This window comes from Sphingomonas sp. GW821-FHT10C01 (assembly GCF_059415525.1).
In genome coordinates this window covers 1457857-1515527 of sequence record NZ_JBWKNK010000001.1, presented here as the reverse complement: position 1 = coordinate 1515527, position 57671 = coordinate 1457857, and the positions used below count along the sequence as shown (strand labels likewise).

General features: G+C 65.8%; 46 protein-coding genes and 1 tRNA gene (2 of these 47 only partly in view). 22 read left to right on the top strand and 25 right to left on the bottom strand.

From position 1 onward, the window contains the following. On the bottom strand, window positions 1-147 hold the start of the coding sequence (locus tag AC07M1_RS07420; RefSeq protein WP_495161908.1) for a DUF8034 domain-containing protein. It extends 1683 nt beyond the left edge of the window; 147 of the gene's 1830 nt are visible here — the first part of the coding sequence; it begins with the start codon at window positions 145-147; its stop codon lies beyond the left edge, outside the window. Further along, a complete protein-coding gene (locus tag AC07M1_RS07415; RefSeq protein WP_495161907.1) occupies window positions 144-1475 on the bottom strand; it encodes an MFS transporter in 1332 nt (443 codons plus the stop codon). The genes AC07M1_RS07420 and AC07M1_RS07415 overlap by 4 nt, the downstream gene beginning before the upstream one ends. A 278-nt stretch (window positions 1476-1753) precedes the next feature. Here AC07M1_RS07415 and AC07M1_RS07410 point away from each other — a divergent pair, with 278 nt between their 5' ends. From AC07M1_RS07410 to AC07M1_RS07400, 3 genes are all read left to right on the top strand, one after another. After that, window positions 1754-4543 carry a TonB-dependent receptor gene (locus AC07M1_RS07410; RefSeq protein ID WP_495161906.1) on the top strand — a complete coding sequence of 930 codons (2790 nt, stop codon included), beginning with the start codon at window positions 1754-1756 and terminating at the stop codon, window positions 4541-4543. Window positions 4544-4656: 113 nt separating this feature from the next. Continuing rightward, window positions 4657-4881 (top strand): hypothetical protein, encoded by a 225-nt coding sequence (locus AC07M1_RS07405; RefSeq protein WP_495161905.1) that lies wholly within the window; start codon window positions 4657-4659, stop codon window positions 4879-4881. A 216-nt stretch (window positions 4882-5097) separates the two neighbouring features. After that, window positions 5098-17655: an autotransporter-associated beta strand repeat-containing protein gene (locus tag AC07M1_RS07400; RefSeq protein ID WP_495161904.1), complete on the top strand. Its 12558-nt coding sequence runs from the start codon at window positions 5098-5100 to the stop codon at window positions 17653-17655. A 387-nt stretch (window positions 17656-18042) separates the two neighbouring features. On the opposite strand, the gene AC07M1_RS07395 is transcribed toward AC07M1_RS07400, so the two are convergent. Together AC07M1_RS07395 and AC07M1_RS07390 are read right to left on the bottom strand one after the other, a co-directional pair. Next, window positions 18043-18117, bottom strand: a tRNA-Gln gene (locus AC07M1_RS07395). 52 nt (window positions 18118-18169) lie between these two features. After that, entirely contained in the window at window positions 18170-19258 is a 1089-nt protein-coding gene (locus AC07M1_RS07390; protein WP_495161903.1) for a branched-chain amino acid aminotransferase, read from the bottom strand. 96 nt (window positions 19259-19354) lie between these two features. On the opposite strand from AC07M1_RS07390, the gene AC07M1_RS07385 reads away from it, so the two are divergent. Beyond that, complete coding sequence (locus AC07M1_RS07385) at window positions 19355-19837, top strand: MarR family winged helix-turn-helix transcriptional regulator (RefSeq protein ID WP_495161902.1); 483 nt, start codon at window positions 19355-19357, stop codon at window positions 19835-19837. Here AC07M1_RS07385 and AC07M1_RS07380 read toward each other — a convergent pair. The 7 genes from AC07M1_RS07380 to AC07M1_RS07350 form a co-directional block, all read right to left on the bottom strand. Then, the gene (locus tag AC07M1_RS07380) at window positions 19834-20640 is read right to left on the bottom strand and encodes a pyrroline-5-carboxylate reductase family protein (protein ID WP_495161901.1); all 807 of its coding nucleotides are present in this window, start codon (window positions 20638-20640) and stop codon (window positions 19834-19836) included. The two genes, AC07M1_RS07385 and AC07M1_RS07380, sit on opposite strands and share 4 nt — an antisense overlap. A gap of 118 nt (window positions 20641-20758) precedes the next feature. Next, the gene (locus tag AC07M1_RS07375; protein WP_495161900.1) at window positions 20759-21265 is read right to left on the bottom strand and encodes a hypothetical protein; all 507 of its coding nucleotides are present in this window, start codon (window positions 21263-21265) and stop codon (window positions 20759-20761) included. A 41-nt stretch (window positions 21266-21306) separates the two neighbouring features. Further along, on the bottom strand, window positions 21307-21813 hold the full coding sequence (locus AC07M1_RS07370; RefSeq protein WP_495162828.1) for a type III secretion system chaperone family protein: 507 nt from the start codon (window positions 21811-21813) through the stop codon (window positions 21307-21309). A gap of 110 nt (window positions 21814-21923) precedes the next feature. Beyond that, the gene (locus AC07M1_RS07365) at window positions 21924-22232 is read right to left on the bottom strand and encodes an accessory factor UbiK family protein (protein WP_495161899.1); all 309 of its coding nucleotides are present in this window, start codon (window positions 22230-22232) and stop codon (window positions 21924-21926) included. A 30-nt stretch (window positions 22233-22262) separates the two neighbouring features. Next, window positions 22263-22814, bottom strand: coding sequence for a TspO/MBR family protein (locus tag AC07M1_RS07360; RefSeq protein ID WP_495161898.1), 552 nt, complete (start codon window positions 22812-22814; stop codon window positions 22263-22265). A 61-nt stretch (window positions 22815-22875) separates the two neighbouring features. Next, window positions 22876-25971, bottom strand: a complete 3096-nt coding sequence (locus AC07M1_RS07355) for an efflux RND transporter permease subunit (RefSeq protein WP_495161897.1) — start codon at window positions 25969-25971, stop codon at window positions 22876-22878. Continuing rightward, a complete protein-coding gene (locus AC07M1_RS07350; RefSeq protein ID WP_495161896.1) occupies window positions 25971-27041 on the bottom strand; it encodes an efflux RND transporter periplasmic adaptor subunit in 1071 nt (356 codons plus the stop codon). The genes AC07M1_RS07355 and AC07M1_RS07350 overlap by 1 nt, the downstream gene beginning before the upstream one ends. Window positions 27042-27262: 221 nt before the next feature. Here AC07M1_RS07350 and AC07M1_RS07345 point away from each other — a divergent pair, with 221 nt between their 5' ends. Together AC07M1_RS07345 and AC07M1_RS07340 are read left to right on the top strand one after the other, a co-directional pair. After that, window positions 27263-28372, top strand: a complete 1110-nt coding sequence (locus AC07M1_RS07345; protein ID WP_495161895.1) for a DUF47 family protein — start codon at window positions 27263-27265, stop codon at window positions 28370-28372. Window positions 28373-28384: 12 nt separating this feature from the next. Beyond that, a complete protein-coding gene (locus AC07M1_RS07340) occupies window positions 28385-29398 on the top strand; it encodes an inorganic phosphate transporter (protein WP_495161894.1) in 1014 nt (337 codons plus the stop codon). Here the strand turns inward: AC07M1_RS07340 and AC07M1_RS07335 are convergent. Then, a complete protein-coding gene (locus tag AC07M1_RS07335) occupies window positions 29374-29808 on the bottom strand; it encodes a lipocalin-like domain-containing protein (RefSeq protein WP_495161893.1) in 435 nt (144 codons plus the stop codon). The genes AC07M1_RS07340 and AC07M1_RS07335 overlap by 25 nt on opposite strands. 301 nt (window positions 29809-30109) lie before the next feature. Here AC07M1_RS07335 and AC07M1_RS07330 point away from each other — a divergent pair, with 301 nt between their 5' ends. From AC07M1_RS07330 to AC07M1_RS07305, 6 genes are all read left to right on the top strand, one after another. Continuing rightward, on the top strand, window positions 30110-30322 hold the full coding sequence (locus AC07M1_RS07330; RefSeq protein ID WP_495161892.1) for a cold-shock protein: 213 nt from the start codon (window positions 30110-30112) through the stop codon (window positions 30320-30322). A gap of 56 nt (window positions 30323-30378) precedes the next feature. Further along, a complete protein-coding gene (locus AC07M1_RS07325; protein WP_495161891.1) occupies window positions 30379-30573 on the top strand; it encodes a hypothetical protein in 195 nt (64 codons plus the stop codon). Then, complete coding sequence (locus AC07M1_RS07320) at window positions 30570-30719, top strand: hypothetical protein (protein ID WP_495161890.1); 150 nt, start codon at window positions 30570-30572, stop codon at window positions 30717-30719. The genes AC07M1_RS07325 and AC07M1_RS07320 overlap by 4 nt, the downstream gene beginning before the upstream one ends. 143 nt (window positions 30720-30862) lie before the next feature. Further along, window positions 30863-31009, top strand: coding sequence for a hypothetical protein (locus AC07M1_RS07315; protein WP_495161889.1), 147 nt, complete (start codon window positions 30863-30865; stop codon window positions 31007-31009). Between the two features lie 116 nt (window positions 31010-31125). Further along, on the top strand, window positions 31126-32301 hold the full coding sequence (locus tag AC07M1_RS07310) for a GGDEF domain-containing protein (protein ID WP_495161888.1): 1176 nt from the start codon (window positions 31126-31128) through the stop codon (window positions 32299-32301). 71 nt (window positions 32302-32372) lie between these two features. Further along, the gene (locus AC07M1_RS07305) at window positions 32373-33530 is read left to right on the top strand and encodes a serine hydrolase domain-containing protein (protein WP_495161887.1); all 1158 of its coding nucleotides are present in this window, start codon (window positions 32373-32375) and stop codon (window positions 33528-33530) included. Between the two features lie 12 nt (window positions 33531-33542). On the opposite strand, the gene AC07M1_RS07300 is transcribed toward AC07M1_RS07305, so the two are convergent. Next, window positions 33543-34931, bottom strand: a complete 1389-nt coding sequence (locus AC07M1_RS07300) for a helix-turn-helix domain-containing protein (protein WP_495161886.1) — start codon at window positions 34929-34931, stop codon at window positions 33543-33545. Window positions 34932-35122: 191 nt separating this feature from the next. On the opposite strand from AC07M1_RS07300, the gene AC07M1_RS07295 reads away from it, so the two are divergent. Next, complete coding sequence (locus tag AC07M1_RS07295) at window positions 35123-35281, top strand: hypothetical protein (protein ID WP_164513740.1); 159 nt, start codon at window positions 35123-35125, stop codon at window positions 35279-35281. A 57-nt stretch (window positions 35282-35338) separates the two neighbouring features. On the opposite strand, the gene AC07M1_RS07290 is transcribed toward AC07M1_RS07295, so the two are convergent. Next, window positions 35339-36772, bottom strand: coding sequence for an MFS transporter (locus AC07M1_RS07290; RefSeq protein ID WP_495161885.1), 1434 nt, complete (start codon window positions 36770-36772; stop codon window positions 35339-35341). Between the two features lie 167 nt (window positions 36773-36939). Between AC07M1_RS07290 and AC07M1_RS07285 the strand changes: the two genes are divergently transcribed. Continuing rightward, complete coding sequence (locus tag AC07M1_RS07285; protein ID WP_495161884.1) at window positions 36940-38085, top strand: acyl-CoA dehydrogenase family protein; 1146 nt, start codon at window positions 36940-36942, stop codon at window positions 38083-38085. Window positions 38086-38209: 124 nt separating this feature from the next. Further along, window positions 38210-38998: an SDR family oxidoreductase gene (locus AC07M1_RS07280; protein ID WP_495161883.1), complete on the top strand. Its 789-nt coding sequence runs from the start codon at window positions 38210-38212 to the stop codon at window positions 38996-38998. Here AC07M1_RS07280 and AC07M1_RS07275 read toward each other — a convergent pair. From AC07M1_RS07275 to AC07M1_RS07260, 4 genes are all read right to left on the bottom strand, one after another. Then, on the bottom strand, window positions 38995-39324 hold the full coding sequence (locus tag AC07M1_RS07275) for a UrcA family protein (protein WP_495161882.1): 330 nt from the start codon (window positions 39322-39324) through the stop codon (window positions 38995-38997). The genes AC07M1_RS07280 and AC07M1_RS07275 overlap by 4 nt on opposite strands. Window positions 39325-39416: 92 nt before the next feature. Then, window positions 39417-40829, bottom strand: a complete 1413-nt coding sequence (locus AC07M1_RS07270) for a M56 family metallopeptidase (RefSeq protein WP_495161881.1) — start codon at window positions 40827-40829, stop codon at window positions 39417-39419. Then, window positions 40829-41203, bottom strand: coding sequence for a BlaI/MecI/CopY family transcriptional regulator (locus tag AC07M1_RS07265; RefSeq protein ID WP_495161880.1), 375 nt, complete (start codon window positions 41201-41203; stop codon window positions 40829-40831). The genes AC07M1_RS07270 and AC07M1_RS07265 overlap by 1 nt, the downstream gene beginning before the upstream one ends. A gap of 42 nt (window positions 41204-41245) precedes the next feature. Then, window positions 41246-41695 carry a helix-turn-helix domain-containing protein gene (locus AC07M1_RS07260; RefSeq protein WP_495161879.1) on the bottom strand — a complete coding sequence of 150 codons (450 nt, stop codon included), beginning with the start codon at window positions 41693-41695 and terminating at the stop codon, window positions 41246-41248. Window positions 41696-41768: 73 nt separating this feature from the next. Between AC07M1_RS07260 and AC07M1_RS07255 the strand changes: the two genes are divergently transcribed. Beyond that, window positions 41769-42614, top strand: a complete 846-nt coding sequence (locus tag AC07M1_RS07255) for a class I SAM-dependent methyltransferase (RefSeq protein ID WP_495161878.1) — start codon at window positions 41769-41771, stop codon at window positions 42612-42614. On the opposite strand, the gene AC07M1_RS07250 is transcribed toward AC07M1_RS07255, so the two are convergent. Beyond that, on the bottom strand, window positions 42611-44869 hold the full coding sequence (locus AC07M1_RS07250; protein WP_495161877.1) for an NADP-dependent malic enzyme: 2259 nt from the start codon (window positions 44867-44869) through the stop codon (window positions 42611-42613). The two genes, AC07M1_RS07255 and AC07M1_RS07250, sit on opposite strands and share 4 nt — an antisense overlap. 177 nt (window positions 44870-45046) lie before the next feature. On the opposite strand from AC07M1_RS07250, the gene AC07M1_RS07245 reads away from it, so the two are divergent. From AC07M1_RS07245 to AC07M1_RS07235, 3 genes are all read left to right on the top strand, one after another. Then, window positions 45047-45730 (top strand): hypothetical protein, encoded by a 684-nt coding sequence (locus AC07M1_RS07245; protein ID WP_495161876.1) that lies wholly within the window; start codon window positions 45047-45049, stop codon window positions 45728-45730. Between the two features lie 89 nt (window positions 45731-45819). Further along, a complete protein-coding gene (gene mutS, locus AC07M1_RS07240; protein ID WP_495162827.1) occupies window positions 45820-48393 on the top strand; it encodes a DNA mismatch repair protein MutS in 2574 nt (857 codons plus the stop codon). Then, the gene (locus AC07M1_RS07235) at window positions 48393-48560 is read left to right on the top strand and encodes a hypothetical protein (RefSeq protein WP_495161875.1); all 168 of its coding nucleotides are present in this window, start codon (window positions 48393-48395) and stop codon (window positions 48558-48560) included. Before mutS ends, AC07M1_RS07235 begins: the two co-directional genes overlap by 1 nt. Here the strand turns inward: AC07M1_RS07235 and AC07M1_RS07230 are convergent. The 4 genes from AC07M1_RS07230 to AC07M1_RS07215 all read right to left on the bottom strand — a co-directional run bounded on the left by AC07M1_RS07230 (window position 48557) and on the right by AC07M1_RS07215 (window position 53436). After that, window positions 48557-49138, bottom strand: coding sequence for an NADPH-dependent FMN reductase (locus AC07M1_RS07230; protein ID WP_495161874.1), 582 nt, complete (start codon window positions 49136-49138; stop codon window positions 48557-48559). The two genes, AC07M1_RS07235 and AC07M1_RS07230, sit on opposite strands and share 4 nt — an antisense overlap. A 414-nt stretch (window positions 49139-49552) precedes the next feature. Next, on the bottom strand, window positions 49553-50077 hold the full coding sequence (locus AC07M1_RS07225; RefSeq protein ID WP_495161873.1) for a hypothetical protein: 525 nt from the start codon (window positions 50075-50077) through the stop codon (window positions 49553-49555). Between the two features lie 50 nt (window positions 50078-50127). Beyond that, window positions 50128-52317 (bottom strand): excinuclease ABC subunit UvrB, encoded by a 2190-nt coding sequence (uvrB, locus tag AC07M1_RS07220; protein WP_495161872.1) that lies wholly within the window; start codon window positions 52315-52317, stop codon window positions 50128-50130. A 363-nt stretch (window positions 52318-52680) separates the two neighbouring features. Then, window positions 52681-53436, bottom strand: a complete 756-nt coding sequence (locus AC07M1_RS07215) for a hypothetical protein (RefSeq protein WP_495161871.1) — start codon at window positions 53434-53436, stop codon at window positions 52681-52683. 173 nt (window positions 53437-53609) lie between these two features. Between AC07M1_RS07215 and AC07M1_RS07210 the strand changes: the two genes are divergently transcribed. Both AC07M1_RS07210 and AC07M1_RS07205 read left to right on the top strand, forming a co-directional pair. Further along, on the top strand, window positions 53610-54194 hold the full coding sequence (locus tag AC07M1_RS07210; RefSeq protein WP_495161870.1) for a DUF3617 domain-containing protein: 585 nt from the start codon (window positions 53610-53612) through the stop codon (window positions 54192-54194). Between the two features lie 244 nt (window positions 54195-54438). Beyond that, window positions 54439-55002, top strand: a complete 564-nt coding sequence (locus tag AC07M1_RS07205; protein WP_495161869.1) for a DUF3617 domain-containing protein — start codon at window positions 54439-54441, stop codon at window positions 55000-55002. Between the two features lie 14 nt (window positions 55003-55016). Here AC07M1_RS07205 and AC07M1_RS07200 read toward each other — a convergent pair whose 3' ends face one another. Together AC07M1_RS07200 and AC07M1_RS07195 are read right to left on the bottom strand one after the other, a co-directional pair. Further along, window positions 55017-55481, bottom strand: a complete 465-nt coding sequence (locus tag AC07M1_RS07200; protein ID WP_495161868.1) for a hypothetical protein — start codon at window positions 55479-55481, stop codon at window positions 55017-55019. 93 nt (window positions 55482-55574) lie between these two features. Next, window positions 55575-57227, bottom strand: coding sequence for a M28 family metallopeptidase (locus AC07M1_RS07195; RefSeq protein ID WP_495161867.1), 1653 nt, complete (start codon window positions 57225-57227; stop codon window positions 55575-55577). 123 nt (window positions 57228-57350) lie between these two features. Here AC07M1_RS07195 and AC07M1_RS07190 point away from each other — a divergent pair, with 123 nt between their 5' ends. After that, window positions 57351-57671 carry the 5' portion of a S9 family peptidase gene (locus AC07M1_RS07190; protein WP_495161866.1) on the top strand. It continues 1803 nt past the right edge of the window, so 321 of the gene's 2124 nt are visible here — the first part of the coding sequence; its start codon is at window positions 57351-57353; the stop codon falls past the right edge of the window.

The following is a 57671-nucleotide window of genomic DNA, read 5'->3' as shown; positions in this document are numbered from 1 at the left end:
GGCGATCAACCGCCGCTGGAGCACCGCCCATTCGGGCGGCGCCATCGGCGTCGTGAGACTGAGCCGCACCGCCGCCGCCCGCGCCGCGGGGGGCAGCAGCGTCGTCGCCGCGCCGCCCAGCAGCAGCCCTCTGCGATCAACTCTCATTCGCCGATCTGCATCCGGCGGATAGGTCCAGCGACGACCAGGAAGGCGAAGATCGTCAGCAGACAATGCGCGCCGACGAACACCAGCGCCCAGTCGAACGATCCGGTCGCCGCCACGATGAAGCCGACGACGATCGGCGTGACGATCCCAGCCATGTTGCCGAACATGTTGAACACCCCGCCCGACAGACCGGCCAGCCGCTTTGGCGCCACATCGGCCATCACCGCCCAGCCGAGCGAGGCGACACCCTTTCCGAAGAAGGCGACCGACATCAACGTCACCACCAGCCATTCCTGCGGCGCCCAGACGCACCCGATGATCGCGGTGGCGAGCAGCATCCCCACCGTCAGCGGCCCCTTGCGCGCGAGATCGAGCGATCCGGTGCGCTTGAGGATCAGGTCGGAGACATAGCCACCGGCCAGTCCGCCGACAAAGCCGCACAGCGCGGGCGCTGCCGCGGCGAACCCCGCCTCCATGATGTTGAGGCCGCGTTCCTTGACGAGGTAGATCGGGAACCAGGTGACGAAGAAATAGGTCAGCACGTTGATGCAATACTGCCCCAGATAGATACCCAGCATCATCCGGTTAGCGATCAGTTTGCCGACATTGCCCCAGTCGAATGCAGCCGCGCTGCCCGCACCGCCATCCTCCATATGGATCAGGCCGCCGCCCACCTCGATATGGTCGAGCTCGGCCCGGTTGATCGACGGGTGGCGCGCGGGGCTATGGATGTAGCGCAGGAACACCGCCGTCGCGATCAGTCCCAGCACGCCCATCACCCAGAAGATCGAGCGCCAACCATAGCTGTGCGCGAGCCAGCCCATCAGCGGCGCGAACGCGACCAGCGAGAAATACTGCGCCGAATTGAAGATCGCCGACGCGGTTCCGCGCTCGGCCGACGGAAACCACGACGCCACCAGCCGTGCGTTGCCGGGAAAGGACGGCGCTTCGGCGAGTCCGACCAGGAAGCGCAGCGCGAACAGCATGGCCACGGCAGGCAGGAACGCGATCATCCCGGCAAAGCCCTGCAGCGCGGTGAACACCGACCACAAGGCGATCGCGGCGGCATAGACGCGCTTGGTGCCGAACTTGTCGAGCAACAGCCCGCCCGGCACCTGCGCGAGCACATAGGCCCAGGCGAAGGCCGAGAGGATGAAGCCCGTCTGGATCGCATTCAGCCCCAGCTCGTGCGCGGCGGCGCTCCCGGCGATCGAAAAGGTTGCACGATCAGCATAGTTGACGCTGGTGATGAGGAAGATCAGCGCAATGATCCCATATCGCACGTGCGTCGGGCGCAACTCTGTCGCAGGGGTGCGCTGATCGATCACGCGTCGCTCTCCTCGTGCTCGCGCGTCGGATTCGCACGGCTGTTATGACGGTATCGGTAACGGGGGCATGGGAACCCGTCCAAGGCAAAGAGCGGAACGATCGATCCAGAAACTGGCTGGATCGGCAGGAGCATTCCCAGCGTCGCACTGCGATCTGTGCGTGTCACGCATCGATTCATGTTCGATTGGCGTTGGCCTCGCCACCCCGGTCGCGCCTAGCAGAACATCGCAATCGGCTCGTCCACGAAGCCGTACACAGCTACCGAGGGGAGTCTGAAATGTCCCGTGCCCATGTCCTGAAATCCGTGTTCGCGCTGTCGGCTGCGGTCACCGCCCTTTCCGCCGCGTACGCCCAGGCTGCACAGGATCAGGCTCCCGAGGAAACTACAGCGCCCGCCGAAGCCGGTCAGGAAGTGATCGTCACCGGCTTCCGCGAAAGCCTCAGCAGCGCGCTCAGCCTCAAGAAGCGCGAGACCGCTGCAGTCGACGCGATCAAGGCGGAGGACATCGCCGAATTCCCCGATCTCAACCTCGCGGAGTCGCTTCAGCGCATTCCTGGCGTCGCAATCAGCCGCGTCAACGGCGAGGGCCGCAACATCTCCATCCGCGGCCTCGGCCCAGATTATAGCCGCGTCCGCATCAACGGCATGGAGGCGATCGGCACCACCGGCGGCACCGACAATTCGGGCGGCGTCAATCGCGGCCGCGGTTTCGATTTCAACATCTTCTCGTCGGACCTGTTCAACAGCCTGACCGTCCGCAAAACCGCGACCGCCGATGTCGAGGAAGGGTCGCTCGGCGGCACCGTCGATCTCCAGGTCGCGCGCCCGTTCGACTATCGCAAACCGACCGCGGTGTTCTCCGCCGGGGTGAGCTATAACGACCTCGCGCGGAAGGCGACGCCGCGCGTCTCTGCCCTGCTCACCACTACCAGCCCCGACGGCAAGTTCGGCGCGCTCGTCTCGATCGCGTACGAGGAACGCCGCCTGGTCGAGGAAGGCGCGAACATCACGCGCTGGACCTATGGCGGGTTCAACGGCGGCTTCAACGCTGCCTCGACCATCGCCAGCAAGACCATCGCGCAGATCAACGACACCAACCCCGAAACCGCACTCTATCACCCGCGCATTCCGGGGCTGGTCAGCTACGATATCGAACAGAAGCGTCTCGGCGCCGCGATCGCGCTGCAATACCGTCCGAGCGATGCGACCTTGATCTCGATCGACGGCCTCTATTCGCGCCTCGACGGCACGCGCAAGGAAGCCCAGTTCCAGGCGATCGGCTTCAGTCGCTCGGGCACGGGCAAGCCGCAGACGATCATCCGTTCGGGAACGGTCGACGCCAACAACAACATCATCAGCGGTACGTTCGACGCGGTCGATCTGCGTGTTCAGGCCCGCTACGACGAACTCAAGACCGATTTCTACCAGCTCACCGGCACGCTCGACCAGAAGCTGGGCGAGAACCTCAAATTCGGCGCGATCATCGGCTATTCGCGCTCCGAATTCCGCAACCCGATACAGACCACGGTGACGCTCGACGCGGCCAACACCAACGGCTTCTTCTACGATTTCTCGACGCGCTTCCCGACGATCAAGCCGGGCGTCGACATCAGCAACCCGGCGACCTTCGCCTTCACCAACGGCACGTCGGAAGTACGCATTCGCCCGCAGAGCGTCGACAACAGCTTCACCAATGCCAAGGGTTTCCTCGAATGGACGGCCGGCTCCGTTCTGAAGCTCAAGGCCGGCGCCGACTGGCGGCGTTTCGACTATGATTCGAGCGAGCGCCGCCGCCTTTCGGGCGAGACGGTGGTGACCACATTGACGCCCGCGCAGATCGCGCCGCTGGTCACCCAGTTCACCGGATTCGGCCGCGGCCTCGACATACCGTCGGGCACGCCGACCGGCTGGGTGGTGCCGAACCTCGACGCCTTCCTCGCCTATCTCAATGCGCCAACCAACCCGACCTACGCCACCGGCGGGATCGAGAACGCCACCGCGCGCGGATCGTTCGTCACGGTGCGCGAGGATGATCTCGGCGTGTGGGGCATGGCCGAGTTCAACCTCGCCGACGCTGGTTTCCCGCTGCGCGGTGACTTTGGCGTGCGCTACGTCAAAACCGACCAGCTCTCCACGGGCTATGCCAGCCAGGGCGGCACGGTGAATTTCGTTACCGCCGATCGTAGCTACAATCGCTGGCTGCCGTCGGCCAACCTCGTCTTCGACGTCACCGACACGCTGCTGATCCGCCTCGCCGCTGCCAAGACGATCGCGCGCGCCGGCATCGGATCGCTCTCGCCGGGCGGCAACCTCAACGTCTCGGGCGGCAACCGCACCTTCAGTTCGGGCAATCCCGACCTGACCCCGACCGAATCGACCAATCTCGACGCCTCGATCGAATGGTATCCGACACGCGGCGCGATCTACGCCGTATCAGCGTTCCAGAAGGATATCGGCAGCTTCGTCCAGACGCTCAGTACCGGCGTCCCCTACTCCAGCCTCGGCCTGCCCGATTCGCTGCTCACCGGCACCACCGCCACGCCGTCGGACATCTTCATCGTCAGCCAACCGGTCAATTCGAAGGGCGGCATGCTGCGCGGGTTCGAGGTGAACGTGCAGCAGCCCTTCACCTTCCTGCCGGGCTTCCTCAAGAATTTCGGCGTGCTGGCGAACTACACCTATGTCAATTCCGACATCGAGTACCGCCTGTCCGCGACCGGCACCGCCAGCGTCACCGCGACCCTGCTCGGTCTGTCGAAACATGCCGCCAACGCGACGCTCTATTACGAGACCGAGAAATTCTCGATCCGCGGATCGATCGCCTATCGTTCGAAATATCTGACCGCGGTGCCGGGAACCGAGGGTAATGCCTACAACGGCACCAACGCGACGACCAATGTAGACGCGCAGATATCCTACAACGTCACCGACAAGATCAAGCTGAGCCTCGAAGGCATCAACCTGACCGACGAGCTCAATGACCAGTTCGTGGACGAGACCAACCGGCTCAACGTGCTGACACACAGCGGCCGCCAGTTCGTGCTGAGTGCCCGCGTGGCATTCTGAGCCTCCCCCTCTAGAGGAACGCCAACAACGAAACGGGGCCGGCTACTCGTGAGGCCGGCCCAACTCCGCGCATGGATGGCAGGTTCTAGGGCGTCTCACCCTCAAACCGTCTGATGGCTATGAGGGCACATTATTGTCTGGCAGCTTACGTCAAGACTGCCGCATTGCCTGTGCGGGACGAGATCACGATCGTACTCACTCTGATCTCGGCGCCGGATCGCAGATCGGCGATCCTGATCCTGATCCTGATCCTGATCCTGATCCTGATCCTGACGAGGTCGCAACCGCGTAGCTCGCTGTCGATCGTCAGATCGAACAGCGCCCTCTCCACGGCTTGAACTGGCCGCCGAGTGAGCGGCGGCCTCGACGATCCCCAATTTATTTCGAGAACAGGTAAACCGGCGCTTGTTTCGATTACGAAACATATTCCAACGTATTCAATGACATCGATTGAAGGCAACGGATTCCAGCCATTTGAGACCGGGCCCCACCCCCATATGGCATATTGACTCAGTTTCGTTGTGTGTTGTCGGTCCCCGCAGGGGGAAATTGACATGGTCCGAAATACCGATTCGCTCGCGATCCTGGGCGCTGATCAGCGCAAAGCGAGGCGGAGCGGCCCTTATCGGACCCGAACCGCGCTGGCCGGCGGCCTGGCCGCGACAATCCTGCTCGCGCTGCCCGCAGCCGCGCAGACGACATATGGTGGCCGGGGTGGACAAGGCAACGCTCCGGGATCCCCGGCAGGCGGCACCAGCAACGGCACCGGCGCGGGCGGCACCGGCAGCACGGCCGGCGAAAACTATGAGGGTGCGGGCGGCGGCGGCGCAGGCGCGACCGGCGGGGCCGGTGGCGCCGCATGGAACGCAACCCCGGGCGGCGCCGGCGGCGCGACGGCGGGCGCTTCGGGCGACAACGGCACGGGCGGTGGCATTGGCAGCCGGGCAAGTGGCGGCGGCGGCGGCGCCCACGGCGCCGTTCTCTCCAGCGCGCCAGGCGTTGCGGTGACCGGCGGCCATGGCGGCCATGGCGGCGGTTCCTCCGACGGCGATGGCGGCGGCGGCGGCGCGGGCGGCTATGGCGCAGTGACGACCGGCACCGGGACGATCTTCTTCAACTACGCCATCACCGGAGGCAATGGCGGAAACGGCGGTGGCGGCTATTTCTACGGCGGCAGCGGCGGCGATGGCGGCATCGGCCTGCTGTTCACCGGCACCGGCACCACCGTCTCGATCAGCGGCGCGGTCAACGGCGGCAATGGCGGCAACGCAGGCGCTTTCGTCGGCCCCGGCTTCGGCAATGGCGACAATGGCGCCGGCGGCATCGGCCTCGTCGCGAGCGACGTCAACATCGTCCTCCACGCCACGATCCGCGGAGGCGTATCCGGCAATGGCGTCACACGCGCGCTGGCGATGCGGCTGGGCGGCGCCAACCAGATCGCGCTCGCCAGCGGCTGGGGCCTGGTCGGCGGCATCGAGCTCGCCGGGGGCAGCCTGGAGTTCGTCCAGGGCAACAACCAGAGCCTGGCCAACGAGATTCTCGGCACCGGCAAGCTGATCAAGAGCAGCATCGGCACGCTGACGCTGACCGGGGCCAACAGCTATTCGGGCGGCACCGAGATCCGCGGCGGCACGCTCGTCCAGGGCAGCGCCAACGCACTCGGCAGCGGCAACATCGCTCTCAATGGCGGCACGCTGAACCTGTTTGCCTATGATCTGGCGCTGAACCGTATCTCAGGCACCGGCAGCATCACCAGCAGCGCCGGCGGCAAGCTGACCCAGACCAGCGGGTCGAGCATTTTCGGTAGCGATACGGGCACGATCACCAGCAGCGCCGGCATCGTGGTCGGTGCCGGCGCCACGCTGACGCTACTCGGCAACAATGACCTTACCGGCGGCATCACCGTGTCCGGCACGCTTCGGATCGGCGCGAGCGGCGCGGCAGGTGGATCGGGCAACACGATCACTACCACCGGATCGGTGATCAGCTATGCCAATGGCGTCGACAATGGCGCAGCGATCCAGATCGCCTCGAACACCACGCAGCTCGAGGTGCTGGCCGCCAATGTCGCGACCCAGAGCGGCGCGATCGGCGAAGATCAGCCGGGACGCGGCTTCGAGAAGATCGGCACGGGCAGGCTGATCCTCACCGGTGCCAGCAGCTATACCGGCACGACCACGCTCACCGCCGGCAGCCTGCAGATCGGCAATGGCGGTACCAGTGGCACGCTGGGCAGCGGCCAGACCAGCCTCGCCGCCGGCACTGAGCTGGTCTTCAACCGCTCGGACACGATCGTCGCCGCCAGCCAGATCACCGGCGACGGCCAGCTGCGCAAGCTCGGCGGGGGCCAGCTAACGCTGAACGGCGCCAGCAGCTATACGGGCGGGACGATCGTCGAGGCGGGAACCCTGGCGCTCGGCCATGTCACCGCCGCCGGTACCGGGACGATCTGGCTCCGCGACGGCACCACGCTCCGCAACACGACGACGGGCTCCACCGTCTTCTTCGACAATGCGATCCGGATCGACGCCGGCGAAACCGCGACAATCAACGGCAACACCGTTGGCGGCGCTGCGCTGAACGGTGCGATCACCGGCGGCGGCGACCTCATCTTCACCGGCCTCGTCGCGCTGACCGGCATCAGCGGCTACGGCACCACGACGGTCAACAGCAATTCGGAGCTGCTGGCCGGCTACCAGACGAGGGGGACGCTCGGAACCGGCAATGTCACCAACTACGGCCTGCTCACCTTCGGGCGGATGGACACGGTGACCGTGTCGAACGTGATCGGCGGCACGGGAGAAGTGAGGAAGCGGAACGGCGGAGTGGTGATCCTGACCGGCGACAATGATTATACCGGCATCACCACCATCAACTCCGGCAGCACCATTCAGGTGGGCGATGGCGGCACCAGCGGCACGCTCGGCACCGGCGACGTCGCCAATAATGGCACCCTGATCTTCAACCGGGGCGATGACATCACGATCGCCAACAATATCAGCGGCAGCACCGGTCGCCTGACCAAGCAGGGCACCGGCATGCTGACGCTCACCGGCAGCAACAGCTATGGCGCCGGCACCACCATCAGTGCCGGCATATTGCGGGTCGGCGATGGCGGCACTACCGGCACGCTGGGCAGCGGTAGTGTCACCAATGACAGCGCGCTGGTCTTCAACCGATCGGACGACATCGCCGTCGCCAACGCCATTTCCGGCAGCGGCAGCCTCACCAAGCTGGGCGGCGGCGTGCTGACCCTTTCCGGCAACAACGGCTATGATGGCGGCACGACGATCAGCGCCGGCACGCTGAAGCTGAGCAGCGCCACCGCCCATGGAACGGGTACCATCCTGCTCGATGGCGGCACGCTGGACGTCGGCGATCTCGCCTTCCGCCTCGCTCATCTGAGTGGCGGCAACGGCACGATCACCGCTTCCGGGACCGGCAGCCTGAACGTCGGCGCAGGCGAGGCAGTGACGTTCGGCAGCACCGGCAATTCGATCGATTCCGATGTCATGCTGACCATCGCCCCGACCGGCGCGCTGACACTGCTCGGCAACAACGGGCTGACCGGCGGGATCTCGCTCGCCGGCCGGCTGGTGATTGGCGAAAGCGGCGCGGCGGGCGGCATGGACAACACGATCTACACGATCGGATCGGTGATCAGCTATGCCGATAGCGTCGACAATGGCACCGCGATCGCGCTGCGGTCGGACACGACCCAGCTCGAAGTGCTGGGCACGGACGTCGCCACCCAGAGCGGCACAATCAGCCAGGATCTGCAGAGCCGCGGTTTCGAAAAGACCGGTACGGGCACGCTGATCCTGACCGCGACCGACAACAGCTATACGGGCGCCACGACGGTTTCCGCGGGCACGCTGGGGCTGGGGAACGACGGCGCCGCCGGCACCGGTACGATCAAGCTGGCGGACAACACCACGCTGCTCAACGTCTCGTGCGGCTGTGCCGCGCTGACGCTCACCAACGCGATCCAGATCGCGCTCGGCGGCACCGCGACGATCGATAGCGACGGCTATGAAACCGTGCTCGCAGGCAACATTACCGGCGGCAACCTGGTCTTCGCCGACACCTTTGGCGGCGGCACCACCTACCTCACTGGCGCCAACAGCTATGGCGACACGCGGGTCGGCACCGGCGCGACGCTGATGGTCGGAGACGGCGGCACCACCGGCAGCATCGGCACGGGCGCGATCACCGTCGACGCCCTCGCCATGCTCGCCTTCAACCGCTCGGACGTGGTGACGCTGTCCAGCGCAGTGGCCGGCGATGGCTTCCTGGGCCAGTTCGGCACCGGAACGCTGATCCTCACCGCCGACAACAGCTATACCGGCGGCACGGTCCTCCTCGATCCGACCGGCACGCTTCAGGTAGGCGATGGCGGCACCACCGGTTCGCTGGGCAACGGCCCGGTCTTCATGGCCGGCGGCACGCTGGCCTTCAACCGTTCGAACGACATCAACTTCGCCGGCAGTATCGCGGGCGACGGCAGGATCACCAAGCTCGGTGCGGGCACGCTGACGCTGAGCGGCGACAATCTCAACGGCGCCTCCGGCCCCTATGTCGGAGCCTTCTCGATCCAGGCCGGAACGCTGGCGATCGGCGAATTCGGCCTCGGCGCGAGCCAGCTGGTTGAGATCGACAATGGCGCGACGCTCAAGGCCTTCGAAGACAGCTATGCCGGCGACGTCGCGATTCTGTCGGGCGGCGGCACGATCGATAGCGGCGGCTACACCTTCGAGATGATCGGCGCGCTCGACCTTCAGGGCGAGTTGACCAAGACCGGCACGGGCACGCTGCTGCTCGGAGACGTCAACGAGGAAGGCCGGGGCGCCGGCGGGATCAATGTCACCGCGGGCATGCTTGGGCTGGGCAGCGACTTTGCCGCCGGCACCGGGCTGATCAAGCTGGCCAACGGCACGACCCTGCTCAACGCCGCCTGCGGCTGCGCCCGCCTCGACATCGACAACGATATCCAGGTCGCGATCGGCGGCGCGGCGACCTTCGACGGCGGCGGCAACAACACCGACCTGAACGGCGCGATCAGCGGCGGCGATGTGCATTTCACCACGAGCCTCTCCGCGCCGTTCGCGGGGAGCATCTTCCGGCTCAATGGCGCGAACAGCTATGGCGCGACCCGGATCGGCCCCAATGTCGCGCTGATCGTCTATGACGGCAAACTGGGTACCGGCGACGTCACCTTCGACGCCGCTGCATCGGACCCGACGACGCCTGCCGCGCTCGTCTTCCAGAACGCCACCGACTACAGCTTAGCCGGCAGGATCATCGGCAGCGGGATCGTCAGCGTCGAATCGGATCCCGGCACTTCGGTGACGCTGACCGGCTCGAACACCACGACCGACAATTTCACCGGATCGGTGGACGTGATCAGCGGCCGGCTGGTGATCAACGGCAGCTTCGGCGACGTGGTGAGCAACACCGCCAGAATGACGCTCAATGGCGGCGCGCTGGGCGGCAGCGGTACCTTCCACGGCAGCGTCGCGCTCGACAACACCACGCTGTCTCCGGGCAACAGCCCGGGCACGCTCAACATCGCCGGGAATCTGACCCTCGGCGCCGGCACCATCCTGAATTTCGAGCTGGGCGCGCCCGGCGTGGTGGGCGGGGCCAGCAACGATCTGGTCAATGTCGGCGGCAACCTGACGCTCGACGGCACACTCAACACCATCGCCTGGGGCGCCGGCTATGGTCCGGGCTATTACCGCCTGTTCAACTATGGCGGCACGCTGACCGACAATGGCCTCACCATCGGCACAGTTGCTGGCGGGCTCGGCACTCAGATCCTCACCAATATCGGCGGTCAGGTGAACCTGCGCCTCGGCGGCTCCCAGGCCATCCAGTATTGGGATGGCGCTGACATGGGCACGACCGCCGGCCTCGCCGGGGGCGCAGGCACCTGGAACGGCACGAACACCAACTGGACCGGCCCGACGGGCTTCGCGATCAACGATGCCTGGCAGAGCCAGATTGGCGTGTTCGCCGGCTCGGCCGGCGGCACCGTCACCGTCGACGGCACCCAGAACTTCGAGGAGCTGCGCTTCGAGACCAATGGCTATGTGCTGCGCCCGGCGAACGGAAGCGCCCGGCTGAACACCACTGGCGGCTTCTCGATCATCGATGTCTCGAGCGGCGTCACCGCCGACATCGGCGTGATCATCCAGGGTGGCGCAGGCCTCGACAAGACCGGCGCCGGCACGCTGATCCTCTCCGCGGTCAACAGCTATAGCGGCGCGACCGACGTCGCCGCCGGCACGCTGCGGCTAGGAATCAACAACGCGCTCACTGACCCGACCGCACTCACTGTCCAGGCGGGCGCCACCTTCGACCTTAACGGATTCCAGACGCATGTCGGATCGCTCGGGGGCGCAGGTGCGGTTACCCTCAACAACGGCCGGCTCGACACGGGCTACAACAACACCTCGACGATCTTCAGCGGCGCGGTGACGGGGGCCGATGGCGGCGCGTCCGTCTTCACCAAGAACGGCAGCGGCACGCTGGCGCTGAACGGCACCATCGCCTTGGGTAACGGCGGCGGCGTCCTGAATTCCTTCGCTCAGATCAACGCTGGCACGCTGCAGATCGCTGGCACCGGCAGGCTCAACGCCGACCTGATCCAGAACTTCTCGACGATCGAGAACAGCGGCACGATCGAGGGCTTCTCCAATTTCCAGACCTTCGGCACGGTGACCAACAACGCCACCGGCGTGATCAACGGCAACACCCAGAATTTCAGCACCTTCGACAATTACGGGACGATGGGCGGGCTACAGTCGCTCGGCGGCGTCGCGACCAACTACAGCACGGGCGTCATCAACGGCAACGTCCAGACCTTCGCCAGCTTCATCAGCACGGGCATCATCAACGGCTCGATCAGCAATTTCGCCGCGGCGCTGATCGAGAAACAGGTCAATGGCGAGGTCGGCAACTTCCAGGTCGGCGCGAGCGTGACGCTCACCGGCACGGTGACCGGCATCACCAACTACCAGGGCGTGCAAGGTGCGCTGCTCGACCTCGCCGGTTTCGACACGACGGTCGGCGCGCTCAACGGCAGCGGTGCGATCCAGCTCGGCGTGGCTACGCTGACGGTGGACAGCAGCCGGCCCTTCTCGTCCTTCGGCGGCACGATCTCGGGCAGCGGCGGCCTGATCAAGACCGGCGCGGGCGAGCAGATTCTGGGCGGGCTGAACGACTATACCGGCGCCACTGCGGTCAATGCGGGTACCCTCAACCTCGACGTTGGTGGCGCGCTGACCAGCGACGTGACGGTCGCGAACGGCGCCACATTCATCAATAGCGGCACCGTCACCGGCCTCACCACCAACGGCGGGACGCTGAGCGGCTCTGGCATTTTCAATGGCGCACTGGCGCTGGTCAATTTGAGCGGCGGTACCGCCACGCTTGGCGGCCAGGCCAATGGCACGGTCCAGAACAGCGGCACTTTCAATGCCAGTGGCGTCACCGGGATCACCGGCTTCAGCCAGGTCGCGGGCGGCCAGCTCAACCTCGTCGCCGATCTTGCGCTGGGTTCGCTGAGCGGCGCGGGTGGCGTCAATCTCGACATATACACGCTCACGTTGGGTGCGAGCGGCGCCAGCACCAGTTTCGACGGCGCGATTGCTGGCAATGGGGGGCTGACCAAGACCGGCGCCGGCGTGTTCACGCTGACCGGCACCAACAGCTATAATGGCGCGACGCTGATCAACGGCGGCACGCTGCAACTGGCCAGCACCGGTTCGATCGCCGGGGAAGTGATCAACAACGCCGCATTGGTTTCGATGGGGACCCTGAGCGGTGGACTGACCAACAACGGCGCCGCAATGCTGGGCAATGTGGTGAACGGGCTGATCCAGAATCAGTCCGGCACCATTTCGCTGACCAGCGATGTGACGGGCACCGGGCGGTTCGACCAGTCGAGCGGCGCGCTGTTCGATCTCGCGCTCAGGAATGCCAGCTTCGGGTCGCTGAGCGGTGAAGGTGCCGTCGATTTGCGCAATGGCCGGCTCACCATCGGCAGCGACGACACGAACACGGGCTTCGCCGGCACGATCACCGGGACGGGCGGTATCACCAAGACCGGCGACGGCACGATGACGCTGACCGGCGTCAGCACCTATGGCGGCGCGACCTTCATCAACCAGGGTACGCTGTCCTTGGGAGACGGCGGCGCGATCGGCGGCGGGCTGGTCGCGAACAACGGCACGCTCGACTTCGGCGGATCGATCGACCGGAGCTTCGGCAACACGATCAACGGCAGCGGCAGTCTGACCAAGAACGGCACCGGCCTGCTCGTTCTCAGCGGTGCCAACGGCTATAATGGCGGCACCCAGGTCCTTGGCGGCATGGTCGGCTTCGACAATGGTCAGGCGCTGGGTACCGGCAATATCGAACTGGTCGATGGTACCGGACTGCGCAACATGCAGGCGGGCGCGGTGACGCTGGCGAATGGCGTCCATGTGGGCTCCGGCGCTGCGACGCTGGAAGGCGTGACCGGGTCGAACACCGCGCTGACCGGATCGATCAGCGGCGGCGACGTCCGCTTCGCGGTGTCGGGCGTGGGCACGGCCAGATTCACGCTGGATGGCGCCAACAGCTATCGCGACACGCAGATCGGCGCCGGGGCAGCGGTCAACGTAGCGGGTGGGACGCTGGGCACGGGCAATGTCGCGCTGACCGATGCGAGCGCATCGCTCACCTTCGCCACCGCCACCAATTACAGCTATAGCGGCGTGATTTCGGGCAATGGCCAGATCGGCGTGAACACCGCAGTCGGCGTGGGCATCACCCTGACCGCTTCGAACGATGCGACACAGAACTTCACCGGAACCGTGACGGTGAATAGCGGCCAATTGACGCTCAACGGTGTCTTTGGTGACGTAGTAGGCAACACCGCCAGCCTGACGCTAAACGGCGGTTCGCTGGGCGGCAGCGGCACGTTCCATGGCGACGTCACGGTGACGAGCGGCACGCTCTCGCCCGGCAACAGCCCGGGTACGCTCAACATCGCCGGCAATCTCAACCTCGGCGCCGGGACCCTTCTGAATTTCGAACTGGGCGAGGCCGGTACGCCTGGCGGCGCCAACAACGATCTCGTCAATGTTGGCGGCAACCTCACGCTCGACGGCACGCTCAACGTCACCGCCCTGCCCGGCTTTGGCGAGGGCTATTACCGGCTGTTCAACTATGGCGGTACGCTGACCGACAACGGCCTGCTCTTTGGCGCGATGCCGGCTGGTTACACGTCCAACCTGCTCACCAATATCGGCGGTCAGGTGAACATTCTGTTCTCCAGCAGTCCCCAGGCGATCCAATATTGGGATGGCACCGACCTAACCGGCGGTGTGGCGGGGGCCGACGGCGGCGCCGGCACCTGGAACAGCGCGGGCACCAACTGGACCGCGCCGACCGGCTATGCGGTCAACGACAGCTGGCGCGGTCAGGTCGCGGTGTTCGGCGGTGCGGCTGGCGGCAATGTGACCGTGGGGGGCGTTCAGGCCTTCCAGGAGCTGCGCTTCCAGACCGGCGGCTATGTGATCGCGGGCGCGACGGCGGCGGACGGGCTGGCGACCACCGGCGGCTTCTCGGTGATCGACGTCAGCAACGGCGTGGATAGCCGGATCGACGCAGTGATCTCGGGCATGGGCGGGCTGACCAAGACCGGCAGCGGCACGCTAACGTTTGGCGGCGCGAACAGCTATGCCGGCGTCACCACGGTTTCCGGCGGCACGCTGGTCCTCACCACCAGCGGTTCGCTCGCGGGTGCAGTCCGGAACGATGCGACGTTCAACAATGCCGGAACCATCACGGGTCTGGTGACCAACACCGGCACACTGACGAGCACCGGCACATTGGCAGGCGGTCTGTACAACAGCGGCACGGCGTCGCTCGCCGGCACGGTGACCGGCGCGATCGCGAACAGCGGCGGAATCTCGCTGACCGGTACCACCACCGGCATCGGCGCGGTAACGCAGGTAGCGGGCGGCAGCATCGCGCTGAATGGGTTCAGCACCAGCTTCGGCAGCCTAGCCGGCGCCGGCACGGTCAACCTGGGCAGCGCCACGCTGACGCTGGGCGGCGACAACAGCAGCACCAGTTTCAGCGGCATCGTTTCGGGCAGCGGGGGACTGACCAAGACGGGTACGGGCAGCTTCACCCTGACCGGCACCAACAGCTACACCGGTATTACCACGGTGAGCGCGGGTACGCTCCAGCTGAGCGGCACCGGCACGATAGCCGGCGCGGTGCTGAACAACGCGACCTTCAACAATGTCGGCACGGTTGCCGGGTTGGTGACCAACAACGCCACGCTCAACAGCACCGGCACGCTCTCGGGCGGGTTAGCCAATAACGGCACGGTTACGCTCTCGGGTACACTGACTGGCGCGGTGTCGAGCAGCGGCACGATCGCCCTCGCCGGCACCACCACCGGCATCGGCGCAGTGACTCAGGCAGCGGGCGGCAGTATCGCACTGAACGGCTTCGACACCAGCTTCGGCAGCCTGGCCGGCGCTGGCACGATCAGCAACGGTGGGGCGACGCTGACGCTGGGCGGCAACAACGGCTCGACCAGCTTCGGAGGGGGGATCTCGGGCAGCGGCGCGCTGATCAAGACCGGGGCCGGCACCTTCACGCTGACGGGCGCCAACACCTATATCGGTCTCACCACGGTAAGCACCGGCACGCTGGCGCTGGGCACGAGCGGTAGCCTGGCCGGCAATGTGCTCAACCAGGCGAGCTTCACCAATGCGGGTACCGTAACCGGCATGGTGCGGAATGACGGCACGCTGGCCAGCTCGGGCACAATCAGCGGCGGCCTGCTCAACAACGGCAACGCCACGCTCTCCGGCACGATCGGCACCGGCATCGTCAACAACGCCAGCATCACGCTGAACGGCACGACGACGACCGTAGCACTGCAACAGGCGGCGACGGGCAGCTTCAATCTCACAGGCTTCAGCGCGTCGGTCGGTACGCTGACCGGGGCCGGCGCGATCACGCTTGGTAGCGGTGCCCTCGCGATCGGTGCAGGCAACGGCAATTCGTCGTTCGCCGGTACGATCTCCGGTAGCGGGAGCCTGACCAAGACCGGCACGGGCACTCTCACGCTCACCGGTGCGGCGAACCAAACCGGCGGCACCACCATTTCCGCCGGCACGCTCCAGATCGGCAATGGCGGCACCAACGGGTCGATCGCAGGCGCGGTCGTCAACAATGGTCTGCTCGTGCTCAACCGCGGCGACGTGGTGACGCTGGCGAACGCCATCTCCGGCACCGGTGGCTTCGTGCAGGCGGGTACCGGCACGACCACGCTCACCGGCGTCAACAGCTATACCGGCGGCACGCTGGTGTCGGCCGGGCGGCTGCGCGGCGACACGACTTCGCTCAAGGGCGATATCCGCATCGACGCGACGCTTGAGTTCGCGCAGGCCGCCAATGGCAGCTATGCTGGTCGCCTGATTGGTGCAGGCTTGTTCGAGAAGAGTGGGATCGGCGTCGTGTCGCTGACGGGTGACAGTTCGGGCTTTACCGGCGCCACCCGGGTTCTGAGCGGCACGCTGGCGGTCAACGGCCTGCTCTCGCGTTCGATCGTTACCATCGGCAATGGCGCGACGCTGGGCGGCACCGGCACGGTCGGCGGCATCATCGCGCAGAGCGGCGCCGCAGTGGCGCCGGGCAACAGCGTCGGCACGCTCAATGTTAGTGGCAACGTCCTATTCCAGGCGGGTTCGCTGTTCGCCGCCGAAGTTCAGCCAAGCGGCAGCGACAAGATCCTCGCCACCGGTACGGCACAGCTGAGCGGCACGCTGGCACTGCTCAACCTGGGCGGCACCTACGCCTTCAACAGCGTCTATGTGCTGCTCCGCGCCGATTCCGGAGTGACCGGCACCTTCAATGTTACCGGCCTCAACAGCTTCGGCATCATCTTCCGGCCGAAGATCATCTACACCGCGAGCGAAGTGCAGCTGATGCTCGCGCCCAACCGGCTGACGGACGTGCTGGGCAACCTGCCGCTCAGCTACAATCAGACCAGCACGATCAGCCGAATCGATGCGGCGGTCGTCGCAGGATATGATCCCACACCGATCGCAGGGCTCTACAATCTGGCGCCCGCTGCAATCCCCGCAGCGCTCGATCAGCTTTCAGGTGAAGTCTATGCCTCCGCCACCCGCGCGGTGCTGGAGGATGAGCGGCCGGTGCGTGAAGCCGCGCTTGGCAGGCTGGGTGCAGCCGCCGATGCCGGACTTTCCGGCGCGGGCGGCTGGGGCCAGATGTTCGGCAGCTGGGGCAGCGCCAATGGCGACGGCAATGCTGCTGGTTATGATGTGGACCGCACCGGCTTCGTGATGGGCGTCGATACGGGTGCCGCGACCGAGGAAAGCTCGTGGCGCGCTGGCCTGATGGGACATCATGCCCGCATAACCGTACCGGTGAATGGCCGCGCCAGCCGGGCCGAGATCGATCGCAGCGGGGCCGGCGTCTATTTCGGCCTCGACCTGAAGGGTTGGCGCATCAATGCAGGCGCAAGCTATTCCTGGCTCGATCTCGATGCAAAGCGCCAGGTGAATGTCGCAGGCATCGCCGACAGCCTGCGCGGCAAGACCAAGGGCAAGATGATCCAGGCCTTTGGCGAGATCGCCTATCGGATCGATGCCGGCAGCCAGGGCTTCATCGCGCCCTATCTCGCCGGCAGTATCACCCGGGTCGAGTTCGATGTCTTCAAGGAAGCCGGAGGCCCTGCGGCGCTAGTGGCACGGGATCAGAAGAGTGTGTTCGGCGTTGCCGAGTTCGGCCTGCGCGGCGAAGGTGCGCTGGGTGGCGGCGTGCGCCTCGGCGGCAATGTTGGCCTGCGCCACGCCATGGGCGACCGCACCGCCGAGCCGGTCCTGGCGCTGGCAGCGGCGCCGAGCCAGGCCTTTGCAGTGCGTTCGGCCGAGATGGACAACCTCTCGGTCGTCACGAACCTCGACCTGACCGCCGATATCAGCGACTCGCTGAGCTTGCGCGTCGGTTATACCGGCGTGCGGGGGTCTGCAGCACGCGAACATGGTGCCCGTGCCACGATCAGCCTCAAGTTCTGATCTTCCGACACCGGATCTGGATGCGAGCGTCGCTAACCTCGCGGGCCTCGAGGTGGGCAGCGTAGAGATCGAGGAGAATATCTCAGGCTGGATCAGCAAAGAGCCGGCTATCGAAGAACCGGTCGCGCAAGCAGCGCTCGCGGATAACCCACCGTACATCGTCGGCCATTACACCCGCATCGCCTCGATCAGCGGAGGAGAGCGCCGCTTTTCTGCTTGCCGTGACAGACTCCAGCCGGCTCCCGCCCCGACGCGTCAAAAATCGGGACACAATAGGCGTCTGGCGCAAGCGGACGGGGGCGAGCCCAGTCCAACTGGCTTGTCCCTGTCGCTCCGATATTCGATACGGTCTTCAACGCGTTAGAGCCGAATCCCTAGGGATTCGAATGGCTGGGGCGGCTGGATTCGAACCAGCGCATGGCGGTACCAAAAACCGCTGCCTTACCGCTTGGCTACGCCCCAACATTCGCGGAAGGCACGCCCTTAAAGCGCGCCTTCCGACTTGAAAAGGGGGTCAACCGAAGCGGTGCACCCAATTATGGGTGTCCGGGGCCTGATCGCGCTGGATCGCGGTGAGTTTCGTCTTCAGGGCCTCGGTCACCTGGCCCGGACCACCGCTTCCGATGGTGAACTCGCCCTCGCGGCCCTTCACCTTGCCAACCGGAGTCACGACCGCCGCGGTGCCGCAGGCAAAGGTCTCGACCAGTTTGCCGCTTTCCGCATCCGCCTTCCACTGATCGATCGCATAGGGCTCCTCGCGCACCGTGATCCCCTGCTCGCGTGCCAGCGTCAGGATCGATTCGCGGGTGATGCCGGGCAGGATCGTGCCGCCCAGCGGCGGGGTGACGATGCTGCCATCGTCGAACACGAAGAACAGGTTCATGCCGCCTAGTTCCTCGACCCAGCGGCGCTCGACCGCGTCCAGGAACACCACCTGATCGCATCCCTTGCGGATCGCCTCGGCCTGCGCGACCAGGCTCGATGCATAGTTGCCGCCGCACTTGGCCGCGCCGGTGCCGCCGGGGGCCGCGCGCGTATAATGATCGGAAACCCAGATGGTCACCGCCGGCGCGCCGCCCTTGAAATAGGCGCCCGCCGGAGATGCGATGACCAGATAGAGATATTCCGACGCCGGCTTCACGCCCAGGAACACCTCACTCGCGAACATGAAGGGGCGCAGGTAGAGCGACCCGCCCTCGATCTGCGGGATCCACTCGCGGTCGGCCTTCACCAGCGCTTCGATCGATCCCACGAACAGGTCGTCGGGCAGCTCAGGCATCGCCATGCGCTGCGCCGATTCGCGGAAACGGCGCGCATTTTCGAGTGGACGGAACAGCGCGGTACCGTCGTCGCCGGTGCGATAGGCCTTGAGGCCCTCGAAAATTTCCTGCGCATAATGGAGCACCGCAGTGGCGGGATCGAGGCTCAGCGGCCCGCGCGCGGTAATCTTGGCATCGTGCCAGCCCTTGGTATCGGACCAGCGTACCATCGCCATATGATCGGTGAACAGCTTGCCGAAACCGGGGTTCTCAAGCAGCGCCGCACGCTCGTTTGCGGCGACCGGGTTGGGATTGGCTTCGTACTCGAACAATGCGCTGCTCACGTCTCTCTCTCCTGTTCATGGCGTCAGCACCATCACGCCAATGGCATCCAAGATGCCGGTTGCGCACGCGTAAGCCCGATGGCAAAACAGGTCAACATGGCTGTCCCAACTGCTTCTCCGCTATTCCTGCGCGAAGCCGAAATCCGGCGTGGCGTCGAGCTGCTCTATTTCGGCTACAGCCATCTGACGCGCTCGATCGATGAGGGGCTGGCGGCGCAGGGGCTTGGCCGCGCGCATCACCGCGCACTCTATTTCATCGCGCGCCAGCCGGACCTGACCGTTGGGGAACTGATCGCGCTACTGGCAATCACCAAGCAATCGCTCGGCCGCGTCCTCGCCGACCTGACCGATCGTGGCCTGATCGAGACCCGCCCCGGCCGCGAGGATCGTCGCCAACGCTTGCTGCGCCTGACGCCCGAGGGCACCGCGCTCGAGGCCCAGCTCTTCGAAGCGCTGCGCGACAAGCTCGCCGCCGCCTATTCCAGCGCCGGTCAGGGCGCCGTCGGCGGCTTCTGGGCGGTGCTGGAAGGTTTGATCCCCGAGACCGAGCGCAAGCGCGTCTCCGCGCTCGGGCGTTAGCCCGCCCGCGCCGCCGCGGCCATTTCGGCATCGCGGCGCACCGACGCGGCCAGCGTCTCCGCCATCAGCCGCCGGATCGCCTCGTCCGCGTCGAGCACGTTCAGCCCGGCGCGGGTCGATCCGCCCGGACTGGCGACCTTGTCGGCCAGCGCACCCGGCGTGTCGCTGGACGCGGCCGCCAGCAGTGCGCCGCCCTCCACGGTCGCCAGCGCCAGCCGCAATGCCTGATCGGCGGGAAGGCCAAGCTGTGCGCCGGCCGCCGCGAGTGCGTCGATGAAGCGATAGGCATAGGCCGGCCCGCATCCGCTGAGGCAGCCCATCACGCTGAATTGCGAAGCCTGCGCCCATTCGGCCAGCCCGAGCGGCGCCATCAGCGCCTCGACCCTCGCGCGCGCATCCGCATCGGCGCTGCCGGATTGCAGGATCACCACGCCCTTGCCGATCTCGACTGGGAGATTGGGCATCGCCCGCACCACCGCCCGTGCATCGAACCGTGCCGCCACAGCCGCTTCATCCGCCCCGGCAAGGATCGAAATCAGCAGCGGCGTCCCCGCAAGCCGCCCGGCCACCTGCCCAGCAACCTCATCGATCTGCTGCGGTTTCACGCCTAGCATGACAGCATCCGGCAGCGCGCCCTCCGGCAGCGCCCGCCCCTGCCGCACGCCTTCGGGCAATTTCTGCTCGCGCCGATTGAGAACGAATACGTCGCCGCCCCGCACCGTGCCGGCCGCGATCCATCGCCGCAACATGGCCCCCGCCATATTGCCGCAACCGATCAGCCAAAGCGTTTCTGGAGCCGTCACATCTCATCCCCAACCATCATTCCGGCCCTGTGCCGGGATCCACCGCGCGTCTCACTGCGACATGAGCGTCCTCAGCACAAGGTCACCGCCCAGCGCCCATGCAGCCAACAGAGCCGGATCAAGGAACCGCCGGAAATTCTATCTGCGGGGTCGGCTCGCCCGGCTCGGGAGCCCTGCACGCGGCCAGATCGAAGAACGCACGTGCCAGACTGTCCCGATTACTGGCCGTCGTCGAATGCCACGCCCAATTGCTCAGGTCCGGAAGCAGCATATGAGCGGGGGCGAGCGTGCGGGCCTTTGGCACTTCGGGATCCAGATTATACGCCGGGTCCGTCGTGAAGAACTCCATATCCCGGCGGCCAGTCTGATACTGAATCGGCGACCGGCGTTCTCGAACCCAGGCAAGATTGGTCCTCCCGTCGGTTCCACCTTGCCACGGCAGAAACCAGTACGACCTTCCCGATTCCTCGATCCGGACACGAAGGGCCAATCCGGTGGTCCAATCGGACGAACGCGGTACTGGGTAAAAACGAGCGGAGACCCCGGTCGAACCGCGCAGGTCGTAACGTGCGTTCTCGATCGGGCAGGAAGCAAGTGAGGTTGCAAGAGCGAGTTGAAGGAGCATGGTTTAGTCCCTCGTGGCAGCGACAATCTTGCTAACGGCGTCTACGCCTCGCCCTGCGTCTCGATCAGCGCCGCCGCCAGTGCGTCCTTGGGGCTCTTCCCGCCCCACAGCACGAACTGGAACACGGGGTAGAAGCGCTCGCACTCGTCGATCGCGCTCTCGACCAGCAATTCGGTCTGGGCGAGCGTCATCGACGCGCCGTCGCTCTCGCCGGGGATCATCGCGGCATGGCGGAACAGCAGGATGCCGCTAGACGACCACAGCTCGAAATGTCCGATCCACAGCTGTTCGTTGACCAGCCCGATCGTCTCATAGATGTCGCCACGCCGCTCGTCGGGCACGCGCACGTCGGGAAAGCCCAGAAACTGGAGCACGCCGTCATCCTCGCGCCAGATCGCGCGCAGCTCATATTCGGTCCAGCTCCCCTTTACGCGGGCGACGATCTCGTCGTCCTCGCGCTCATGGCTCCAGCCATGGGCGGCGTAATAGGTTTCCAGCATGTCGATCGGCGCGGCATCGTCGCGCTCATATTCGCTCTCGTCGAGCATCCGGTCGTCCTCCGCCCGGCCCTTGCCTGTGCGCATGGGTGCCTTGCGGCGCTGCGCCGCACAAGCGGGTTATGGTTACTGCTACCTAAATAGGTGTGGAAAAGCGCGAATTACGCGCCCGCCGCACCCTTTTTCGGCTTCGTGGTCTTCGGGGCCGCCTTCGGCGCTGCAGCACCGCCCAGTGCAGCCTCGAGCGCCTCGATCCGCGCCTTGAGCGCCTCATTCTCGTCGCGCGCGGCCGCGGCCATCGCCTTCACCGCCTCGAACTCGTCACGAGCGACAAAGTCCATGCCGCCGACAAAGCCCTTGAAGCGCTCACGGGCCGCCGATTCACCTTCGCGGGCCATGCCCGCCACGGTGCCGGCCGCGCCGTTCACGAACTTCACGAAGTCGTCGAAAATACGGTTGTCGCTCTGCATGTCAGTTCAGGCCCAAAATCTCGGTTTACTTCAAATAGCCATTTGGGGTGCGGACGACGCGGGCACAAGTGTTTCCGCGTTCGGGTTCAGCTGGTCGATCTTGTAGTTGAGGATGCCCGCGACGCACAGCCAGGCTAGATACGGCACCATCAGCCACGCCGCGCCCTTGCGGATCCGCCCGAAGACGAACGTCGTCGCCAGCGCCAGCGCAAAGATCAGGATGATCAGCAGCAATGCCGCCGACACCTGATGATAACCGAAGAACAGCGGCGACCATGCGAGGTTCGCCACCATCTGCACCGCGAACAGGATCAGCGCCGGGCGCCGCAAGCGCGATCCGCGCGCATTGACGATCATCGCCAGTGCCAGCCCCAGCAGGACATAGATGCTCATCCACGCGACCGGGAACACCCAGCCCGGCGGAATGTCGGCGGGTTTGACCAGTGCCTGATACCAGAGGTTCGCGTCGCCGCTCGGGAACAGCCGTCCCGACGCGAAGCCCAGCAACAGGATGAACGGAACCGTGACGATCGCCCAGCGCAGGAATGCGAGGCGTAACTGACCCTTGGACGCTATTTCCATCGCACCCCTCTACCGGGCGAATTTTACCCGGACGTTACGCACCCGACACTATTCGGCGCCACTATTCCGCCGGCTCCGGCTCTCCCATCGCCGCTTCCAGCTCACGGCTGACTGCTTGGGGCGAGCCGGTCCATTTCGCAAGCCTGCTGTAGAGGATCGGGATGAGGAACAGGGTGATCATCGTTGCCAGGATCACGCCGAACACGATGACCACGCCGATCGCCTGGCGCGCCGCCGCGCCCGCGCCGCTCGCGATCATCAACGGCACCGCGCCCGCCGCGGTCGCGATCGAGGTCATCAGGATCGCGCGCAGGCGGCGCGCCGAGGCCATGCGGATCGCCTCGGCGATGCTCTTGCCCTCGTCGCGCAGCTGGTTGGCGAACTCGACGATCAGGATGCCGTTCTTGGCGGCAAGCCCCACCAGCATGACGATGCCGACCTGACTGTAGAGGTTGAGCGTCTTGCCCATCACCGCCAGCCCCAGCATCCCGCCCGCGACCGCGAGCGGCACGGTCATGATGATCACGCCCGGATGGACGAAGCTCTCGAACTGCGCGGCCAGCACCAGATAGACGATCAGGATGGTCAGGCCGAAGACGAGCAGGATCGAACTCCCGGTCTCGACAAATGCCTGGCTCTCGCCGCGATAACCCACCGCGATCACCTCGGGCGACGCCGCCGCCTGTTCCTGCAGGAAGGTCAGCGCCTCGCCCAGCGAGTACCCCGGCGCAACCGCGCCCGACAAAGTGATCGCCCGTAGCTTGTTGTAGCGGCCCAGATCGCGCGGGCCGGAAACCTCACGCGTGGTGACCAGGTTCGACAGCGGTACCAGCGAGCCGTCGCGCGCGCGCACTTGAATCGTCCTGAGATTGTCCAGAGTCGCGCGGCCCGCCGCGTCCGCCTGCACGATCACGCGATATTCCTCGCCGCGATCGACATAGGTCGACACGCGCCGCGAGCCGAGCAAGGTCTGCAGCGCCTGGCTGACATCATTGACCGACACGCCCAGATCGCCCGCGCGCGCGGTATCCACGTCGATCCGCAGCTGCGGCTTGGTTTCCTTGTAATCGGAATCGAGGTTGATGATCCCAGGATTCTGTGCCGCCGCGGCCAGGATGCGGTCGCGCGCCTTGGCCAGATCCTCATAGGTCGTGCCCGCCAGCACGAAGCCGATCGGCTGACCGCGCCCACGTCCCAGTGCCGATCGCACCTGCGCGTTGCCGCGGATCGCCGGCTCGTTGGCTAGGATGCGATTGATCTCCTGCGCGACCTGCTGGGTCGTCTTCTCGCGGTCCTCCCACGGCTTCAGGAAGACGATGAACATACCGCTGTTGAAATCGTCGCTCGCGCCGAACCCGCCCGGCACGCGACTGATCACCGTGCGTACCGTGCCCTCATTGAGCATCGGCAGCAGCTTCTCCTGCGTCTGGGTGACGTAGCGATCCATCTGGTCGAAACCGGTGCCCTCGGGTGCACTCACCTGCACCTGCGCGACGCCCTGATCCTCGGCGGGCGCAAGTTCGGACTGAAGCGTCAGGAAGCCGCCGATCGCGACGCCCAGGAACAGCAGCACGCCGATCATCGGGATCAGCGGCTTGGTGATCGCCCGGTCGAGCCAGCGGCCGTAGAAATTCTCAAGCTTCTGGAACTTGTCATCGACCCATCCGGTGAAGCGGCCGCGCTTCTGCTTGCGCAACATCTTCGAACACAGCATCGGCGTCAGGCTGAGCGCGAGGAAGCCCGAAAAGGCCACCGCCCCGATCATCGCCACCGCCAGTTCGCGGAAGAGCAACCCGGTCTGGCCGGCCAGGAAACAGATCGGCACGAACACCGCGCACACCACCAGCGTTGTCGAGACGACAGCAAAGCCCACCTGCCGCGTGCCCTTGAACGCGGCCACCAAAGGCGGCTCACCTTCCTCGATGCGGTGATAGACATTCTCGAGCACCACGATCGCGTCGTCGACGACCAGGCCGATCGCCAGCACCAGCGCAAGCAAGGTCAGCAGGTTGATCGAGAATCCGAACATCCACAGCACCGCGAACGCGCCGAGCAGACAGATCGGCACGGTCACCGCCGGGATCAGCGTAGCCCGCCACGATCCCAGGAACAGGAAGATCACCAGCACCACCAACGCCGCGGCCTCGGCCAGCGTGTGCCACACGCCGTCGATCGCGCGGGCAATGAACAGCGAATCGTCGGAGCCGACGGTGATCGTCATCCCCTCGGGCAGATCGAGCGCTGCCGCGGTCTCCTTCGCCGCCTTCGCCACCGCCAGCGTGTTCGCGCCCGACTGGCGGACGATGCCCATGCCCACCGCCGACTGCCCGTTCATGCGGAAGGTGGTGTAGGGATTCTCTGCCCCCTCCTCGACCCTGGCGATATCGCCCAGCTTGACCTGATATCCGTCGGGACCGCGCCCCACGACCAGCCGGGTAAAGCTCTCCGCCGAGCCAAAGGGCCGGCTGACGCGCAGCGTCAGGTTCTGCTGCTGCGATTCGATGCGGCCGGCGGGCAGCTCGACATTCTGGGTGCGCAGCGCGCCTTCGACATCCGACGGGGTCAGCTGGAACGCGGCAAGCTTGTTGGCGTCGAGCCACACGCGCATCGACGGACGCGCCTGTCCACCGATGAACACCCGCGCGACGCCGTCGATCGTGCTGAACCGGTCGACCAGATTGCGGTCGACATAGTCGCTGAGCTCAAGCCGCGACCAGCCCGGACGCGAGACGACCAGGAACAGGATCGGGTTGGAATCGGCATCGACCTTGCGCACTTCGGGCGCCAGCGCCTCTTCGGGCAAATCCTCGGTCACGCTGCCGACACGGTCGCGCACATCGTTGGCAGCAGAATCGATGTCGCGGCCCGGGCGGAACTCGATCGAGATATCCGCCGAACCGTCGCGCGAGCGGGACGTGATCGTCTGGATCCCCTCGATGCCCGACAGCGCTTCCTCGATCGGCTGGGTGATCCGCGCCTCGACCACGCTGGCCGCCGCGCCGGTATAGATGGTCTCGACAGACACGATGGGCGGGTCGGTATCGGGATATTCGCGAACCGACAGGCTCAGGAACGCGACCACGCCGACGATCGTCAGCAGGATCGACAGGACGGCAGCGAAGACAGGCCGCCGGACCGAGACGTCGGAAAGCAGCATCAGCTCGCCTTGTTACCGGCCTTGGGACTCTCTGCGCCCTTGGCATTGCCCGGGCCGCCGGTGCGGACCGCCTGCCCGTCAGCGATCTTGACGACGCCTTCGGTCACAACGCGCTGGCCGGCGCTCAGGCCCTCGACGATCTCGACCATGCCGTTCTGGCGCAGCCCGGTGCGGACCGGAATTCGCTTTGCCTTGCCGTTCTCCACCATGAAGACGAAGCGGTTCTCGCCGTCGCCCACCAATGCCAGCTCGGGGACGGCGGGTGCGGTACGTGCCGCCGACTCGATCGTCACGGTCAGCAGCATGCCGGGCTTCAGCTTGCGGTCGCCATTCGCCAGCACCGCGCGCACCGTCGCGGCGCGGGTTTGCGGATTGAGCACCGGATCGATCGTATCCACCGTCCCGCGAAACGGCTGGTCGGGATAGGCTGCGGCGACCGCGACGATCGTCTGGCCAGGCTTCAACTGCGCCAGCAGCGTCTCGGGCACCGGGAAGTCGAGCTTGATGCGACTGACGTCGCTCACCGTCACGATCTCGGTCCCCGCCGTCACCACCGCGCCGGCGGAGATGTTGCGCAGTGACACCCAGCCGCCGAACGGCGCGCGCACGACGCGGTCGTTGATCCCGGCGCGCGCCTCCGCCGCCTGGGCATTGGCCTGCCCGGCCAACGCCACCTGCGAATCCACCGCGCTGCGCGTCGCGAACCCGCGCGCCTTCAGCGCCTCGAGCCGTTCGAGCTGCTGATGCGCCTCGCGCGATCGGGCCTGTGCCTGGGCGAGTTGGGCATTCTGCGTTCCCGCTTCCAGCACCGCGATCACCTGCCCGCGCGCCACAAAGGCGCCGTCATCGAAATTGAGGCGAACAATCCGCTGCGTCACCGGCGCGGTCAGCGTCACCTGCTCGTTCGCACGCGCGGTGCCCACGGCATCGATCCGTTCGACAAAGCGTGCGGGCTGCACCGCCGCCAGCGTCACCAGCGGCGCCTCGCGTCCTTTCTTGAGCGCGGCATCGCCGCCGCCACAGGCAGAAAGCAGGGCAGCCGAAGCGGCAAGGATGAGAATCGTTCGCATGGGGGTACGCGCTATGAAGACAGAGCAAGGAAAGGCAAGCTTCTCTCACCTATTTGTCGCAAAAGTGTGTCAATCCCTACGGTCGTAACGTTGCCGCAGCACCGCCACGCCTTGGCGCCATCCACAGGCTTTGACGTCATATAAACGTCACAACATTGTAACATTCGACGAAATCGGGCATCGGCGCGCGGGGAGCCGCCATCATTCGTCAAATCGCCGCCTTGCCGTACCGTTCCGAAGGGACCGCCATCGATGCGCCCGTGCGCATCCTGCTGGTCACGTCACGCGGCACCGGCCGCTGGGTGATCCCGAAGGGCAATGCCGCGACCGCCGGCTCGGTCCCACATGCCTGTGCCGCGCGTGAGGCGGAGGAGGAAGCCGGCGTCCATGGCGCCGCCTGCCCCACCCCGCTTGGGTCGTTCCGCTATCGCAAGACCCGCGGCAACGGTGCCTCGCTGATGGTCGATGTCGACGTCTTCCCGCTCGCCGTCACGCATGAGCTGCCCAAGTGGAAGGAACAGCATCAGCGCGAGCGCCGCTGGTTCACCCTCGCCGAAGCGGCCAACGCGGTGGACGAGCCCGATCTTGCCGATCTGATCCGCAGCTTCGGTGCATCCGAATTCAACGCGGCCGCGCGCCGCACCGGCGTGCTTGCCGCCGCCGCCCACAAATCAAGGGTTTCCGACATGTTCGCCTGGTTCCAGCGCCTGCTTCCCAAGACCGGCAATTTCTTCGAGCTGTTCGAGGCGCATGCGGTGACGATCACCGCTGCCGCCGACGCGCTGGCCCGCCTGTTCCAGGGCGGCGGCTCGCCCGCCGACCATATCCGCGAGATCATGGAGCGCGAGCATGATGCCGACAACATCATCCGCGAAGTGCTTCAGACGGTGCGCAAGACCTTCCTCACCCCGTTCGACCGCAGCGCGATCACCAGCCTGATCGGCGCGATGGACGATGCGGTGGACGAGATGCAGGCCGCCGCCGCCGCGGTCGACCTGTACGAGGTCACCGAGTTCGAGCAGGAAATGCGCGACATGGCCGCGATCATCGTCGACGCCGCACGGCTGACCGCGGAGGCAATGCCGCTGCTGCGCGATGTGGCAAAGAACGGCGTCCGCCTGCACGAGCTGACCGAGCGCCTCGTCCGCATGGAGGGCCATGCCGACGACATCCACGACGCCGGCATCAAGCGCGCGTTCAAGGCCTATGGCGAAAGCGATCCCATGAAGTTCATCGTCGCGCGCGAAATCTACAAGCATCTCGAACGCATCACCGACGCGCTCGAGGACGTCGCGAACGAGATCGACGGCATCGTCATCGACCACGCCTGATCGCGCTGACCCATGCACGAACTCGCCTTTCCGCTCCTCGTCGGCCTGATCATCGTCGCGCTGGCGTTCGACTTTCTGAATGGCCTGCACGACGCCGCCAATTCGATCGCCACCGTGGTCGCGACCCGGCTGCTCGGCCCGGTACAGGCCGTCGCCTTCGCAGCGTTCTTCAACTTCGCCGCCTATTTCCTGACGCTTGCCTGGCCCGAGTTGCACAAGGTCGCCGAAACGATCGGCAAGGGGATCATCGACAAGGATCTGGTCACGCCGGGCGTCGTGTTCGGCGCGCTGATCGGGGCGATGTTCTGGAACGTGGTCACCTGGATCAAGGGCATCCCGTCCTCGTCCAGCCACGCGCTGGTCGGCGGCATCGTCGGCGCCGGTGTCGCGCATGCCGGGGTCAGCGGGATCGAGTGGAGCGGCCTCAACAAGACGCTCATCGCCATCGTCCTCTCCCCCCTGCTCGGCATGCTGCTGGCGATGCTGATCATGCTGATCTCAAGCTGGGCCTTCGCCCGCGCCACCAATCGCACGGCGGAGAAGAGCTTCCGCGTCCTCCACCTCATCTCTTCGGCCGCCTATTCGGTCAGCCACGGCCTCAACGACGCGCAGAAGACGATGGGGATCATCACCGTCCTGCTCTACTCGACCGGCTACCTCTCCGGCGAGTTCCACGTCCCGCACTGGGTCGCCATCGCCTGCTACATCGCGATCGCGCTTGGCACGCTGTCGGGCGGGTGGAAGATTATCGAGACGATGGGCAGCCGCATCACCAAGCTGTCGCAGCACCAGGGGTTCAGCGCCTCGATGGGTGGATCGATCATGGTGTTCACCGCCTCACTGCTCGGCATCCCGGTCTCGACCACCCACACCATCACCGGCAGCATCATCGGCGCGGGCACCGCCCGCCGCGCATCGGCGGTGCGTTGGGGCGTCGCGCGCAACGTCATCTGGGCCTGGTTCATCACCATCCCCGCCTCGGCGGCGGTCGGCGCGCTCTTCTACCTGCTCACCCGTCTGTTCTGATCCGAACCAGCGCGCCGCAGCACGCGTTCACCATGGACCGTGCGCCCATTTTCCTCACTGGTCGCGGTGATCGTAAGCCGGTCGCCATCGATGCGGAACCGGCGCATTTGCTCGGTTCCGATATAGTCTGGGATGTTCCCGCCGGTGACGCGCGCCGTCCAGCTCGGGCCAGCGGGATCGTAGCGATAGGTGCCGAAATAAGAGACGTACCAGATCGGCGTGGACGCGAACGCCTTGTCTGCCGTTTCGTGCATGACGCTGAATGAGAAATGGCCGTCCGGGGTGAAGATGAAGATCCCACGCGGCCGCTCGCCAAAGGGATGGCGCACCGCCGAACCTTCGGGTTGATCGACGAAACGCTCGACGATCCATGTTCCGACGAGTGGGTCTTGCTCGCGTGGCGCAGCCACGACCGGCGCCGATACCACAAGCGCTACAATGCAGATGGATTGCCATAGTCCCATCGCGGATTCTCCCTCATCACCGGCCCCGCTTCGGCTGCGCGGAACCTGTTGTCCTCCCGCCGACGCACTTGTTTCGACGCCTTTTCCAAGCCGCCCCTTACAATCGGCGTTCGGCACCCCATATGCACCCTGCTTTAGTCGCAAATCGACGGTTCTCGGAGCTTTGCGGCCCCTTCTTCCTTCTTTCTGCAGCCGCGGCACCGGGCGAGTCCGGCACTCGGTTCGCCCTCAACAAGAAGGAAATATCATGAGCATCACCGGCACCGTCAAATTCTTCAACCCCGACAAGGGCTTTGGCTTCATCGCCCCGGATGGCGGCGGCAACGACGCCTTTGTCCATATCTCGGCGGTCGAGCGTTCGGGCATGGCCACGCTGAACCAGAACCAGCGCGTCACCTACGACCTCGAAGAGGATCGCCGCGGCAAGATGGCCGCGGTCAACATCCAGCACGCCGAATAATCCGTGATCCGCGTGCGGCCATGTGCCGCACGCGGCTTACCGCAAGGGAGCCCAAGATGGCGCAAGTCCCCTATCGCGAGCACGCCGCGCGTGCGCGCGCCGATGCCGATGCCGCAACGCTGGACAATGTCCGTGAGCGCTGCCTTCGCGCCGAAGCCGCCTGGCTCGAAATGGCCGAACGGCAAGAAGGCGTCGACCGCGCCCGCGCCAAGCGCGAGCAGCAACATCTTTCTCAACAGGAATCTACGTGAACTTCAATTACAAGCATATCGAACGCCCCTTCTCCAAGCTGACCCTCCGCGACGCGCCCTACCGGCCTCGCACCCGTCGCCGCAGCGCGGCGGACACCCACGCCGCCGCGATCGCCTTCGCCGCCGCCCGCGAGATCCTCGGCTAGACCACCCGCGCTTTCGCTGGCCCGGCCGCACCCCGCCTGATAGGATTGGGGCATCAGCGGACCTTCTTTCGTAAGCACCGTTGGCTGAGAGACATTGCGCGCTCCCGCTTACCCGCCGGAGACACGCTATCGATCCCCGCCAGATGATCGCCTATGCGGTCGTGATCGCGCTTGCCGCGGTCATCATGACCTTCGCCACCAGCGCCCTCCACCGTGCCCGCGCGCGCCGTACCCTGCGGCATGATGCCCGCCATCGCCGACAGCGGCTGCTCGGCTGGTGGCGACGCTGATCCGGCTACCCAATCCGACGCGCGCGTTGACGCATTCCCAACCTTTACCTGCCAACCGCTATTGACGGCACGCGGTGCCGCCATCTGGCTCACAAGCGGGAAACGCGGCACTCGGAATGTTCCAGTCGAACGAATTCAGCAGCAAGCCGGGGGACCGCTACGCGCAGCAACTGCGCCGTGGGTTCCGGCGGTTGCGGTTCGAGCCAGAGATCGAGACCGAATATCGCCGCAAGCTGATCGAGACCGAACGCTCCCCCGCCGCGATCTGCGCGGCCGTCGGTGCGTGCGTCTGGTTCGCCTTCGCCATGCTCGATTTCCACCGACTGTCCGTCCTCGGTGCGTGGGGCAATTTCGACGCCCAGATCTGGCTCTGGCTCGGCGCGCGCTGGTCGGCGCTCGCGCTGCTTGCCATCGGCGCGGTGGTCATCCGCAGGGGGCACGGCGACTATGCGCGCCTCTCCTGGGCGATGTACACCGCGATGGGCACCGCCATCGCCGTCACCGCCGTAGTGGTCCACAACAAGGGGCTGTTCGCCGCCGACAGTGCGCAGATCGTCGTCGTGATGGCCGCCTTCCTCCCGCTCGGCCTCACCTTCCGCCGCGCGCTCGCGGCGGCGCTGATCGTCGCCTTGATCTCCGCCATCGCCCTACTCGTCTTCGATACCAGGCACGAGTTGGAGCATCGTGCCCAGATCGTCGCGATGCTGATGCTGGCGGTGCCGGTCGCAGCGATGGGCGGCTATCTGCGAGAGCATTCCCAGCGCCGCCAGTTCCTGCTCACCGCGATCCTCGACAGACAGGCACATACCGATCCCCTGACCGGCCTCGCCAATCGCCGCAGCCTGTTCGCCCATGCCGAGCGGATGGTGCATCTTGCCGCGCAACAGGGCACCGCCGTCGCGCTGGCGATCGTCGATGTCGATCATTTCAAGCGCTTCAACGACAGCTACGGTCATGGCGCGGGCGACCTCGCGCTCCAACAGGTCGCGCACGCGCTGTCCGCCGATCTCGGCCACCCGCTCGACATCGCCGCGCGTCTTGGCGGTGAGGAATTCTGCGTCCTGCTCTACGGCGCCACGCCCGATGCCGCACGCGCACGCTTCGACGGCCTGCTCGCCCGCATTCACCGCCTCGCCATCCCCCACGCCGCAGCCCCCGACGGCTTCCTGACGCTCAGCATGGGCGGCACCACGCTTGCCGGCCGCGAGCGTTTCAACACCCTGGTCACCCGCGCCGACGCTGCCCTCTATCGCGCGAAGCGCGAGGGACGCGACCGGATGTGCTGGGCTTAGGCACGAACACTGCCGTTGCGCGTCCGCGAAATCGTGTCACCATCACATCGACCATCGCCGCAGGAGTTCGAGTGCGCCCTTCATTGTCATTGCTGATGGCGCTCATCGGCCTGTCCCTCCCGCTTGCGCCGGTCGCTCTCGCAAGTCAGGCGTCGCCCTTCATCGCCACGCGCGCGAGCGAGCGATCATCCGCGGATTTCATCGTCGCCTACGCAGTCGAGCATGACTTCAGCGGTACGATCCTGGTGCAGAAGCGCGGACGCCTGGTCTTCGAACGCAGCTTCGGTCTCGCCAATCGCGCGCACGCCGTTCCGAACTCGAACCAGACGGCCTATTGGGCCGCCTCGATCACAAAGGTTTTCACCTCGGCGCTCATCCTTCAGCTGGCTGAACAGCGCCGGCTGGATCTCGACCGCAGCTTTGGCATCTATCTCCCTGATTACCGGGGAGAGGCAGGGTCGAAGGTGACGATCCGCCAGTTGCTCAACCACACTTCCGGGCTACCGAATATCGACACCATCCCCAATATCGAGGATGAGCAGCAGGCGATCGGAGCGCAGATCAACGACGCCGCCCGGCACAATCGGCTACCGCTCTATCAGACCCCTTACAGCAGCGACGATCTGCTCCGGAAATTTTGTAGCGACCCATTGGTCGCGGAACCTGGCAAGGTCTTCGACTACAACAATGCCGACTACATCATTCTCGGCAAGATCATCGAGCAGGCTTACGGCAAGTCGTTCGATGCGGTGCTCAGCGAGCGCATCCTGACTCCTTTGGGCATGCATCACAGCGGAACAATGCGGCATCAGACTATCGTACGGCAGCTCGCCGAAGCCTATTCACCGGGCGCCGATCGCCGCACGCTGCAACACGACATGCCCGTCTATCCGGAAAACTGGTACGCCGCCGGCGCACTCTATTCGACCGTCGAGGACCTGCTGCGCTTCTCCAATGCGCTGTTCGGCGGCAAGCTGATCGGCCGGCCGATGCTGGACCAGATGCTCACCCCCGGACTCGACCGTTACGGCCTCGGCCTCTGGGTGTACGACACCAAGGTCGATGGGAAGGCCTACCGCGTCGCCAAACGTCCGGGCCAGATCATGGGCACGCGGAGCCAACTCTACCGGTTCCTCGACAGCGACCTCACGGTCATCATCCTGAGCAATGCCGGAACCACCGATCTCGATCGCTTCGTGGCCGAGATCGGCAAGCGCATGCTGAGCTAGGAAATCAGCCTCTCAGTCCCCCGCAAAGCCGAACGGCGACACCCCCGCCTCGCGCTCATTGACCAGCATCGCCCGCCCCGCCGGCGCCGCGCTGCGCTGTGGGCATTCGCGCGTGCAGGCCCGACAGCCCAGCCCCACCGGCGTGGCCTCGCCGCCAAAGTCCAACCCGCGCGCCGCCGCCAGGCCCCGCGCCGCATCCGCCGCCAGCCCCAACGTCACCACGAACCGCGCCTTCACCGCCCCGGCCCAGCCGCCCGGCGGCGACACGCAACGCGACGAGGTAAACCAGCGCGACCCGTCCTCCAGCTCGACCAGCTGCACCACGCGCTCATCGGCGCGCTGGAAGGCGGCATAGGCATCGAGCAGCGGACACGGCACCGACGATTCCACCAACGGCGATCCACTCGCACCCGCGAAACGCTTCGACACCTGCCCCGCCCGGTCTATCCGCAGCATGAAGAAGGGAAGCCCGCGCGCGCCCACCCGCTGCAACGTCGTCAGCCGGTGTGCCACCTGCTCCGCACTCGCGCCGAAACGCCGCCGTAGCAGCTCCAGATCATAGCCCGTCGCCTCACACGCGCGCAGGAAGCGGGCGTACGGCATCATCACCGCCGCCGCGAAATAGCTCACCAGATGGCGGCGATAGAGCCGCTCGGCCACCCGGTCGGCGAAGCCCGCACCGCGTACCAGGGCGTCGATCTCGGCGCGTGCCTCCCCCGCCAATTGCTTGGCCAGCGCGAACACCCGGCTAGGCGGATCGAGCGCTTCGGACAGCTGCAATTGCCGCGCATGCAGGTCCAACCGCACACGCAGGCCAGATAGAACCTCGATCGGCAGCACCCGAATCGACAGCTGGTGCTTGACGCGCAGCCGCTCGGCCATCGCCCCGAATGGATCGCTCGATGCGATGCGCAGTTCGTCGGCCAGCGTCTCCGCCGCGGCGTCAAGATCGGCGAAATGGTTGCGCCAGCGCTCGACCTCGCGCCGCACCGCCATGCCAGGGTCCTCGCCCTCGCCCGGCATCGCCGCACCCGCGCCGCCAATCCCGATCCGATCATAGGCGCGCGCGAACGCCTCCGCCCCGCCCGGCGCACCCGCCAGCCATTCGGTCAGTTCCGCACGGTCGATCTCGATATCGGCGAACAGCGGATCAGCCAGCCGCCGCCGCATCGCCTCCTCGCCCCCGCCGGGCTCGCCCGCCGCCAGCGCGCGCGGATCAAAGTCGAAGGTCTGCGCAAGGCCCAGCAGCAAGGTCGCCGACAGCGGCCGCTGGTTGCGCTCGACCAGGTTGAGGTAGCTCGCCGAGACACCCAGCATCTCCGCCATCGCCGCCTGGGTCAGTGCCTGCGCACGCCGCAGCCGTCGTACCGCATGCCCCGCGAACAGCTTGCGCTCCGCCATTTTCCTACACGCCCCGTTCCTGTCATGTTCGCCACAAGAGGCGAACAAACGATCTTGTCAATTTTTTACAATGTTTCGGATCGCCTGTCATGTGTCAATCACAGCGTGACCACGAGAAAAACCTGGAAACTCTGTCAACTTTGACAATCACGAGTCACACAGGATGCAGAGAAATTTACAGGAGAAGCCTCATGAAGACGCCCGAACCCGCCAGCGCCCGCCCAGTCTTCTCGACCGCCGACTTCGCGTTGCTCAAGGAAGCGGTCGCCGATTACACGCGGAAAATCGCCGACGACCCCCGCTCGGTCCAGTTCGCCAACCTCTATCACCGCCTCGGCCGTCTCGGCTGAAGCGCGACTTCCTGGGGAGGAAGGTGCCCGCCGGGGAAACCTGGCGGGCATTCCAGATCAGGCGCTGGCCGCAAGCCGCGCCTCATGCTCGGCCTTGCCGAATGGGAACCGCGAATAGAACCACGCCGCGCTCCAGCCGAGCGCGAGGTAACAGAGCGTGAAGACCATGGTCAGCCGATCGACGGTCTCCACCGGCACCTGCCCCGGCTTCGCACCGTCGGGGAACCCCGCAACCCACAGGATCAGCCCGGCAAGTCCGATGCCGATACCGCTGGTGCATTTCTGGACGAAGAAGGATCCGGCGAAGAACACCCCCTCCGACCGGCGCCCGGTCTCCGCCTGCGACTGCTCGACCACGTCCGCCATCATCGATCCACCGAGCATGAACGCGGAGACGCTACAGGTCGTGTTGACGATGAAGATCCCGAACAGCATCGGCAGCATCGCCGGATCGCCCGGCGGTGGGAAGACGTCAGCCAGCCTCAGCCAATATGGCAGGCCGAGCAGGACTGGGGCCAGCGTCATGAAGAATGCTGCCGCCTTGCGCTTGCCCCAGCGCCGCGCCAGCCGCGGCGCAATGAAGAACGCCAGCAGCACCCCCGCGAACAGCACCGCGCCAAGCGCCATGAAGGCGGAGAGCGGGAACAGCCAGACAAAGGTGTAGAGATAGTTGGACAGCGCGAAGCTGATCCCCTGCGCCGAATAGGCACACAACCCGGCAATCATCAGCAGCGCAAAGGCGCGGTTCCGCACCGTCTCGATCAGCTCGCCGAACGTTTCCTTGAGCGTCGTCTTCTCGATCTCGGGCCGCGGCAGCCGCGCAATCTCGTGATGCGTGCCCAGCGCGGAGATCAGGATCGCCCCGGCCATCGCCGCCGCGCCCACCGCCGCGAACAGGCCATAGCCCTCACGGTTGAGTAGCCCGTTGGGTTGGCCCTCGCCCGGCACCAGGAACAAGGTGTAGGCCGCGACCAGCATCGCCAGGCCGCCCGCCCAACCGAACAGATAGCGATAGGCCATGATCCGCGTCCGCTCGTCATAGTCCGCCGTCAGCTCCGGCGTCAGCGCGACCGAGGGGACTTCATAGGCCGACACTGCGGTTCGCACGACCACGGCGGTCGCGAATACCCAGCCCAGCATCGCGGCCTGCGGCAGTTCAGGCGGGTTCCACAGCAACAACCAGCCGAGTGCGATCGGGATCGCCGACGCGTACATCCACGGATGCCGCCGCCCCCAGCGGCTGCGCGTCCGATCCGATGCAGCGCCGATCGCCGGGTCGATCATCGCATCCAGGATCAGAGCGGCCATGATCGCCGCGCCGACCTGCACCGCGGGCAGCCCGATCACCTGATTGTAGAATAGCAGCAGAAAGGTCTGGAACCCGGCGTCCTTCACGCCATAGGCGACCGCGCCGAAGCCATAGGCCAGCATCGATCGGTTGCTGATCCGTCGCGCCCGCGGCGCTACCGCGGGTTGAGTCGTGCCGTCCATCGCTCTCTCCCGCTGCCGCCGGTCGCATCATACGCGACGCATTTTGCAGTTTCCGGTCAGCATATGGCCGCCCTGCAATGCGTCAATCCGTTGATTTTCAAAATCGTGGTATGTTACGAGCCTGTGGTCATCGGCTATAGCTGAGGCAGGTTTCAGGAGAGAATAGCATGGCGCTCGACCCCGAGACGTTCGACGCCCTGATCGACACGGTCCGCCGCTTCGTCGCCGAACGGCTGCGCCCGCTCGAGGGTGAGGTGGAGGTCGCCGACGCGATCCCCGACGCCATCGTCGAGGAGATGAAGTCGCTTGGCCTGTTCGGCCTGTCGATCGCCGAGGAGTTTGGCGGGCTCGGCCTGACGATGCTCGAGGAATGCCGTGTCGCGATCGAGATGGGGCGCACCACCCCCGCCTTCCGCTCGACCTTCGGCACCAATGTCGGCATCGGCTCACAGGGACTGGTCATGGCCGGCACCCCCGAACAGAAAGCCGAATGGCTCCCGCGCATCGCCAGCGGAGAAATCATCACCAGCTTCGCCCTCACCGAACCCGATGTCGGCAGCGACAGCGGCGCGGTCAAGGCGCGCGCCGTCCGTAACGGCGACGTCTACCGCCTTTCGGGCACCAAGCGCTTCATCACCAATGCCGACAAGGCGCAGTTGTTCACCGTGATGGCGCGCACCGGCGACGAACCCGGCGCGCGCGGCGTCTCGGCCTTCCTCGTGCCCAGGGATCTTCCTGGCGTGTCGATCGGCGAGCCCGAGAAGAAAATGGGGCAGAAGGGCGCGAAGGTCGCCGATGTAATCTTCGACGACGTCCCCGTCCCGGCGGCCAATCGGCTTGGCGCGGAGGGCGAAGGCTTCAAGATCGCGATGCGCGTGCTCGACCGCGGCCGGCTCCACATCAGCGCGGTCAGCGTCGGCGTCGCCGAACGGCTGATCGCCGACTGCGTCGCCTACGCGTCGGAGCGCAAGCAGTTCGGCAAGCCGATCGCCGAACATCAGCTAATTCAGGCAATGCTCGCCGACAGCAAGACCGAATGCCTCGCCGCCCGCGCTCTCGTCCTCGAAACTGCCGCCGCGAAGGACTCCGGCAAGGACGTCGTCATGGAGAGCGCCGCCGCCAAGCTGTTCGCAACCGAGATGGTCGGCCGAGTTGCCGACCGTGCGGTCCAGATCTTCGGTGGCGCGGGCTATATTGAGGATTACGGCATCGAGCGGCTCTATCGCGACGTCCGCCTGTTTCGCATCTACGAAGGCACCAGCCAGATCCAGCAGCTCATCATCGCGCGCGAAATACTGAAACGCGGCGGCTAGCCTCTCCCTCTCCCGTTTGCGGGAGGGGGCCGGGGGGTGGGAACCCGGCAACCACATGGACTACCGCTCGACGGAGATGGACCGCCCACCCCCGGCCCCTCCCGCGGGCGGGAGGGGAGTAAAGATGGACACCAGCAAGTTCTTCGACCTGACCGGCAAGGTCGCGCTCGTCACCGGCGGCAGTCGCGGCATCGGCAAGATGATCGCCGAAGCCTTCATCGCCCAGGGCGCGAAGGTCTATATCTCCTCGCGCAAAGCCCCGGCGTGCGAGGAAACCGCCGCCGAGCTCGGCCCCAACTGCATCCCCATCCCGATGGACGTTTCAACGGTCGAAGGGTGCAAGGCGCTCGCCGCCGAACTCGCCAGCCGCGAGGATCATCTCGACATCCTCGTCAACAATGCCGGCGCCGCCTGGGGCGTGGCGTTTGAGGAGTTTCCGGAGAGCGGCTGGGACAAGGTCATGGACCTCAACGTCAAGTCACCGTTCTTCCTGACCCAAGCGCTGCACGATCTGCTCAAGACCAACGCCAGCCACGCCGCCCCGTCGAAGGTGATCAACATCACCTCGATCGACGGCCTGCGGCTCAATCCGTGGGAAACCTATAGCTACCACGCATCCAAGGCGGCGTTGATCTACCTCACCAAGCGCATGGCCGCTCGCCTGATCCGCGATGGAATCATCGTCAACAGCCTTGCCCCCGGCGCCTTCGCCAGCGAAATGAACAAGGCCGCCCGCGACCATGGCGACGCCGTCGCCAAGGCAATCCCGATGCGCCGCGTCGGCACGCTCGATGACATGGCCGGCGCCGCGATCTTCCTGGCCAGCCGCGCCTCGGACTATGTCGTCGGCGATACGCTGGTGGTCGATGGCGGGCTGGTCAACGCCTCGCTGGGGATCAGCATCGACGGCTAGAGCTGTCGCCCGCGCACCCTGGCCTCACGCCGTGCCCGGGCATAGGCACGTCGCACATCATCCGACATGTCCCGTGCGATGCTGTCCCGCAACGCGACCAGGCAATATTGGCGGTCATGACGCAGCAGCTGCGGCGTCACCTGATCCTCACATTCGCGGCAATAGGCGGTCGCCGCCGCCGTTACCCGCTGACGCAATTCGGCGCGCCCTACCGGACTATCCAGCGCTAGGTCGCGATAGATCACGCGCGCCGCCGGTTCGACGGGGACCGCGCTCGACGCGCAGGCGCCCGGTAACAGCAGCGGCAGGGCCAGGATCATTCGCATCGACAGTCTCCCTTGATCGCCGGGCAAGCCGGTCCCATGGCGCGAAGTCGCGCTGCATGTCTTCGATGGGTGGTCTCAGGGGCGCGCCGGACTCAGGGTCCGAAGATCAGCCGCCTCGCTTCGTCGTCGCGTCTTTGAGCTTCGGCGCGCATCGCTCGCGCGCCGGCCAGAGTCCCCTCGCGCTCCCGTTGCGATACGTCGCGCGCTTTGATGTCCGTTTCGATCCGCTTCGCTTCGGCACGCATCTCGTTCGCCGAGTCGCTCAGCCTCAACGCGGCGGTCCGTTTCTCTTCCAGCTCCGGGCTGCGCCGCGGCCGCCCGCCTCTGCCCTCGTACACCTCGGCCTGAGGCGGGGCAGATTGACCCACCGGTGCGATATCCGGCGCATTCACTTCATGCACTTCGACGCCAGCCAAGCGCCTGGCCCGTGACGATGGTCCTTCCACCGATCGGTTCGGAGCCGCCGCAGTCGGACCCGAGGCTGATGGAGCAGCCTCGCGGTGCAGTGAATCCTGTTGGGCGGCCCGCGCGGCAGAACTAGTTGCAACGACCGGTAGCGTCGCGGCGGGAACGAACTGCATCGCGGCAAGCGGCGCCGCCGCAGCGGGAGCGCCGATCAACAACACACCGCCGAGCAAGCGGCTCGCCGGCCGATGAGCCCGCGCCTCCAGCACGCGCCGGATCCGCCCGGCCAACATCGATCTGGAAACAGTCATGCCGCACGCGACTGCTGGCATCATCGGACTCGCCACCGTCAACAATGTCTGGGCGTAGTCCGCCTGCGCGACGTGCCGTACGGCATCGTCATCCGCCGCCAGTTCGGTTTCGCGGGCCAGCGCACGAACGAGCAGCCAGATCAGCGGGTTGAACCAGTAGAGTGCGATCGCGATCCGTGCCGCCATCAACACCGGCCAGTCAAAGCGGCGGACGTGCGCCAGCTCATGTGCGACCACCGCCTCCGCCTGTTCGGGACATTTCGCGGTCGCGGTCCCGATCAGCAGCCAGGCTGGCGCAACGCCCCAGCTCAGCGGGCCGGGAACCTCATGCGAAACCAGCAGCCGAACCGGTCGTCTCAGCCGCACCGCGGTGCCCGCCAGTGCCTCGGCCCAGCGCGGGTCGAGTGGCGGCACCGCCGACCGGGTCCAGCGGCTTAGCGTAAGGAGTCCCGCAATCAGGCGTAGCAGCAGCAAGGCGACACCAACGGCATAAGCCCATGGCATCCATGTAAACGGCGATACCGGAAGACCTGCCCCAGTCGGCTCGGCCAGATCGACCGCAACGATCTGGCTGACCGCCGCAACCGCCTGCTGCGCGGGCAGCACCGCCAGCTCAAGCGCCGGCATCGCCCATGCGAACAACGGCAGTAGCAGCAGAGCGGCAATCCCGGCGCGCAGCACCATCACCCGCTCGCTAGCGGCAAGGCCTGGTGCACCGCAGCCGATAAGCAGGGCGAAGCCGGAAACCAGCATCGATTTCCAGCCAAGGTCGATCAGCAGATCCAGCATCATTTCGCCTCCTCCCGCGCCCTGTCGATCGCGCGCTGGAGCATCTCGATCTCCTGCGGGTCCAACTTGCGCTCCATGCCCAGCAGTGCCGTCGCGGCGCGCACTGCGGAACCGTGGAAAAAGGTTTGCACCAGCCGTTCAAGTGCGGTCTCCGCCACCGCCTCGGTCTGCTCCGCCGGCGCATAGACATAGGCCTGGTTCACCGTCCGGTGCGTCACCAGTTCCTTGGTGACGAGGCGCCCGAGCAGGGTACGCACCGCCGAATCGCTCGGCGGGTCGGCCAGTGCTCCGCGAACCGAGGCCGCAGTCCCCTCGCCCAGCCTGCACAGCACTTCGAAAACCTCGCGCTCGCGGCGCGGCAGCGACTCGATCATGCGAACCTCCTGCTACATTTGTAGCATGCTACAATTGTAGCATCAAGAACGTCGCAAAGCACCCGGTCGCAGCACCGGTGGAGGCCCCCGCCGGGCTAGCGCACCCGATGCAGCGGCCTTCACGATGCGGCGGAAGGTCGGGCATTCCATATGGCTCGGCGCGGGGCAAGTTGCAGCATGGCGCAGCCCGTCGCACATGGCACTCAACCGCCGGATCAGCGCTTCGATCTCGTCCGCCTTGGCTGCCAGCATGTCGCAGTCGATCAGCGCCATGCCGCGCGGATCGAACATCGCCGCGATCTCGTCGAGCGAGAAGCCCGCCTGTCGCCCCAGCGCGATCAGCGCCAGCCGCTCAAGCACATGCGGCTCGAAGGTCCGCTTCAATCCGCGTCGACCGATCGATTCGATCAGACCACGCTCCTCATAATAGCGCAGCGTGGAAGCGGGCAGACCGGAGCGTTTCGCGACCTCGACGATATCGATCGGAATCATAGCTTGACCTCAAGTCGACTTGAAGTGGCACGGTGCGGCCTTCGTACCCCCGAATCAAGCGAAAGGAGCCATCATGGCTGATGTGAAAATCGAAGCGATGAACCAGACACAGCTGTGGAACGGTCCCGCCGGGCAGGCGTGGCTGGAGATGGAATCGATCCTCGACCAGCTGTTCGCGCCGTTCGAGAAGCTGCTGGTGGATGTCGTCCGCTGGCACGCCCCGCGCACCGTCCTCGACATCGGCTGCGGCACGGGCGCGACCACGCTCGCCATCGCCCGCGCGCTCGCCCCGGAAGGCAGCGCCACCGGAGCCGACCTCTCGCAAATGATGATCAACCGCGCCCGTCAGCGCGCTTCCACCGAGCCCGAAGGAGTCCACGCCGCCTTCCGCAGCGGCGACGCCTCGCATCTCGACGGCGCCAAACCGTTCGACATGGCGACCTCGCGTTTCGGCGTGATGTTCTTCGACGACCCTATCGCGGCCTTCCGTCGAATCCGCTCAGCGATGGTACCGGACGCGCCGCTCGCAGCGATCGCGTGGCGCTCGCCTACCGAGAACCCGTTCATGACCTGTGCCGAACGCGCCGCCGCGCCGCTATTGCCCCCGCTCCCGCCGATTCGCGCCCACGCACCCGGCCAGTTCGGCTTCGCCGATCCACAGCATGTCCGCGCGATCCTGAGCGAAAGCGGATGGCGCGACATCGCGATCAGTCCAATCGATGTCGCCTGCACGATGCCCGAAGTGTCGCTTATGCCCTATCTCTCCAACCTCGGCCGGATCGGCGTCATGCTCAACCAAGCAGACGCGGCCATGCGCGACCATGTCCTGGATGTGGCCCGCATCGCCTTCGACCCGTTCGTCGATGGCGACACGGTCGGCTTCACCGCCGCATGCTGGATGATCGAGGCCCGCGCTTAGCGGGTGACGCCTCCCGCCGCGAGCACCGCCAGCGTCACCAGCTCGCTCGCGGTGCTCGTCATCGGCGCGACCTGGACCGGCTTTTCCATGCCCACCAGCATCGGTCCGATCACCGAATCCCCGCCCAGCTCACGCAGCAGCTTGGCGGAAATGTGTGCCGACTGGAGCCCCGGCATGATCAGCACATTGGCCGGCCCGGACAGACGGGCGAACGGATAGTTCGCCAGCTGGCGCGGGTTCAGCGCGACGTCAGGCGTCATCTCGCCCTCGTACTCGAAGCTCACCTGCCGCGAATCGAGCACCTTCACCGCCTCGCGGATATTTTCGAGAAACGCGCCCTTGGGGTTGCCGAAGTTCGAATAGCTCAGGAACGCCACCCGCGGCTCATGCCCCATGCGGCGCGCGACATGCGCGGTCTGCTCGGCGATATCGGCCAGCTCCTGCGCGTTCGGCCGCTCGTTCACCGTGGTATCGGCGATGAACACCGTGTGGCTCTGCCCGACCAGCAGGTGGACGCCGAATGCCGTCCGCCCCTCGCCCACGTCGATCACGCGGCGGATCTCGCGCATATTCTGCGAATAGGGGCGGGTAATGCCGGTAATCATCGCATCGCCCTCGCCCAGCTGCAGCAGCAGCGAACCGAAGATGTTGCGGTCCTGATTGACCATCCGCTCGCAATCACGGCGCAGATAACCGCGGCGCTGCAGCCGCTTGTAGAGGAAGTCGACCATCGCCGGCACCAGCGGCGAATGGCGGCTGTTGTGCAGTTCGAAGCTTTCGGGATCGCTGACGCCCAGCGCCTTGAGGCGCTCATGCACATCGTCGCGACCGACCAGCACCGGCGTACCATATCCGCCCTCGCGGAACGCGATCGCCGCGCGCAGCACCACCTCTTCCTCACCCTCGGCAAAGATCACCCGCTTGGGATGCGCACGCGCGCCCTCATAGGCGAGGCTGAGCACTGCGGTGGTCGGATTGAGCCGCCCACGCAGCGTCTGGCGATAAGCCTCCATGTCGAGGATCGGCTTGGTAGCGACACCCGAGTCCATCGCCGCCTTTGCGACCGCGGCGGACACATTCTCCATCAGGCGCGGATCGAACGGCGCCGGAATGATATAGTCGGGACCGAAGCTATGTGCCCGGCCATAGGCCATCGCAACTTCCTCAGGCACCTGCTCACGCGCCAGCTCGGCAATCGCCTGTGCCGCTGCGATCTTCATCTCTTCGTTGATCCCGGTCGCACGCACGTCCAGCGCGCCGCGGAAGATGAACGGGAAGCCGAGCACGTTGTTGACCTGGTTGGGATAGTCCGAACGTCCGGTCGCGACGATCGCGTCGGGGCGTACGCCCTTGGCCAGCTCGGGCCGGATCTCGGGCTCGGGGTTCGCCATCGCGAAGATGATCGGCGCGGGCGCCATGTCCTTGACCATCTCGGGCTTGAGCGCGCCCGCGGCCGACAGGCCCAGGAACACGTCGGCGCCGACCAGCGCCTCGGTCAGCGTGGTGCGGTCGGTGGCGACGGCATGCGCCGACTGCCATTGGTTGATGCCTTCGCGATCGGGCGTGATCACGCCCTTGCGATCGCACATCAGCACATTGTCCTGGCGCACGCCCAGCGCCTTGATCAGCTCGGTGCAGGCGATCGCGGCAGCGCCGGCCCCATTCACCACGACCTTGATCTCGCTCAGCCGCCGTCCGGTGAGCAGGCATGCGTTGATCAGGCCAGCCGCGGTGATGATCGCAGTGCCGTGCTGGTCGTCATGGAAGACCGGGATGTTCATCCGCTCGCGCAGTGTCTGCTCGATGATGAAGCATTCGGGCGCCTTGATGTCCTCGAGGTTGATGCCGCCGAAGCTCGGCTCCATCAATTCGACCGCGTCGATGAACCGGTTCACGTCCTCGGTCTTCAACTCGATGTCGATCGAGTCCACATCGGCGAAGCGCTTGAAGAGGACCGCCTTGCCTTCCATCACCGGCTTTGAAGCGAGCGCGCCCAGATTGCCCATGCCCAGGATCGCGGTGCCGTTGGAGATCACGGCGACCAGATTGCCCTTGGCGGTATAGTCGTAAGCTGTCGCCGGATCGTCGGCGATCGCCTGCACCGGCACGGCGACGCCCGGCGAATAGGCCAGCGCCAGGTCGCGCTGGGTGGTCAGCGGCTTGGACGCGATGATTTCGATCTTGCCCGGCCGGCCCTCCGAGTGGAACAGCAGCGCCTCGCGCTCGGAAAACTGGACATTGGCTTCTTCGGACATTCTTCTCTCCCGGTCACGACCCCTTTAGGCACGGGTCCGCGTCACCGCAATCTGGCGCTTTGCAAGAGACGCAGCGATGACATTTCCCGCGTCCGACTCGAAATCGCGTCAATCTGTGCGGAAATCCGCACATCCATTCCAATTGTCGGTGCCCCGCGGCTTCGCTATCCAACGCGCATGACCGTACCGACACCCGAACTGGACCGGATCGCCAAGCTCGAAGCGGAGGTCGCAGCCCTCTCTGTGCGCGGCGACAATATCGGCGGACGCCTCGGCAAGCTGCTCAAGCTGCTGCCCTGGCTGATGGCCAGCCATTTCCTGATCGGCGCGCCGGCGATGCTGATCTCCGTCGGAGTCGCCTATTTCACCTTCGTCCAGGCCGAAGCGACCAAGAAGATGCAGCAGGCCGATGCCTGGCCGTTCCTCTCCTACGGCACGAGCAACAGCGGTGTCAGCGAGAAGGGCGAGCGCATGATCTCGCTCAACCTCTCCAACAACGGCGTCGGTCCCGCGCTGCTCGGCCCGATCGAAATCCGCTATCAGGGCCAGCCGGTGCGCGATCCCCGCGATCTGCTCACCAAATGCTGCGGCTTCCAACCCAATGGCGGGCTCAATCTCTCCACCTCACCCTCGTCCGGCATCGTCGCCCGCCCCGGGGAAGCGGTCAAGTTCATGCAGGTTGCCGAAACCCCGACGAGCAAGGCGCTGTGGGACCGCTTCGAGACCGAACGGTGGAAGCTGCAGGTCCGCTCCTGCTATTGCTCGATCTTCGACGAATGCTGGACGATCGAAGGGGCGCAGGCCAAACCCAAGCCCGTCGCGCAATGCCCGACCGACTGGGTCCAGTTCCGCGAACGCTGATCCATCCACAAGTGTCGCCAATTCCGGGCTTGCCGCCCGCGTCTGAACCCCTATCGAGTCCCGTAATGGCCGACGCCGCTCCCACCCCGATGATGGCGCAGTATCTCGCGCTCAAGGCCGAAGCGGCCGATTGCATGCTCTTCTATCGCATGGGCGATTTCTACGAGCTCTTCTTCGATGATGCGAAGAGTGCCAGCGGCATCCTCGACATCGCGCTCACCGCGCGCGGCGAGCATGGAGGTGAGAAGATCCCGATGTGCGGCGTCCCCGCTCATGCGATGGACGGCTATCTCGCCCGCCTGATCAAGGCCGGGCAGCGCGTGGCCATCGCCGATCAGATCGAAACGCCTGAAGAAGCGAAGAAGCGCGGCGGCTCAAAGGCACTGGTCGCGCGCGCGATCATTCGCGTCGTCACCGCCGGTACGCTGACCGAGGAATCGCTGCTCGATAGCCGGTCAGCCAATTGGTGCGCCGCGATCGGCGAAGCGGGCGGCGAGTCCGCCATTGCCGCCGCCGATATCTCGACCGGCCGGTTCGAAATCCTCGAATGCGCGCCCGATGCGGTCGGCGCCGCACTCGCCCGGCTGGGCGCTGCCGAGGTGATCGCCGCCGATGGTAGTGACGCGCTCGACGTCACCAGCTACCGCCCGCGCGGCGAATTCGACAGCAGCGGCGGCGAAACCCGTCTCAAGCGTCTGTTCGATGTCGCCACGCTCGACGGTTTCGGTCAGTTCGGTCGCGCCGCGCTCTCGGCTGCGGGCGGGCTCGTCGCCTATCTCGAACATACCGCCAAGGGCGCCCTGCCCTTCCTGCGCCCGCCACGCATCACCCGCTCCGACGCCAGCATGGCGATCGACGCCGCGACGCGCGAGAGCCTCGAGCTGACCCAGAGTCAGGCCGGCACGCGCAAGGGCAGCCTGCTCGATTCCGTCGACCGCACCGTCACCGGCGCGGGCGCGCGCCTGCTCGGCACCGATATCGCCGCACCATTGATGGACCGCCATGCGATCGAGGCGCGGCTCGACCTCGTCCAGCGCTTCCATGACGAACCGGGCCTGCGCGACGATCTGCGCGCCTCGCTCCGGGCGCTTCCCGATATCGGCCGCGCGATCGGCCGCCTTGCAGCAGGGCGCGGTAGCCCGCGTGATCTCGGCCAGCTGCGCGACGGTCTCGACGGCGCGTGGCGGCTCGGCGAGACACTCGGCAAGGTTCCCGCTCCGCCCACCTTGCTCGCCTCGCTTGCGCCTGACCTGCGTGGCCATGGCGCGCTGATCGATCTGCTCCAGCGTGCGCTCGTCCCCGCCCCACCGATCGATGCCGCGAACGGCGGCTATATCGCGGAGGGTTATGACGCCGCGCTCGACGACCTGCGCGACGCGGGCGCCGGCGGCCGCCGCGCCATCGCCGCGCTCGAAGCCGACTATAAGCAGCGCACCGGCATCGCCGCGCTGAAGATCAAGCACAACGGCGTGCTCGGCTATCATATTGAGGTTGCGGCCAAGCATGCCGATGACCTGATGCGTCCCGACAGCGGCTTTACCCATCGCCAGACGCTCGCTGGCGTGGTTCGCTTCAACGCGCCCGAACTGCACGAGATCGCGATCAAGGTGACCCAGGCCGGCGCCCATGCGCTCGCCGCCGAGGCCGCGCATCTTGAAGAACTGACCACCGCTGCGCTCGACCGGCGCGAGGCCGTCGCCGCCACCGCCGACGCACTTGCCCGGCTCGACGTCGCATCGGGTCTTGCCGAGCGCGCGGCCGAGGGCGGCTGGACCCGCCCCGCACTGGCCGATCATGCCTGTTTCGAGGTTGAAGGCGGACGCCATCCGGTCGTCGAGACGGCGCTGGCCCGCAGCGGCGAGCGTTTCGTGGCGAACGACTGCGTCCTCTCCGAAACCGATCGGCTGTGGCTCGTCACCGGCCCCAATATGGGCGGTAAATCGACCTTCCTGCGTCAGAACGCGCTGATCGCGGTGCTCGCCCAGGCCGGCGCCTATGTGCCGGCGGCGCGCGCGAAGCTAGGCCTGGTCGATCGCCTGTTCAGCCGCGTCGGCGCGTCGGACAATCTCGCGCGCGGCCGTTCGACCTTCATGGTCGAAATGGTCGAGACCGCGGCGATCCTGGCCCAGGCCACACCACGCAGCTTCGTCATCCTCGACGAGGTCGGGCGTGGCACCTCGACTTATGACGGTCTCGCCATCGCCTGGGCGGTCGTGGAAGCGATTCATGAGGACAATCGTTGCCGCTGTCTATTCGCTACGCACTACCACGAGCTGACACGCCTCGCCGAACGCTGTGATAGTTTAAGTCTCCACAATGTCCGCGCCCGCGAGTGGAAAGGTGACCTCATCCTCCTCCACGAGGTGACCGAAGGCCCCGCCGACCGCAGCTACGGCCTCGCGGTCGCGCGCCTCGCAGGTCTGCCGCCTGTGACCATCTCGCGCGCCAAGGCGGTGCTCGCCAAGCTCGAAGCCGGCCGCGAGAAGACCGGCGGCATCGCAGCGGGTCTTGACGACCTGCCACTGTTCGCCGCCGCTGCCGAGCATGAGGAGGAAGCCGTCGATGCTCTTCGCGCCGAGCTATCGGGCCTCGACATCGACAGCCTCAGCCCACGCGACGCGCTCGACGCCTTGTATCGGCTCAAGGGACTGATGGAGGCCTGATGCGAGAGTCCGGCTTTCTCGGATTGCTTCAGGTCATCTTTCACAGCGTCCGCGACGGGTTCGGCCTGCGCCGCGCCTGGACAGTGATGGCGGTCATCGCGCTGATCCTGGCCATACCTTTCGCGCTGTTTGCGCTGTTGGTGTTCCTGGTCTCACTGATCTTCTAGCCGGCCCGCGAGCGCTGCGCCTTCGCCGCGCCGATCCACCACAGCAACTCGTCGGCAAAGCGAGCGAAGCCGCGCTCCAGCGCCGCACCGCCCTCGCCCTGCGGCACATTGTCCGCGTCGAGTGTCTGGCCGATCTGCGCCACGGTGATCGTCGCAGGAACAACCGCCATCCCCATCTCGGTCAGTGTCGGGTGCCACATCGAATTGCTCCGCGCGCCTGCCAGCCGCCCGCCCGAATAGCTCACGATCGCCGCCGGCCGCCGCGCCCATTCGGCCAGGAAATGGTCGGTCAGATTCTTGAGGCCCGGCTGCATTCCCCAGTTGTACTCGCCCGCGACGAACAGGAATCCGTCAGCCGCACGCAGCTTCGCGGCCAGCGTCTCCATCACCTCCGGTGCCTCGCCCGGCGCATAGTCCATGTAGCGCTTGTCGAGCATCGGCAGTCCGACCGCCTTCGCGTCAATCAACTCGACGTCGCATCCGCGCTCGGCCAGCCGGGCGGTCATCCAGCGCGCCAGCCGGATACCCATCCGCGCCTCGCGATAGGAGCCATAGAAGGTGAGAATTCTGTGCGACATGAAACCCTCTCTGCGTCAAACATCGCTGAAAATGAAAGAGGCCACCGGGGCCATCTCTGGCACCCGGTGACCTCCGACATGGTCAGCGGCCGGAAGCTCCAGCCCGGGAGACCATGCGGGCCGCTTGTCCGCTACTGGCGCCGTTGATTGGGGGAGGATACCCCCCGAGCGCCATTCCGGTGGAGGTGATCCACCGGATGCATCGGAACTTAGCGACGCGTCTCCCGAACGAACTGAACCGACCCCATTGCTGAACCATGAGACATCGGATCACCTCCTTTCGCTTGTTAAAACGCCGTGCCCGGCCTGGGCACGCAGCCAACATGAATCATCCTGATTCGCAGAACAAGTCTTGTATTGCGTAGCGAAATCGGCGATTCTCAAGGTTCTGGCGCGATGCGGACCAACGGTCGCTCAGCCCCGGCAATCCTCCGCGACACGAAGCACTTCGGACCACGCCGGCAGCACCAGCGACGGCAGTGCCGTGTTCTCGACGATGAAGCGTCCGCGGCTGTAACCCATTGCATCGACGAGCGGATCGTTCGAGGGCAGCGAGACCGACGCGCCATCGGTCGCAGCCCCGGTGGTGAGGTTGCGGGCGGTCGAGCTGGTCCGCACCGTCATCGTCCCCGCGGCGGCGCCACGCCGGGTCAGCTGCAACTGCCGCGCCGAACGATCGCAGCGCAGGCTGAACACCGGATCACCTGCTGACCCGAACAGCGCAACCGAGCCGCGTGAATCCTGACGATAGCTCCAGCTGCCCGGCGTCAGCGGCCAATCGCGCCAGTCGCTGCTCGCCGCGGGCGGTGGCGGCAGCGGGGCCGGTGCGGGAGCCGGTGCGGGAACCGGCACGGGCCGCGCCGGGGCCGGCGGCGGAGCGGAAGGCGCCACGCAGCCGGCAAGAACGGCGAGCGACGCGAAAGCAAAAATGACACGCATATCGAGCCTTATGGGCGAAGGCGCACCCCGGCTCAACCGCGTGGGGCGACTTAGCGCCGCCCCCCACCCCACTTGCGCTGCACCTTGCCGAACTTGCCCTTGCGCGTGCCTGGCTTGCCTTCGTTGCTGCGGCCCATCACCGGCGCGCGGTGCTGATCGTGCGGCAGGCCCAGTTCCTCGGCCTCGAGCGACCGGATCTCGTCGCGCAGGCGGCCCGCTTCCTCGAATTCGAGGTTCGCGGCGGCGTCGCGCATCTTCTTCTCCAGCTCCTCGATGTATGCGCGGAGATTATGGCCGACCATGTGCGCCGGGCCGTCATCGATCTCGACCGTCACCTGATCCTTCGACGCGACATGGGCGATGATGTCGCCGATGTTGCGCTTGATCGTCGTCGGCGTGATCCCGTGCTCAAGGTTATACGCCTTCTGCTTCTCGCGGCGGCGGCTGGTCTCGTTGAGCGCGCGCTCCATGCTGCCGGTGATGCGGTCGGCATAGAGGATCACGCGGCCCTCGACGTTGCGCGCGGCGCGGCCGATCGTCTGGATCAGCGACGTCTCCGACCGCAGGAAGCCCTCCTTGTCGGCGTCGAGGATCGCGACCAGCCCGCACTCAGGAATATCAAGCCCTTCGCGCAGCAGGTTGATACCGATCAGCACATCGTACACGCCCAACCTCAGATCGCGTATCAACTCGATACGCTCCAGCGTCTCGACGTCGCTGTGCATGTAGCGGACCTTGATCCCCGCTTCGTGCATATACTCCGTCAGATCCTCGGCCATGCGCTTGGTCAACGTCGTGACGAGCGTGCGGTAGCCCGCCTCGGCGGTCTTGCGGCACTCGACGATCAGGTCCTGCACCTGCTCCTCGACCGGCTTGATCTCGACCGGCGGGTCGATCAGGCCGGTGGGGCGGATCACCTGTTCACTGAACACGCCGCCGGTCTGGTCCATCTCCCACCCGCCCGGCGTCGCCGAGACGCTGACGGTCTGCGGGCGCATCGCTTCCCATTCATTGAAGCGCAGCGGGCGATTGTCGATGCAGCTCGGCAGGCGGAAACCGTACTCGGCCAGCGTGATCTTGCGCCGATGGTCGCCACGCGCCATCGCGCCGATCTGCGGCACGGTCTGGTGGCTTTCGTCGACGAACAGCAGCGCATTCTCGGGCAGATATTCGAACAAGGTGGGCGGCGGCTCACCGGGCAGACGGCCGGTGAGGAAGCGGCTGTAATTCTCGATCCCCGCGCAGCTGCCGGTCGCCGCGATCATTTCCAGGTCGAAATGCGTGCGCTGCTCCAGCCGTTGATGCTCGATCAGCTTGCCCTCGGCCTGCAGCTCCTTGAGCCGCTCGGCCAGCTCGTGCTTGATCGCCTCCATCGCCTGTTTGAGCGTCGGCCCCGGCGTGACGTGGTGCGAATTGGCATAGACGCGGATGTAATCGAGGTTGGCGACCTTGGCCCCGGTCAGCGGATCGAACTCGGTAATCTCCTCGATATCGTCGCCGAAGAAGCTGATCCGCCAGGCGGTGTCCTCATAATGCGACGGGAAGATCTCGAGGCTGTCGCCGCGCACGCGGAAATTGCCGCGCGCGAAGGCGGCGTCGTTGCGCTTGTACTGGAGCGCGACGAGCTTGCGGATGATCTCCCGCTGGTCGGCGACCTGGCCCTTCTTCAAGTCGAAGATCATCGCCGAATAGGTCTCGACCGAGCCAATGCCGTAAAGGCACGAGACCGAAGCGACGATGATCACGTCGTCGCGCTCGAGCAGCGAGCGGGTGGCCGAGTGGCGCATCCGGTCGATCGCCTCGTTCACCGAGCTTTCCTTCTCGATGTAGGTGTCCGACCGGGCGACATACGCCTCGGGCTGGTAATAGTCGTAATAGCTGACGAAATATTCGACCGCGTTCTCGGGGAAGAAGCTCTTGAACTCGCCATAGAGCTGCGCGGCGAGGATCTTGTTGGGGGCGAGGATCAGCGCGGGACGCTGAAGCGCCTCGATCACCTTGGCCATGGTGAAGGTCTTGCCCGAGCCGGTGACGCCCAGCAGCACCTGATCGCGCTCCCCCGCCAGCGCCGCCTCGGTCAGCTCCGCGATCGCGGTCGGCTGGTCGCCCGAGGGGGTGTATTCGCTGACCAGCTTGAACGCCCTGCCGCCCTCGCTCTTTTCGGGGCGATTGGGGCGATGGGGTACGAAACCGGGACCGGTCTCAGGCTCGGCAAGGCTGGTGCGGATCTGAATCGTCATGGCGCGAATATGGGGCCTTCAGATGGGGGTGCAATCGGGCTTGATTGACAGGCAGGTTGACACAGTTGACGGATTCGACCGGTTTTTCACGGTGCCCCCAGAGATAGGGCGACGATACGCGACGGTGACGCGCCGGGTACGCGACACCGACGCGCCACTTGCGCGACAGCGACGCGCCATGTTTGCGACGGAACGCGACACAGGCGCGACACCTTCGCGACCGGTGTCGTCAAGGCAGGTTGAGAATGATGGTAGATTGGGTTTTGCATCCACATGCCTCGCTAACGCGAGTATGGCAGAATCATCGGAACAAATGAAGAACGAACTTCACTCTCGCAAAGCCGACTGTTCATCTACGCGCCATTACGATCGCTTTGAGTGGCTTCCCAATTGGCGTTGACCGAAACTGCCGCGCGCCCGTTCGCCATTCGGCGTGCCCTGCATCGCAACCACATGCTCAGCGCCTCCTAGAAAGACATCCATATTGATCGGGTGGTTACTAACTTCGTGCCAGAACTCGGGGTCGGCCTTTCTTTCGGCGGACAGCGCTGATGTGATGCCGTCGATCCGTGCCACTACAATCGGATCAACGATCTCGATTACACGAGCAATCTGCGCTCGCGCCCTCTTAACTAGAGACCGATCAATAATCTGGCGACGTGAGACCACGCCGGTCCGCCCCGCTTGCCCACCTTCCAGTACCGCAACCTCACGTACCCAATTACCGACATATGACCCGCCTGTACCGAAGTGTGCAATTGCGAGATCTCGCAAATCGCAAAGCTCGCTATGGACGAATAACTCTTCCGGAGTGAAATTCGAACGCGGATCATATTGCTTCCGCTCATCAGATGATGTCTTCGCGGCACGGACGTAGAGCAATATGATGTTGTTCATAAGGGCCGCTTCACTCGACTCCCTGTGTTCCGGCGGCTGGTTCATCGGCGTGTCGAGCGAAAACTCAAGTGCGTCGCAAGCTTCCAAAGCCATACGGAGATCGACTGAAATCGACTGCAGCCCAACAGCGTTCTTGATCTTCCATGCAAGATCGAGCTTCTGCCCTGCCTCAACTAGACGCTCGGCCAGGGCGGACAGGTTAAAGATAGGGACCTTAGCCATGGCAGCAATTTAGTAGCAGAATCCCTCCTTTCCTATAGGCACCCTCAAAGTACATCAGGAACCGCAATTGGCCATCTAGTAGCGGATTCCGGCCCTTAATCGGCGCGCACCCCGTTGCCCTTTGCCGCCTATCAGTCCAGCAAGCGACCAAACCATCGAGAGGACCCGACCCCATGCGCCATGCCCTTCCCTTCGCAGCACTCGCGCCCGCCATCCTGCTGGCCGCCTGTGGGGGCGGCGATGTCGCGGTCAAGAATGCCAGCGTCGAGGAGGTCGCCAAGAAGGTCGAGGAGGCCGGCGGCACCCGCTTCAGCCCCGGCAAGTGGGAAACGACGGTCCAGACCGTGTCGGTCGATCTTCCCGGCCTTCCGGCCGAGATGAAGAAGCAGATGACCGACGCGATGCTGAGCAAGACGGAAACTTCCACCAGCTGCATCACCGAGGAGCAGGCCAAGAACCCGCCGGCGCAGGTGCTCGCCGCCACCCAGGGCAAGTGCAAGTACGACAATTTCGTGATGGCCGACGGCAAGATCGACGGCACGCTGGTCTGCCCGATGCAGGGCGCCGGCGGCGGCGAGATGAAGATGCGGATGACCGGCACGTTCGACGGCAAGAGCTTCGTGTCAGAGAATGAGATGAACGTCACCACGCCGGGCGGCCCGGGCATGCACATCAAGGCCAAGACCATCGGCAAGCGCATCGGCGAGTGCAGCGATGCGGAAAAGAAGGCCGCGAACGCGGCGTTGAAGGCGACCTAATTCGCGGCGTCTTTCTCTTCCCCCACGCGAGGGAGGGTTTTCAGGATTGTCCGGCGGACCGGTCCGCCGCGCAGCGAGCGCGCGTGTTGGCGTGGGCGATGCCGAAGCCACGCCTGCAAAACCGCGTCTCACGTCAGAATGTGGCTAAAATACGGCAAACCGCGCCACATTGTTGACAAACTTTGTTCTGCATGCGTTGTGTGCAACGGGCCGTGCCCCAAGCGAAACGAAGCAGGAGCCAATTATGTCCCGATTTACACCGCTGATTCTGACACCGATGCTTGCCCTCGCCGCCTGCGGCGGCGGTGGTCCCACCGTGAAGGGCGAGAACGCCTCGATCGAGGAGGTGGCGAAGGCCACGCAAGATGCCGTGAAGATGCAGCCCGGCCAGTGGCAGACCCAGATCAAGTTCGTATCGGTCGACATGCCCGGCCTGCCCAAGGCACAGGCCGACATGATGGGCCAGCAGATGGCCAAGGCATCCGAGAACACCGTCGAGACCTGCGTCACGCCGGAAATGGTCGAGAAGCCCCCGAGCGAGATGTTCGGCGGCAAGGCCGGCGGCGGCTGCAAATATGACAGCTATGAACTGTCGGGTGGCAAGCTCAACGCGGTGATGACCTGCAAGCCGCAGGGCGCGGGCGAGCTCAAGGCGACGACGACCGGCACGATCGGCAGCACGTCCTACGAGCTGAACAGCGAGACCGCGATGTCGGGCGCACCGGGCATGCCCGGCGGCAAGATGACGATGAAGACCCAGATCACCGGCAAGCGCGTCGGTGAGTGTACCGCCCAGACCAAGGGCTGATCCGGACGGGTGGCCTATTCGGCCGGTCGATAGGCCACCCGCCACATCGCCAGCGCGATTCCCGCAGCGGCCAGCGCCACCAGCGCGCTGGTGGCGAGCGCGCTGAGCCAGCGGAACAGCGTCGTTCGCGCATCGCTGGGCGGGGTATCGAGCAGGCCGAAGCCATGGGTCTGCCCCGCGACGAAGACGATCAGCGCCAGCACCGCGCCCAGCACGGCGGCGTGCCACGGCTGGCGCCAGCCCATCACATGAAGGCCGAGCCACAACGGCGCCGCGACCGCCGCGATTCCCAGAGTCACGAACAGCGCGCCCAGCGCCCAGGCGGTGAGCAGCGACACGGCGCCATATTGTCCGCCGGCCACGACCAGCGCCACCACGAGGAGTCCACCCAGAGCCCCGCCCGTGGCAAGCGCGAAGCCCGCCCGGTCCAGCGTCGTTTCATAGCGGCGCAACGGCACGCGCAATCGATACTCGTCCACCGATCCCCTCCCCGGAGGCGCGCTGCATATCATCGCGGCAGGCCGCGGCTCAAGCGGCGTCGTGACGTCGTTTCAGATCGGGTATGGCACGGCCTATTTACGCGCGGCGCCGCTGCGGTCGCGGATCGCCTTGAATTCGCTCCCCGGCTTCCATTGCGGCCATTTGGCCGAGCGGGCGAGCTCGTCGCCGATGCGGTAGAAGACATCGATGTCCTGAACCGCGCCGTCGAGATTCCACGCCTCGCTCCAGGCGTCGCAGGCCTGATGATAGCATTTGCCGGTATAGTCATCGACCCACTTCTGGCCCGCCAGCTTGCCGCCGGCGACGAGATCGGAGGCGCCCGCGATGCCCATCATCAGCAGCACGGGTACCCCGCGCTTGGCCATGCTGAAATGGTCGGCGCGATAGAAGAGGCCGCGTTCCGGCAGGCTTTCGACGGACACCGTACGCCCCTGTTTCGCGGCGAGGCGGGCGAGATCGTCCTCGAGCGTCCCCTGCCCCTTGCCGACCAGGATCACGTCCCGCGCCTTGCCGGCGGTCTGCAGGATGTCGAGGCCGAGATTGGCGACCGTGGTCTCGACCGGGAAGATCGGGTTCTGGGCATAGGCCTCCGACCCCAGCAGCCCACGTTCCTCGGCGGTCCAGAACGCGAACAGGATCGAGCGGTCGGGCGGCGGGGCGGCCTTGAACAGCCGCGCGATCTCGAACAGCCCGGCGACGCCCAGCGCATCGTCATTGGCGCCCGCGCGATAGATGCGCCCCTGCTCGTCGGGCTTGCCCTCGCCATAGGCATCCCAATGGGCACCATACATCACGGACTCACCCGGGCGTTTCGCTCCCGGGATCCGGGCGAGCACATTCTGGCTCTGCACGACCTTGTGCGTCACCGGGATCACTGCATCGAGCGTCACGCCGCTCAGTTCCACCGGGCGGAAATCGCTGCGCCGGGCGGCGGTGCGGAGCTTGGCAAGGTCCAGGCCGGCGCCGGCGAAGACCTTGTCGGCGACGTCGTGCGCCATCCACCCCTGGAGCGCGAGACTGGTGACCTTTTCGGGCGGAACGACCAGGCCGTAATTCTCGCCACCGGGGCTTTTCACGACATTCCAGCCATAGCCGGCGGCGTCGGTATCGTGGACGATCAGCGCGGCGACCGCGCCCTGCCGCGCCGCTTCCTCGAACTTGTAGGTCCAGCGACCATAATAGGTCATCGTGCGGCCGCCGAACTTGCCCGCGACCGGCTCACCCGCCGCGGCGGCGAAGTCGGGATCGTTGACCAGGATCACCACGACCTTGCCCTTGAGGTCGGCGCCCTTGAAATCGTCCCAGCCGCGCTCGGGCGCGTTCACGCCATAGCCGACGAACACCACGGGCGCGCCGGAGATCGCGACGGTGTCCTTCGGCTGAAGCGTCGAGACATAGATATCGGTGCCCTGGACGAGCGGCGTGCCCGCCTTGCCGCCGAACGCAAGCTTCGCCGGGGTGCCCAGCATCGTGTGGAGCAACGGGACGGGCTGGGTCCACCCGCCATCCTTGCCCGCCGGCTCAAGCCCCATCGCCTGCAACCGCCCGATCAGATAGCCGACGGTGCGCTCTTCGCCGATCGTGCCGGGTGCGCGGCCCTGGAACTGGTCCGAGGCAAGCGTGCGGACCGTGTCGGCGATGTTGGCGGGGCTAATCTCGGTCGCGGTCTGCGCAGCGGCGGGCGCGGCGAGCAGGAGCGTGGCGGCGGCAAGACGAAGGGACACGGCGGACTTTCTGTTTGGTTGCGCCGTCAGTCTATGCGGCGGCGACCGGACTGTTCAATCGCTTTGGCTTGTCAGCGCGCGCGCTTCGTCGCAGATGTAACAACATAACCTTGGGAGAATCGCATGCCCCGCTGGCTCCGCCGCGCTCTGATCGTCAGCCTCGCCACCACCGCCGCTGTCCCCGCCCTTGCTCAGGAAGCCCCCAAGCCGCCGGTCGCGGCGAAGAAGCCGCACCAGGTGAAGGCCCCGTTCGGCGCGACCCGCGAGGACGAATATTACTGGCTGCGCGACGACACGCGGAAGAACCCTGAGATGCTCGCCTATCTCAAGGCCGAGAACGCCTATGCCGACACGGTCCTGGCGCCGACCAAGCCGGTGCAGGAGGTGCTGTACAAGGAGATCGTCGGCCGCATCAAACAGGATGACAGCACCGTCCCCTACCTC

What these genes read in the sequence shown, in the direction of transcription:
- AC07M1_RS07410 (WP_495161906.1), top strand. Translation starts at nt 1,754, where the DNA reads ATGTCCCGTGCCCATGTCCTGAAATCCGTGTTCGCGCTGTCGGCTGCG.
- AC07M1_RS07405 (WP_495161905.1), top strand. Translation starts at nt 4,657, where the DNA reads ATGGCTATGAGGGCACATTATTGTCTGGCAGCTTACGTCAAGACTGCC.
- AC07M1_RS07400 (WP_495161904.1), top strand. Translation starts at nt 5,098, where the DNA reads ATGGTCCGAAATACCGATTCGCTCGCGATCCTGGGCGCTGATCAGCGC.
- AC07M1_RS07385 (WP_495161902.1), top strand. Translation starts at nt 19,355, where the DNA reads ATGGCTGTCCCAACTGCTTCTCCGCTATTCCTGCGCGAAGCCGAAATC.
- AC07M1_RS07375 (WP_495161900.1), bottom strand. Translation starts at nt 21,265, where the DNA reads ATGCTCCTTCAACTCGCTCTTGCAACCTCACTTGCTTCCTGCCCGATC.
- AC07M1_RS07370 (WP_495162828.1), bottom strand. Translation starts at nt 21,813, where the DNA reads ATGCTCGACGAGAGCGAATATGAGCGCGACGATGCCGCGCCGATCGAC.
- AC07M1_RS07365 (WP_495161899.1), bottom strand. Translation starts at nt 22,232, where the DNA reads ATGCAGAGCGACAACCGTATTTTCGACGACTTCGTGAAGTTCGTGAAC.
- AC07M1_RS07360 (WP_495161898.1), bottom strand. Translation starts at nt 22,814, where the DNA reads ATGGAAATAGCGTCCAAGGGTCAGTTACGCCTCGCATTCCTGCGCTGG.
- AC07M1_RS07355 (WP_495161897.1), bottom strand. Translation starts at nt 25,971, where the DNA reads ATGCTGCTTTCCGACGTCTCGGTCCGGCGGCCTGTCTTCGCTGCCGTC.
- AC07M1_RS07350 (WP_495161896.1), bottom strand. Translation starts at nt 27,041, where the DNA reads ATGCGAACGATTCTCATCCTTGCCGCTTCGGCTGCCCTGCTTTCTGCC.
- AC07M1_RS07340 (WP_495161894.1), top strand. Translation starts at nt 28,385, where the DNA reads ATGCACGAACTCGCCTTTCCGCTCCTCGTCGGCCTGATCATCGTCGCG.
- AC07M1_RS07330 (WP_495161892.1), top strand. Translation starts at nt 30,110, where the DNA reads ATGAGCATCACCGGCACCGTCAAATTCTTCAACCCCGACAAGGGCTTT.
- AC07M1_RS07325 (WP_495161891.1), top strand. Translation starts at nt 30,379, where the DNA reads ATGGCGCAAGTCCCCTATCGCGAGCACGCCGCGCGTGCGCGCGCCGAT.
- AC07M1_RS07315 (WP_495161889.1), top strand. Translation starts at nt 30,863, where the DNA reads ATGATCGCCTATGCGGTCGTGATCGCGCTTGCCGCGGTCATCATGACC.
- AC07M1_RS07310 (WP_495161888.1), top strand. Translation starts at nt 31,126, where the DNA reads ATGTTCCAGTCGAACGAATTCAGCAGCAAGCCGGGGGACCGCTACGCG.
- AC07M1_RS07300 (WP_495161886.1), bottom strand. Translation starts at nt 34,931, where the DNA reads ATGGCGGAGCGCAAGCTGTTCGCGGGGCATGCGGTACGACGGCTGCGG.
- AC07M1_RS07295 (WP_164513740.1), top strand. Translation starts at nt 35,123, where the DNA reads ATGAAGACGCCCGAACCCGCCAGCGCCCGCCCAGTCTTCTCGACCGCC.
- AC07M1_RS07290 (WP_495161885.1), bottom strand. Translation starts at nt 36,772, where the DNA reads ATGGACGGCACGACTCAACCCGCGGTAGCGCCGCGGGCGCGACGGATC.
- AC07M1_RS07285 (WP_495161884.1), top strand. Translation starts at nt 36,940, where the DNA reads ATGGCGCTCGACCCCGAGACGTTCGACGCCCTGATCGACACGGTCCGC.
- AC07M1_RS07280 (WP_495161883.1), top strand. Translation starts at nt 38,210, where the DNA reads ATGGACACCAGCAAGTTCTTCGACCTGACCGGCAAGGTCGCGCTCGTC.
- AC07M1_RS07275 (WP_495161882.1), bottom strand. Translation starts at nt 39,324, where the DNA reads ATGCGAATGATCCTGGCCCTGCCGCTGCTGTTACCGGGCGCCTGCGCG.
- AC07M1_RS07270 (WP_495161881.1), bottom strand. Translation starts at nt 40,829, where the DNA reads ATGCTGGATCTGCTGATCGACCTTGGCTGGAAATCGATGCTGGTTTCC.
- AC07M1_RS07265 (WP_495161880.1), bottom strand. Translation starts at nt 41,203, where the DNA reads ATGATCGAGTCGCTGCCGCGCCGCGAGCGCGAGGTTTTCGAAGTGCTG.
- AC07M1_RS07260 (WP_495161879.1), bottom strand. Translation starts at nt 41,695, where the DNA reads ATGATTCCGATCGATATCGTCGAGGTCGCGAAACGCTCCGGTCTGCCC.
- AC07M1_RS07255 (WP_495161878.1), top strand. Translation starts at nt 41,769, where the DNA reads ATGGCTGATGTGAAAATCGAAGCGATGAACCAGACACAGCTGTGGAAC.
- AC07M1_RS07250 (WP_495161877.1), bottom strand. Translation starts at nt 44,869, where the DNA reads ATGTCCGAAGAAGCCAATGTCCAGTTTTCCGAGCGCGAGGCGCTGCTG.
- AC07M1_RS07245 (WP_495161876.1), top strand. Translation starts at nt 45,047, where the DNA reads ATGACCGTACCGACACCCGAACTGGACCGGATCGCCAAGCTCGAAGCG.
- mutS (WP_495162827.1), top strand. Translation starts at nt 45,820, where the DNA reads ATGATGGCGCAGTATCTCGCGCTCAAGGCCGAAGCGGCCGATTGCATG.
- AC07M1_RS07235 (WP_495161875.1), top strand. Translation starts at nt 48,393, where the DNA reads ATGCGAGAGTCCGGCTTTCTCGGATTGCTTCAGGTCATCTTTCACAGC.
- AC07M1_RS07230 (WP_495161874.1), bottom strand. Translation starts at nt 49,138, where the DNA reads ATGTCGCACAGAATTCTCACCTTCTATGGCTCCTATCGCGAGGCGCGG.
- AC07M1_RS07225 (WP_495161873.1), bottom strand. Translation starts at nt 50,077, where the DNA reads ATGCGTGTCATTTTTGCTTTCGCGTCGCTCGCCGTTCTTGCCGGCTGC.
- uvrB (WP_495161872.1), bottom strand. Translation starts at nt 52,317, where the DNA reads ATGACGATTCAGATCCGCACCAGCCTTGCCGAGCCTGAGACCGGTCCC.
- AC07M1_RS07215 (WP_495161871.1), bottom strand. Translation starts at nt 53,436, where the DNA reads ATGGCTAAGGTCCCTATCTTTAACCTGTCCGCCCTGGCCGAGCGTCTA.
- AC07M1_RS07210 (WP_495161870.1), top strand. Translation starts at nt 53,610, where the DNA reads ATGCGCCATGCCCTTCCCTTCGCAGCACTCGCGCCCGCCATCCTGCTG.
- AC07M1_RS07205 (WP_495161869.1), top strand. Translation starts at nt 54,439, where the DNA reads ATGTCCCGATTTACACCGCTGATTCTGACACCGATGCTTGCCCTCGCC.